Annotated in this window: 46 protein-coding genes (2 of these 46 cut by a window edge); 14 read left to right on the top strand and 32 right to left on the bottom strand. The window is 42.2% G+C overall.

Annotated elements, in window-relative coordinates:
* The 3 genes in view from MHN81_RS18795 to MHN81_RS18785 are tightly spaced (each overlapping or abutting the next) and all read left to right on the top strand, a layout consistent with a single transcriptional unit that may run on beyond the window.
* Nucleotides 1–43, top strand: partial view of an ArsC family reductase gene (locus MHN81_RS18795; protein ID WP_023399308.1) — the end only. Its footprint begins 305 nt before the window's first position; 43 of the gene's 348 nt are visible here — the last part of the coding sequence; its start codon lies off the left edge, out of view; the stop codon is at nt 41–43.
* On the top strand, nt 40–1,191 hold the full coding sequence (gene dapE, locus MHN81_RS18790) for a succinyl-diaminopimelate desuccinylase (RefSeq protein ID WP_239426411.1): 1,152 nt from the start codon (nt 40–42) through the stop codon (nt 1,189–1,191). The genes MHN81_RS18795 and dapE overlap by 4 nt, the downstream gene beginning before the upstream one ends.
* The gene (locus tag MHN81_RS18785) at nt 1,188–1,862 is read left to right on the top strand and encodes a M15 family metallopeptidase (protein ID WP_023399306.1); all 675 of its coding nucleotides are present in this window, start codon (nt 1,188–1,190) and stop codon (nt 1,860–1,862) included. The genes dapE and MHN81_RS18785 overlap by 4 nt, the downstream gene beginning before the upstream one ends.
* 31 nt (nt 1,863–1,893) lie before the next feature.
* Here MHN81_RS18785 and MHN81_RS18780 read toward each other — a convergent pair whose 3' ends face one another.
* Nucleotides 1,894–3,108, bottom strand: coding sequence for a pyridoxal phosphate-dependent aminotransferase (locus tag MHN81_RS18780; RefSeq protein WP_023399305.1), 1,215 nt, complete (start codon nt 3,106–3,108; stop codon nt 1,894–1,896).
* A gap of 163 nt (nt 3,109–3,271) precedes the next feature.
* A complete protein-coding gene (locus tag MHN81_RS18775) occupies nt 3,272–3,616 on the bottom strand; it encodes an Hpt domain-containing protein (protein ID WP_023399304.1) in 345 nt (114 codons plus the stop codon).
* A gap of 128 nt (nt 3,617–3,744) precedes the next feature.
* On the opposite strand from MHN81_RS18775, the gene MHN81_RS18770 reads away from it, so the two are divergent.
* From MHN81_RS18770 to MHN81_RS18760, 3 genes are all read left to right on the top strand, one after another.
* Nucleotides 3,745–4,344, top strand: a complete 600-nt coding sequence (locus tag MHN81_RS18770) for a tRNA-uridine aminocarboxypropyltransferase (protein ID WP_023399303.1) — start codon at nt 3,745–3,747, stop codon at nt 4,342–4,344.
* Nucleotides 4,337–5,128: a CLCA_X family protein gene (locus MHN81_RS18765; RefSeq protein WP_239426410.1), complete on the top strand. Its 792-nt coding sequence runs from the start codon at nt 4,337–4,339 to the stop codon at nt 5,126–5,128. The genes MHN81_RS18770 and MHN81_RS18765 overlap by 8 nt, the downstream gene beginning before the upstream one ends.
* A gap of 152 nt (nt 5,129–5,280) precedes the next feature.
* A complete protein-coding gene (locus MHN81_RS18760; RefSeq protein ID WP_239426409.1) occupies nt 5,281–7,320 on the top strand; it encodes an ATP-binding protein in 2,040 nt (679 codons plus the stop codon).
* A 12-nt stretch (nt 7,321–7,332) separates the two neighbouring features.
* Here MHN81_RS18760 and MHN81_RS18755 read toward each other — a convergent pair whose 3' ends face one another.
* Both MHN81_RS18755 and apbC read right to left on the bottom strand, forming a co-directional pair.
* Nucleotides 7,333–9,798, bottom strand: coding sequence for an EAL domain-containing protein (locus MHN81_RS18755; RefSeq protein ID WP_023399300.1), 2,466 nt, complete (start codon nt 9,796–9,798; stop codon nt 7,333–7,335).
* Between the two features lie 177 nt (nt 9,799–9,975).
* Nucleotides 9,976–11,049, bottom strand: a complete 1,074-nt coding sequence (gene apbC / locus MHN81_RS18750; RefSeq protein ID WP_239426408.1) for an iron-sulfur cluster carrier protein ApbC — start codon at nt 11,047–11,049, stop codon at nt 9,976–9,978.
* A 191-nt stretch (nt 11,050–11,240) separates the two neighbouring features.
* Between apbC and metG the strand changes: the two genes are divergently transcribed.
* Nucleotides 11,241–13,265 (top strand): methionine--tRNA ligase, encoded by a 2,025-nt coding sequence (gene metG / locus MHN81_RS18745; RefSeq protein WP_023399298.1) that lies wholly within the window; start codon nt 11,241–11,243, stop codon nt 13,263–13,265.
* 62 nt (nt 13,266–13,327) lie between these two features.
* Here the strand turns inward: metG and MHN81_RS18740 are convergent, their stop codons facing one another.
* Together MHN81_RS18740 and MHN81_RS18735 are read right to left on the bottom strand one after the other, a co-directional pair.
* A complete protein-coding gene (locus MHN81_RS18740) occupies nt 13,328–14,260 on the bottom strand; it encodes a cyclic nucleotide-binding domain-containing protein (RefSeq protein ID WP_023399297.1) in 933 nt (310 codons plus the stop codon).
* A complete protein-coding gene (locus MHN81_RS18735; protein ID WP_036976119.1) occupies nt 14,261–14,443 on the bottom strand; it encodes a hypothetical protein in 183 nt (60 codons plus the stop codon).
* Nucleotides 14,444–14,778: 335 nt separating this feature from the next.
* Between MHN81_RS18735 and MHN81_RS18730 the strand changes: the two genes are divergently transcribed.
* Nucleotides 14,779–15,525, top strand: coding sequence for a hypothetical protein (locus MHN81_RS18730; protein WP_023399296.1), 747 nt, complete (start codon nt 14,779–14,781; stop codon nt 15,523–15,525).
* A gap of 49 nt (nt 15,526–15,574) precedes the next feature.
* On the opposite strand, the gene MHN81_RS18725 is transcribed toward MHN81_RS18730, so the two are convergent.
* From MHN81_RS18725 to tmk, 6 genes are all read right to left on the bottom strand, one after another.
* Complete coding sequence (locus MHN81_RS18725; protein ID WP_239426407.1) at nt 15,575–19,270, bottom strand: two-component regulator propeller domain-containing protein; 3,696 nt, start codon at nt 19,268–19,270, stop codon at nt 15,575–15,577.
* Nucleotides 19,271–19,344: 74 nt separating this feature from the next.
* Nucleotides 19,345–21,144: a metallophosphatase gene (locus MHN81_RS18720; protein ID WP_239426406.1), complete on the bottom strand. Its 1,800-nt coding sequence runs from the start codon at nt 21,142–21,144 to the stop codon at nt 19,345–19,347.
* Nucleotides 21,145–21,169: 25 nt separating this feature from the next.
* Complete coding sequence (locus MHN81_RS18715) at nt 21,170–21,967, bottom strand: YchF/TatD family DNA exonuclease (protein ID WP_239426405.1); 798 nt, start codon at nt 21,965–21,967, stop codon at nt 21,170–21,172.
* Between the two features lie 10 nt (nt 21,968–21,977).
* Nucleotides 21,978–22,304, bottom strand: coding sequence for a PilZ domain-containing protein (locus MHN81_RS18710; protein WP_023399292.1), 327 nt, complete (start codon nt 22,302–22,304; stop codon nt 21,978–21,980).
* Between the two features lie 5 nt (nt 22,305–22,309).
* Nucleotides 22,310–23,221 carry a DNA polymerase III subunit delta' gene (gene holB, locus MHN81_RS18705; RefSeq protein WP_239426404.1) on the bottom strand — a complete coding sequence of 304 codons (912 nt, stop codon included), beginning with the start codon at nt 23,219–23,221 and terminating at the stop codon, nt 22,310–22,312.
* A 31-nt stretch (nt 23,222–23,252) separates the two neighbouring features.
* Nucleotides 23,253–23,885: a dTMP kinase gene (gene tmk, locus MHN81_RS18700; RefSeq protein ID WP_239426403.1), complete on the bottom strand. Its 633-nt coding sequence runs from the start codon at nt 23,883–23,885 to the stop codon at nt 23,253–23,255.
* 318 nt (nt 23,886–24,203) lie between these two features.
* Here tmk and MHN81_RS18695 point away from each other — a divergent pair, with 318 nt between their 5' ends.
* Complete coding sequence (locus tag MHN81_RS18695; RefSeq protein WP_155250759.1) at nt 24,204–26,432, top strand: GGDEF domain-containing phosphodiesterase; 2,229 nt, start codon at nt 24,204–24,206, stop codon at nt 26,430–26,432.
* Between the two features lie 194 nt (nt 26,433–26,626).
* On the opposite strand, the gene adk is transcribed toward MHN81_RS18695, so the two are convergent.
* The 6 genes from adk to glk all read right to left on the bottom strand — a co-directional run bounded on the left by adk (nt 26,627) and on the right by glk (nt 33,434).
* Nucleotides 26,627–27,271: an adenylate kinase gene (gene adk / locus MHN81_RS18690; RefSeq protein WP_023399288.1), complete on the bottom strand. Its 645-nt coding sequence runs from the start codon at nt 27,269–27,271 to the stop codon at nt 26,627–26,629.
* A 333-nt stretch (nt 27,272–27,604) separates the two neighbouring features.
* The gene (gap, locus tag MHN81_RS18685; RefSeq protein ID WP_023399287.1) at nt 27,605–28,609 is read right to left on the bottom strand and encodes a type I glyceraldehyde-3-phosphate dehydrogenase; all 1,005 of its coding nucleotides are present in this window, start codon (nt 28,607–28,609) and stop codon (nt 27,605–27,607) included.
* A gap of 16 nt (nt 28,610–28,625) precedes the next feature.
* A complete protein-coding gene (locus MHN81_RS18680; RefSeq protein WP_023399286.1) occupies nt 28,626–29,246 on the bottom strand; it encodes a bifunctional 4-hydroxy-2-oxoglutarate aldolase/2-dehydro-3-deoxy-phosphogluconate aldolase in 621 nt (206 codons plus the stop codon).
* Between the two features lie 22 nt (nt 29,247–29,268).
* Nucleotides 29,269–31,122, bottom strand: coding sequence for a phosphogluconate dehydratase (gene edd, locus MHN81_RS18675; protein ID WP_023399285.1), 1,854 nt, complete (start codon nt 31,120–31,122; stop codon nt 29,269–29,271).
* Between the two features lie 272 nt (nt 31,123–31,394).
* Complete coding sequence (locus MHN81_RS18670; protein WP_023399284.1) at nt 31,395–32,405, bottom strand: LacI family DNA-binding transcriptional regulator; 1,011 nt, start codon at nt 32,403–32,405, stop codon at nt 31,395–31,397.
* Nucleotides 32,406–32,417: 12 nt separating this feature from the next.
* Complete coding sequence (gene glk / locus MHN81_RS18665) at nt 32,418–33,434, bottom strand: glucokinase (RefSeq protein WP_036976201.1); 1,017 nt, start codon at nt 33,432–33,434, stop codon at nt 32,418–32,420.
* A 281-nt stretch (nt 33,435–33,715) separates the two neighbouring features.
* Here glk and MHN81_RS18660 point away from each other — a divergent pair, with 281 nt between their 5' ends.
* A complete protein-coding gene (locus MHN81_RS18660; protein WP_023399282.1) occupies nt 33,716–34,741 on the top strand; it encodes a LacI family DNA-binding transcriptional regulator in 1,026 nt (341 codons plus the stop codon).
* 36 nt (nt 34,742–34,777) lie between these two features.
* On the opposite strand, the gene MHN81_RS18655 is transcribed toward MHN81_RS18660, so the two are convergent.
* Nucleotides 34,778–35,698 (bottom strand): ABC transporter substrate-binding protein, encoded by a 921-nt coding sequence (locus MHN81_RS18655; protein WP_023399281.1) that lies wholly within the window; start codon nt 35,696–35,698, stop codon nt 34,778–34,780.
* A gap of 100 nt (nt 35,699–35,798) precedes the next feature.
* Nucleotides 35,799–36,137 (bottom strand): gamma-glutamylcyclotransferase family protein, encoded by a 339-nt coding sequence (locus MHN81_RS18650; RefSeq protein ID WP_239426402.1) that lies wholly within the window; start codon nt 36,135–36,137, stop codon nt 35,799–35,801.
* Between the two features lie 193 nt (nt 36,138–36,330).
* Here MHN81_RS18650 and MHN81_RS28270 point away from each other — a divergent pair, with 193 nt between their 5' ends.
* Nucleotides 36,331–37,506, top strand: a complete 1,176-nt coding sequence (locus MHN81_RS28270) for a GGDEF domain-containing protein (protein ID WP_023399279.1) — start codon at nt 36,331–36,333, stop codon at nt 37,504–37,506.
* Nucleotides 37,507–37,587: 81 nt separating this feature from the next.
* Nucleotides 37,588–37,995, top strand: coding sequence for an aldehyde-activating protein (locus tag MHN81_RS18640; RefSeq protein ID WP_239426401.1), 408 nt, complete (start codon nt 37,588–37,590; stop codon nt 37,993–37,995).
* A 53-nt stretch (nt 37,996–38,048) separates the two neighbouring features.
* On the opposite strand, the gene MHN81_RS18635 is transcribed toward MHN81_RS18640, so the two are convergent.
* From MHN81_RS18635 to MHN81_RS18620, 4 genes are read right to left on the bottom strand one after another with little or no spacing between them, the layout of a single operon-like run.
* Nucleotides 38,049–38,879 (bottom strand): hypothetical protein, encoded by an 831-nt coding sequence (locus tag MHN81_RS18635; protein WP_023399277.1) that lies wholly within the window; start codon nt 38,877–38,879, stop codon nt 38,049–38,051.
* Nucleotides 38,872–39,909, bottom strand: coding sequence for a hypothetical protein (locus tag MHN81_RS18630; RefSeq protein WP_023399276.1), 1,038 nt, complete (start codon nt 39,907–39,909; stop codon nt 38,872–38,874). Before MHN81_RS18630 ends, MHN81_RS18635 begins: the two co-directional genes overlap by 8 nt.
* A 3-nt stretch (nt 39,910–39,912) precedes the next feature.
* Nucleotides 39,913–40,578, bottom strand: coding sequence for an ATP-binding cassette domain-containing protein (locus tag MHN81_RS18625; protein ID WP_023399275.1), 666 nt, complete (start codon nt 40,576–40,578; stop codon nt 39,913–39,915).
* A 2-nt stretch (nt 40,579–40,580) separates the two neighbouring features.
* Complete coding sequence (locus MHN81_RS18620; protein ID WP_023399274.1) at nt 40,581–41,330, bottom strand: ABC transporter permease; 750 nt, start codon at nt 41,328–41,330, stop codon at nt 40,581–40,583.
* A 229-nt stretch (nt 41,331–41,559) separates the two neighbouring features.
* Here MHN81_RS18620 and MHN81_RS18615 point away from each other — a divergent pair, with 229 nt between their 5' ends.
* Together MHN81_RS18615 and MHN81_RS18610 are read left to right on the top strand one after the other, a co-directional pair.
* On the top strand, nt 41,560–42,150 hold the full coding sequence (locus tag MHN81_RS18615) for an ACP phosphodiesterase (protein ID WP_239426400.1): 591 nt from the start codon (nt 41,560–41,562) through the stop codon (nt 42,148–42,150).
* Between the two features lie 88 nt (nt 42,151–42,238).
* On the top strand, nt 42,239–42,610 hold the full coding sequence (locus tag MHN81_RS18610) for a VOC family protein (protein WP_023399272.1): 372 nt from the start codon (nt 42,239–42,241) through the stop codon (nt 42,608–42,610).
* Nucleotides 42,611–42,623: 13 nt separating this feature from the next.
* Here MHN81_RS18610 and MHN81_RS18605 read toward each other — a convergent pair whose 3' ends face one another.
* The 8 genes from MHN81_RS18605 to MHN81_RS18570 form a co-directional block, all read right to left on the bottom strand.
* On the bottom strand, nt 42,624–44,276 hold the full coding sequence (locus MHN81_RS18605) for an HD domain-containing phosphohydrolase (RefSeq protein ID WP_023399271.1): 1,653 nt from the start codon (nt 44,274–44,276) through the stop codon (nt 42,624–42,626).
* A gap of 17 nt (nt 44,277–44,293) precedes the next feature.
* A complete protein-coding gene (locus MHN81_RS18600; RefSeq protein WP_239426399.1) occupies nt 44,294–46,519 on the bottom strand; it encodes an adenylate/guanylate cyclase domain-containing protein in 2,226 nt (741 codons plus the stop codon).
* Nucleotides 46,516–47,334 (bottom strand): MBL fold metallo-hydrolase, encoded by an 819-nt coding sequence (locus MHN81_RS18595; protein ID WP_239426398.1) that lies wholly within the window; start codon nt 47,332–47,334, stop codon nt 46,516–46,518. Before MHN81_RS18595 ends, MHN81_RS18600 begins: the two co-directional genes overlap by 4 nt.
* Nucleotides 47,335–47,356: 22 nt before the next feature.
* Entirely contained in the window at nt 47,357–53,071 is a 5,715-nt protein-coding gene (locus MHN81_RS18590; protein ID WP_239426397.1) for an Ig-like domain-containing protein, read from the bottom strand.
* Nucleotides 53,072–53,081: 10 nt separating this feature from the next.
* Nucleotides 53,082–54,290: a FecR family protein gene (locus MHN81_RS18585; RefSeq protein ID WP_023399267.1), complete on the bottom strand. Its 1,209-nt coding sequence runs from the start codon at nt 54,288–54,290 to the stop codon at nt 53,082–53,084.
* Nucleotides 54,280–55,623, bottom strand: coding sequence for a tetratricopeptide repeat protein (locus MHN81_RS18580; protein WP_023399266.1), 1,344 nt, complete (start codon nt 55,621–55,623; stop codon nt 54,280–54,282). The genes MHN81_RS18585 and MHN81_RS18580 overlap by 11 nt, the downstream gene beginning before the upstream one ends.
* A 315-nt stretch (nt 55,624–55,938) precedes the next feature.
* Nucleotides 55,939–57,456: a polyamine aminopropyltransferase gene (locus tag MHN81_RS18575; RefSeq protein ID WP_023399265.1), complete on the bottom strand. Its 1,518-nt coding sequence runs from the start codon at nt 57,454–57,456 to the stop codon at nt 55,939–55,941.
* Nucleotides 57,456–57,671, bottom strand: partial view of a hypothetical protein gene (locus MHN81_RS18570; protein WP_239426396.1) — the 3' portion only. 570 nt of this gene lie beyond the right edge of the window; only the last 216 of its 786 coding nucleotides appear in the window; its start codon lies off the right edge, out of view; its stop codon occupies nt 57,456–57,458. The genes MHN81_RS18575 and MHN81_RS18570 overlap by 1 nt, the downstream gene beginning before the upstream one ends.

Here is a 57,671-nt window from a genome sequence, read left to right as displayed (position 1 = left end):
TGTTGGCTTTAAAGCAGCACAGTATCAAGAGATATTTAAATGAGCCAACAACCTCTAAGTGATGTTATAGAACTCGCTTCAGCGCTGATCCAGCGCCCTTCTGTCACCCCTGAAGATGCAGGTTGCCAAAACCTGATCAACAGCCGCCTTGAAACACTAGGTTTCAACATTGAAGAGCACTTTTTCATTGATACGCTCAACACTTGGGCGCGAAAGGGAACGGAAGGTCCACACTTTTGTTTTGCTGGTCACACTGATGTTGTACCGGTAGGTAACGAAAAAGATTGGCGACACCCTCCTTTTGCTGGGCTGGTCGAGAATGGGATTTTGCATGGTCGAGGAGCGGCCGATATGAAAGGCTCACTTGCCGCCATGGTAGTAGCAACCGAGCGTTTTGTGGCAAAACACCCTAACCACAAAGGGTCAATTAGTTTCTTAATTACCTCTGATGAAGAAGGCCCCTTTATCAATGGCACAACAAAAGTGGTGGATCTGCTTGAAGCACGTAATGAAAAAATAGATATGTGTTTAGTTGGCGAGCCATCTTCAAGAGATACGCTTGGTGACGTTGTAAAGAATGGTAGGCGTGGTTCGTTAACCGGTCACTTAACAGTGAAAGGCATTCAAGGTCATGTTGCCTACCCCCACTTAGCAAAGAACCCAATTCATGATGTTGCACCTGCTTTGGCCGAACTAAGCGGCAAAGTATGGGATACTGGCAACGCATACTTCCCTGCAACCAGCTTTCAGATTTCTAATATTCACGGTGGAACTGGCGCAGGCAATGTGATTCCAGGCACAGTCGAGGTTCAATTTAACTTTAGATTTAGCACAGAGTTGAGCGTCGAGGACCTACAAAAAGGCGTCAATGATATACTCAAAGCACACCAGCTAGACTACGAACTCAACTGGACAGTTAATGGCCTGCCGTTTTTAACTGAGCCAGGCGAATTACTCAATGTCACGCTCGATGCAATTAAAGAAGTCACAGGCATCACCGCCAATGCCGAAACAACTGGCGGAACCTCTGATGGACGATTTATTGCACAAACAGGCTGCAAAGTAATTGAACTTGGCCCAATTAATAAAACTATCCATCAAGTAGATGAACACGTGTGTACCAAGTCACTCGATGACTTAGCACTCATTTATGAGTCCATACTGGAAAAGTTATTGGCAAACCCCAAATGAACATTGCGCAGAGACAAGCACTCGGGCTAGATCAAACACACCTAGTAGATTATCAAGGGCGACTTGTACATGCGCAAGTAGTTGAGAGCTTAAACGCTCTAAACAACGCAGCCAAATCAGCTGGTTTTGATTTTACCATTGCTTCGTCTTATCGAGACTTTCATCGCCAAAGCATGATTTGGAACGCTAAATTTAGTGGGAAACGTCCAGTCCTTGACCGAAATAGCGACACCGTCGACATTTCAGCCTTAAGCGATGCAAAAATTGTCGAAGCGATTATGCTCTTTTCTGCACTTCCAGGAACCAGTCGTCATCACTTTGGCAGTGATTTAGATGTTTACGCTAGCAACTACCTGCAGCCGGGGCAGTCTCTGCAGCTGGAACCGTGGGAATATCAAATTGACGGCCCGTTTTATGACTTTGCGTGTTGGCTTGACAGCTCTCTACAGCAATTTGGGTTTTTCAGACCTTATGACAAATTTAGAGGTGGTGTCGCTGAGGAGCCTTGGCATATCAGTCACATTGAGACATCTAAAGCCATGATGGATCACGTCTCACTGAGCACAATTTATGAAGCTCTAGAAACACACGATGTGTTAGGGAAAGCAGCAATACTAGAAAACTTGCCAACACTGTATAGTCGGTTTGTAACTAACATTGCTGAGCATTAAGCAAGGCCCTTTTTAAGGGCCTGTTTTACGTCTACTGACGATAATGATCGAAAAAGCGTTGCATAGATTGCAAGGCGGGTTCTAATTCATCTTTATGCGGTAAAAAAACTAACCTGAAATGATCTGGCGATGGCCAGTTAAATGCACGGCCATGAACTAACAATATTTTTTCTTCTCGCAATAAATCTAACACCATGAGTTCATCATTTTTAACGTTAAAATGCTTAGTGTCGAATTTGGCAAACGCATACAAGGCCCCTTTTGGCTTTACACAGGATATTCCCTGAATATCATTCAAACCTTGCCATGCGATATTACGTTGTTCGTACAATCTTCCACCCGGCAACAATAGATCATCGATAGACTGTACACCACCAAGCGCCTGCTGAATGGCAAACTGAGCAGGGACATTGGCACAGAGCCGCATTGAGGCGAGCATATTTAAACCTTCAAGCAAATCTGTCATGGCCGAGATTTTCCCGCTCGCAACCATCCACCCCATTCTTAACCCAGCCGCACGATATGTTTTGGCTAAGCCATTAAAAGTTATAATTGGCAGATCGTCGCATAGCGACCCCACTGAGAAATGCTCAACACCATCAAATAGAATTTTTTCGTAAATCTCATCACTTAACACAAGTAACTTATGCTCTCTGGCAACATCCAATAATTGTTCCAAAAGGGCTTTACTATAAACCGCTCCAGTTGGGTTATTTGGATTTATTAAAACCAATGCTTTTGTTTTACTTGTGATTTTTTCTCGAATATCAGCGATATCTGGGAACCAATCAGCACATTCATCACACATATAATGCACAGGTACGCCACCGGATAGTTTTACTGATGCCGTCCAAAGTGGATAATCTGGAGCGGGGATCAATACTTCATCGCCATCATTAAGCAATGCCTGCGTGACCATTTGGATAAGCTCACTGACGCCATTGCCGATAAACGTATTGTCGACACTGATATTTGGGAAACCTTTTTGCTGATAATACTGGTAAACTGCAACTCTGGCTGAATACAGGCCCTTTGAATCACAATAGCCCTGCCCTTGACGTAAATTTCGAATGATGTCTCTATGCATATCTTCAGGCATATCAAAACCAAATGCGGCGGGATTCCCAACATTTAATTTGAGTACTTTGACACCTTCATCTTCCATTTTTTGAGCTTGAGACAATACAGGCCCTCGAATGTCGTAACACACCCCATTTAATTTATTGCTTTTACTTATTTTATGCATAATTTCTCCCTCATTTCAGGAGTAGCATAACCAGAGATTGGACAATTGGAAAGGGTCAAATGTTGTATAATTTACTGACAAACAGACGGCTACGAAAACTCGGCTGTATTGAGTTACAATACAGCCTCTTGCAAGGGAAAAAAGGCGTTATCTACCCAAATTTTTATACACTTGAAGTTAACCAGTGTTGCAGTAGCGCTTTTGATGACACCACTTCATCACACAACACACTTACCTGTGACTTTGCATGTTCAGTATTATTTTCTATCAGCGCCATTTCTATACTACGGGCAACATCCGCTAAACTCATCGCCCCAAATTGTGCTGCATTTGATTTTAAACTGTGAGCATTTCTGGTCGCTGCTTCCAAGTCATTATCAATAGTGGCTTTTACATCGTTAGCCAATCTATCAAATTCACTTAGACAAAACTCCAAAGTATCGTTGAACTGCTCCCCCAACAAAGACTGCATGTTTTCCAAGCAAGTTTCATCAATTCTAGTGTCCATAAAAGTCCTTTATTGTCTATTACCCGCCACTTTGCCATAACTATATGCTAGTTAAGAGTCGCAACAAGAGCAAAGCCAACTATAAATTATGTTAAGATATAGCACACTGTAACCTGTTAAAAGCCTTTATGAAAAGAAGTACCTGTAATATTTGCCACTTTTCTATAAAAACATGTGTTTGCAACTATGTTTGTCCAAAACTGCAAAATAGAACCAAAATTATCGTTTTACAGCACCCAAGCGAAGTATCCGTGGCGAAAAATACAGTTCGATTACTCAAATTACAACTCGCAAATATTGAGGTTTTTCAAGGAGAGTCTCCTGAGGACTTTATTACGGCACAACAGATTGCCCGTACCAGCAACTGTGCACTTTTATACCCAGACCAAAATGCAGAAACCGTAGAAACAATTAACAGGCATCAAAAGACGATTGAGTATCTTTTTGTATTAGATGGCACTTGGAAAAAAACACATAAAATCGCCATGCTCAACCCTTGGTTAACGCGTTTAAAAAAGATTTCTTTTTCATCAATCCCTGAGAACAAATACACCATTAGAAAAGCAGAACAATTACATAGCCTATCGACTTTGGAAGCGTGCGCTTATTTTTTAAGTCACTATGAATCATTGCCTGTTGGTTCCTTATATGATCTGCTTGCAGGCATGATCCATGAGCAGACAAAGTTTATGCCTGACGACGTAAAACAGCGATATCTGAATGAATAACAGCAGACTTCATAGACGCTATAAACGAAACGGTCCAGATTATCGCTACGGAGATCAAGTCTGTTTTGATGAATTAAAATCAACCTTTGGATTTAAAACCATCGTGCTTGGCAATTGGGTCAGTAAAGAAGAACAGCATATTGCCGCAAACCTACTTTATGATTCGCTTGCTGATCTGGCTCAAATATTATCGTTGCCGCCAAAAGCTATTGGCCTTCGTGGAACACTTAACTTGGCTTTTGGCAGCGGCGGACAAAAGGGTGTACAAGCTCATTACGCTCCATCCAAACGAACTTTGGCACTGGCCAAAAATGCTGGTGGCGGAGCACTTGCTCACGAGTGGTGGCATGCCTTTGATCACTACATCTGTAAACATTTTTTTGAGCATTGCACAGCTAGCGATTTTGCGTCGGCAAAGTGGCTAACATCCACCCCAAATACTTCTCACCCGCTCAATCAGTTACTCAATGATATATACAAGCGTGTTCTGCTTAACAGTGAGGGTAAAAAGCCCAGTGCATTTTTCACTCGCGGTATAGCTTTAGATCAACAAGCACAGCAGCTGTATTACAGCCTGCCTCAGGAGCTAACAGCACGTGCCTTTGAGTGTGTTATTGCTCAGCATTTCGAATTTCAAAACGAGTTTCTCGTTTCAGATGTGATTAATTCAAAATTAGAAGTAGCTGGCGGCTTTCTTATTGGTGACGAAATTAACTTAATCTCTGCGGCAATAAAAGATTACTTTAGCGCACTAGGCCACGCCCTTCACAGCGCCGCGCCTTAGATTTTTGGCCTTGCCTATTTCGTGTCTTTTAGTGTTAATAAAATACCACATTGCGCTAAACTTCTTTTAATATATTATGTCACCCCCAATCTATGGGCTAGCTTATCCCATCGATACTTTGTGATTTATTAGTAAAAAGAAGGATTTAAACAGTGAGTTTTTTAAGGCAATTCCATGACATCGTATCAAAACAAAATTTAAGCACCGATGAGAAAATACAGGCCCTTCTAAAATTTGGCTTAGAGGTTTTCGACCTTGAAATCGCAATCGTAAGCGAGGTACTAGATTCACAATATACCATTTTATATGTTGAATCAGAGAACCCGGAACTCACCCCTCACTGCCAATTTGACCTTACCGGAACCTATTGTGTACATACACTCAATGCAGACAAAGCACTGTCTTTTCACCACGCTGGAAGCAGTGAAATCTCTACACACCCTTGCTATCAAGACTTCCAACTAGAATCCTATATTGGCGCACCGATTCGAGTTGCCAATCGTATATTTGGCACGATTAATTTTTCCGCGGCTAAAATCAGCCCACCTTTCACAACAGAGCATATTGATTATGTGGAGCTATTTGCTCAATGGTTGGGATTTGAACTGGCGCGAAGAGAGTCAGAAAGCAAGCTAAGAAGTAATTACAAAACGTTAGAAAAAATGGAGCAAGTCGCTTCAATTGGTAGTTGGCGAATAGACCTCCCTTCACAGCAAGTATTTTGGAGCAACGAAACTAAACGGATCCATAATTTAAACCTAGACGACAACCCTACACTGTCCCAATGGATGCGTTTTTTCAGTGAAGGCACACACAGAGATACATTTTCGACGGCAATATCTGATGCAATCAACTATGGCCAATCTTGGGTCCTCGAATTAAGAGCAACTACAAAGCAAAATAGGACTATTTGGGTTTCTTGCCACGGTGAGGCTGAATTCCATCATGGTGAATGCACTAGCTTAATTGGCTCTTTACAGGATATCACCTCAGACGTGGAACTAAGAGAGAAGCTAAAACTGCAAAAACTTGAAGCTGAGCGCCTATTGAGTGAACGCAGTTTATTATTAGCCAAAATTAGCCACGAAATGAGAACCCCACTGAACGGCATTAATGGACTACTGTTAAATGCCATGGACGAAAACAATTACACAAAAAAAACCGAGGACATTCAGCTAGCGCTTCGTAGCACCGCGATTTTGACCGGCTTAGTCAATGAGATTTTAGACTTTTCAAAGATATCTCAAGAAGGGCTATCCCTCGTTTGCCAGCCTTGCGATATCGTGCCACTCATAGATGACCAAGTCGAATTATCTAAACAACTAGTCAGTAAAAAAGACGTTCAATTTGTGCATGAGATAAGCCTTTCTCAATCTTGTTGGGTAAATTGTGATTCGACCCGATTAAACCAAATAATCACAAATTTGATCAGCAACGCCGTAAAATTCACCGACAGCGGAGCTGTAGAACTAAACGTACACAGTGAAGAGTCTACTTCTTGTCTGTATTTAACCATTGAAGTCCGTGATACAGGCATAGGGATGTCTTCTACAAGTATCAGTAACTTATTTGAACCTTTTAAACAGGGAGAGAATGAAGTCGGCAGCCACTTTGGAGGCACTGGTCTTGGGATGTCGATTGTAAAAGAATTAATTGAGTTAATGCAGGGCGAGATCAAAGTTACCAGTAGCTTAGGTGAAGGGAGTCACTTCTTTGTAAATTTACCTCTTCAAAAAGCAAAAATGCCACCGCCCAAAAAAACACTCCCCCATGCCCAATTCGATGCATCCAAGCTACGTGTACTCTTGGTAGAAGACAACCTCATCAATCAAAAAGTGATGACGTCATTTTTAAAGAAATTCAATATAGAGCCTGACATTGCTAGCAATGGCCAAATAGCAATTCATAATTGTGAACAAGTATGTTACGACATCATATTTATGGATAGTATCATGCCTGTCATGGATGGACTTACTGCAGCAAAAACCATCGCCAAGAGAAACCTTAAAGCCGAACACACGCATATTATCGCGATGACGGCTAATATTGACGAGCTAAGTAAACAGCACCTAGTAGAAGTTGGTATGGTAGATATGCTGCCCAAACCGATCGATTTTATGGCCTTGGCACGCATTCTGTCTAACTGTTTAGAGCAACTTTCTTTGAGTCACAATGAATATACAAAGCTATAAGTTACAAAGTGATTAAGATGTTAGATAATGTATAACATCTTCAACATCGATCATTCTTTGCAACCAAGCTTTGTACTCTTCAAACGGCAGCGGCCTTGAAATAAAATAACCTTGGCCTATTTCACATTGGTATGATTGAAGCTGCCTGTAGCTTCCCTCGCTTTCTATTCCCTCAGCAACAACCACAGAGCCCAAACTATGTGCCATATCACAGGTAGCCTTACAGATAGTTTGATTGGTCTTTGAACTCTCAAGGTCTAGGACAAAACGTTTATCTATTTTTAGTTTATCAAACCCCAGTTGGCTGAGATAAGCCAAAGATGAGTACCCTGTTCCAAAGTCGTCAATAGCCACTCTCAGTCCAATTTTTCGATAATCAGCTAAGGTGTCATACAGCGTTCTCTCATTGTCTACTGTCGCTGACTCAGTAACTTCTAACACAATTTGAATGGGAGACAGAGCATATTGATTAATCAGTTCAATCAATTGAACAGCAAGCTCTTTTCGGCCAACATCTTTGCCAGAAATATTCAGTGAAAGAGTGTGTGATGCAAGCAGCTTAACAAGTTCGGCCTGTTGCTTGAGCCCCGTTTCGACAACCCACTCTGTTAATTCAAACACAATCCCTGAAGACTCCGCAATCGGAATAAATTCACTCGGAGGCACAACTCCTAGTTCTGGGTGGTGCCACCTAAGCAATGCCTCCGCACCGTAGACTTTGCCAGAATCTAAATGCAATTGAGGTTGAAGGTACAAACTTAGCTGCTCACGTTCGATAGCAACCTTTAACGCCGATGCGATTTTAATGCGACGTTGAGATACAATCGAGTTACCAAAATCGAAAAGCTGCCATTTATTCGTCCCAGCTGGTTTGGCGGCAAGAGCTTGCATCGCACATTGGATCAATGAATCTGCACTGGCAGCGTGAATCGGATTACTTGCCACCCCTATTTCCAGTTGGTCGACCAGTAAGTCTCCACAAAAATCAATTCCGTCTTCGAAGCTGGCTGATAAAATACAAACAAATTGCTCCACTTGACTCAGCTCAAATTTACCAAGTAAGACAATCGCAAAAAGAGAATCATCCAATCGATATATGGCTGTGTGCGAGTTTGTTTGCTCAGCAGTAACGGCATTGCCATAGGTGTTTAATTGCTCGCTTACTTTACTTAATAGCTTTTTAAGATGTGTATTAGCAAAGCTCCACCCCATGTTCAATCGAATAGTCTGCAAAACCAGTGGCCTAAATAACAGCAAAGTATGCTCTTTTCCTTTTTTTTCGAGCGAGTCCAAACTTTGCTGCAACATATATCGGTTAGGTGCTCCTGTATCTTTATCATGCGTCGCATAAAACAAAAGCTGCTTTTTTTTGTTTTTGTCATGCCAATATAAATAAAAAGCCAGTAATACAATATGTGAGGTAATAAGGAAGTGGTTTACGATCGGGTCATCTATCGGTAAGTAGATCCCAAATTGATTAACAAATATATACGCTTTTAATGCAAAAATCGGTAGCCAAGTCAGAACCAGCGCCATAACCTCATCTCTGTGCTCTACTAATTGACTTTTCAGAACGACAAAATATAACAAGCAGCAAATTAGGCTACCGAGCAGATGAAACACTAAAGAGTGCTGCGCATTAAGTGGCGCCACTAGCACAGCCAATGCAGCAATAAGCCAAACCGAAATATTCACCAAGCGAATATATCTGGGTTCGGCCCGTTTCAATACCATAAAGTAATGTAAAAATAACACTGCAAAAATTAAAGACAGCAAGTATATTTGGCTTTGGTAAATTGCAAAATAGCTGGCAACCTCACTGGGGAAAACTAAGTTATTGGCACCACTATAAACACCAGTATGAACGCTGATGCAGACAAAATAGGCGGTTAATACCGCCAGCCCTTTTCTCAACTGAAACAGCGCCATTAAAGCTACGAAAAAAGCGAGAAAATAGTGAATACCGCTGCTGACACCTATGATAAATAATCGCGAATTCAACGCTTTTCTATATTCACTCTCAGACAACACATCTAGTGAAAGCAGGCCACCATATTTGGCTTTAACCTTTATATAAACGTCATATTGCGCCTGACCATCTGACAGCGCCATAGAAGGTAAAATATGTAGATTGGGAGCAAGGTGAGCAACTTCAGGGGAAACCAATTTATACGCAACAATTTTACCACTTGAAACCTGATACAGCTTCACAGTACCCTCAATTGTGCTCATAATCGCAACTAGATCTTTTGAATAACGCTTGCCGCTAACTTTGACCCAAAGAGTTTCTCCTTTGACGAATTTAGCTTCACCACCTATAGGTATGAAGCTAGCGCTGCGATCTATGACAGTATCAACCGACAGTTCATTTGACGTATCGGTAAACTGCGCAATGACATATTCTTGAGATGCAAAGGCACTCTGTCCACTCACGAGCAGAAACAAAAAGAACACGATGTGTTTCATATACAACCACATACCCACCTCCTTGAGTAAGTGATTTAGACTTTCGGCTTAATTGGATTATTACAATTATGCCCATCAAACTATGAAAAAATAAGCCGCCCCAAAACCACATAGGTAAGTATGATGACTACGCAAACAATTGCCAGTTCCTAAACGAAATAAACCCTCAATTCGGTGTTTTAGGTGAACCTAATCATCTGAAAAAACGACCTCAACGCCTGCCGCATTAGAAGATTGAAGGTTGAGCATGCTACCCAAAAGCTGTGCGCAATAGGTGTAGTGCTCAGCTACTTTCGTATCTTGAGTGATAATATTATGCCCCTTTTCGGACTCTTCACGAATTTGAATATCCAAAGGAATTTCTGCAAGTAATGGAACACCGTGTCGCGCTGCCAGTTCACTTCCGCCATCTTGACCAAACAACGCATTTTTTCCACCACAATGCTGGCAATTAAAATAACTCATGTTTTCTATTAAGCCGATAATAGGCAGATTCACCTGTGAAAACATCGCAATGCCTTTTTGCGCATCGGCCAAGGCAAGATCTTGCGGCGTTGTAATAATCACTGCGCCACTGGCGGGCAGCTTTTGTGTCATTGTCAATTGAATGTCTCCAGTTCCTGGAGGCATATCCACAATTAGATAATCGAGTTCACCCCAATCAGTTTCATTTAAAAGCTGGTTTAATGCTTGAGATGCCATTGGCCCCCGCCATACAGTGGCATTTTCGGCTGGTACCAAATAACCAATAGACATCGTATTCAAGCCATATTTTTGCATAGGGTTAAGAGTTTTATCATCTTTTGCGGATGGTTGTTGCCCCACCAAGCCTAACAACGACGGAATTGAGGGTCCGTAAATGTCGGCATCCAACAATCCTACTTTTGCTCCTTCAGCTTGCATCGCCAACGCAAGATTAACTGCGGTCGTGGATTTACCCACACCGCCTTTCCCAGACGCAATTAGTACAATATGTTTGATCTTTTTAAATTTATACGCAGATGGGATGGCTGTTTCAATCTTAATGCTGGCGTCAGTGTTGTTGTCTTTACGCAGGTGCTGTTCCAGTTCAAACTGTTGCGAACGCGCAGCAAAAGGAAGTGTTATTGTGATTTGATAAACTGACTTTTGTTTTTCTATCGATGAAATCCATTCACTTTGAATTCCCATCGGAAAAATGGCGCTACGATAGCCATTTAACATATTCACAATTTCAGTTTGTCTTGGATCTTCTTTACTAAAAAACTTCTTGATGCCAAACATACAAATAAAACGCCATCAGGTGGTGAAAAGAACGCAGGAATTATGTAACATTCGATAAATTAAGACCAGTCAAAATCGCGTTATTAGGGCATAATCCAGTTGGACTAAAAAATTGCGCTCAATTTCATCGCCAAATTGAGTCAAAGTTACACTGGCGTTAGCCAAAGCGGCTAATTAACCATGGGAAAACTATGACAAAGAGAAAAATTCTCATTACAAGTGCATTACCATATGCAAATGGCCCAACTCATTTAGGGCATTTACTTGAATACATTCAGACTGATATTTGGTCTCGCTTCCAAAAAATGCGTGGTCACGAAGCGTACTATGTTTGTGCTGATGATGCACACGGCACGCCAATCATGCTAAATGCACAAAAGCAGGGCATCACCCCTGAAGAAATGGTCAAGAATGTAAGCGTAGAAAGACAACGTGACTTTGCTGATTTCAATATCGTTTTTGACAATTACCACAGCACACACAGCGATGAAAATAAAGCATTAAGTGAGCTTATTTATACACGCTTAAATGACAAAGGCCACATTAAAAAACGTACGATTTCACAGTTGTTTGATCCCGAGAAAAACATCTTCTTACCGGATCGCTTTGTTACAGGAACCTGCCCTACATGTGACGCTACGGATCAAAACGGTGATAGCTGTGACGCTTGTGGCGCGACGTACAGCCCTACTGAGCTGAAAGAGCCACGCTCTGCAATGTCTGGGGCAACACCAGTATTAAAGGACTCTGAGCATTTCTTCTTTGACTTACCAGCATTCGAAGGCATGTTAAAAGAGTGGCTACATTCGGGCAGCCTACAAGCTGAAATGGCAAATAAGCTGGAAGAATGGTTTGCAGAAGGCTTACAGCAGTGGGATATCAGCCGTGATGCTCCTTATTTTGGATTCGAAATACCGGGTGCGCCAGGTAAATATTTTTACGTGTGGCTAGATGCGCCGATTGGCTATATGGCTAGCTTTAAAAATCTGTGTGATAAAAGCGGTATCGATTTTGACGCTTTCTGGGGTAAAGACTCAGACGCTGAGCTATACCACTTTATCGGCAAAGACATCATTTATTTCCACAGCTTGTTTTGGCCTGCAATGCTTGAAGGCGCTGAGTTTAGAAAGCCAACCAATGTATTCGCACATGGCTTCGTAACAGTAAATGGCGCAAAAATGTCAAAGTCGAAAGGTACGTTCATTAAAGCTCGTACTTACCTTGAACATTTGGACCCTGAATATCTGCGCTATTATTACGCTGCGAAGCTAAACAGTGGTATCACTGACTTAGACTTAAACCTTGAAGATTTTGCCCAGCGCGTAAATTCAGATCTCGTAGGTAAAGTTGTAAATATTGCGAGCCGCTGTGCGGGTTTCATTACTAAAAAGTTTGCTGGCAAACTTAGCAATGAAATTATGGATGAAGCGTTGTTGGCTGAATTTAGTGCAGTGTCAGATACCATTGCGACCCATTATGAAAACCGCGAGTATAGCCGCGCTATCCGTGAAATCATGACGCTTGCTGATAAAGCAAACCAATTCATCGATGCTGAAGCACCTTGGGTACTCATTAAAGATGAAACTACGCAAGAGCGTGCACACCAAGTTTGCTCTCTTGGCCTAAACATGTTCAAAATCATCTTGACGTACCTTAAGCCAGTACTGCCAGGTATGAGTGCAAATGTTGAGCAGTTCTTAGCAACAGAGTTAAGCTGGGAAACCGTGGCCGAGCCATTGATTAATCATGACATCAATAAATTTAAAGCGCTGATGCAACGCGTCGATTTAGATAAGGTTAACGCCATGGTAGATGCTTCAAAAGAAAGCTTAGAACCAGCAAAACCCGCTTTGGATCCAAATAGCCCGCTAGCTAAAGAGCCTATTGCAGATGAAATCGAATTTAATGATTTTGCAAAAGTGGATTTACGCGTAGCTAAAATTGCTAAAGCTGAACATGTCGAAGGCGCTGAAAAGTTACTTAAACTAACACTGGATTTAGGCGGAGAAACTCGACAGGTCTTTGCTGGTATTAAATCTGCGTACGCCCCTGAAGACATCGAAGGCAAACTCACCGTCATGGTTGCGAATTTGAAACCTCGCAAGATGCGCTTTGGCATGTCTGAAGGCATGGTTTTAGCGGCAGGTCCTGGCGGTAAAGAAATTTATATTCTGAACCCTGATGAAGGCTCAGAGCCAGGCATGCGAGTAATGTAATAGCTTACACGCCGATTAGGACATGACATAGTGCTCATGTCCTTATTTTCTTTTCGAGTCAACTAACTCCCTAAGCCATCTTTCAACTGCAATTGTTTGAGCATGTCCTGTGTTCGGTTACCCAGTAATTTTAGCAGTTTTAATGCATGTTCTGGTGAATTCATAAAGCGATGTAAAAACACATCTTTATTGATAACCATAACAACAACATCTTGTTTAGCAATAACATCTGCCGACCTCGGTTCATCAGTAATTAAAGCTAACTCTCCGAGCATTCCTCCTTCTTCTACCGTCGCTACAACAGTATCCGTATTAGGCAGTTGTACTTGCGCAGCGCCTTCAATAATGACAAATGCTTCATTTCCTTCGGTCCCAGCAGAGATGATTGTTTCACCCGCTTTATAAAACCACCTTTGATAATCACAAAGAAAATCATGTAACTCATTTTGTCTTATAAAGTTAAGAAAAAAATCTTTTACTTCTGCGACATCTAAAATAAGCGGCAAAACTGCAATATTGACTTGCGGATCCATAAACTCGTCTGCAACTTGTTTAAAACCTATCCGCTTGAGCATATTACCTATTGCTGGGTTAATTGGTGCAACAACGTGGGTCACCCCTTTTGTCATCGCAAGATAGCTGGCCATTAAAATAAGCCCCATTGCCATACCACCTGAGCGATACTCTCGATCAATGCAAAACATACCGCCGTGCATCAAAACCGCACCATCAGGAATATGCTGTCTAAAGTCATAGTAGCTATCTGCTGGTAAGCCTTGACTGCTATCAATGGCTAACCTAAAAGCACCTACAGCTACGTTATCAAGCATAGAGACCAAATTAAATGTGGTTGGAAATGCATCAAAACGATCAAACACGCGCTGTTGAGAATTAGGTTCAATGTATCCTTCCTGCTCAACAAAAACTTTATATCTAAGCCTGAAAGATTCATCTATCAGACTTGTGGTGTCTGCAACCTTGATTTTTATTGGCATTCACTCTCCCCCTAGTACCTGATTGAACGGTCGCTGTAACGACATACTCACCTTGGTGCAAAGTGCAATTAAATACCGAGTAATAACAGCCTTTTCATAACCTAAACTGATAACCTCAAGTGCTTTGCGCAACAGCAGGTTCTTTATGCCAAAGCCGGCATCGCCCTCGCCTTGAACTAGCAAACAAAGCTTCCGATATTGGTTGGAGCTACTCGCTCACAAGCTTATAAAAATCCGGATGCATACTTACAAGCAACATACCCCGACACACAGTATGCGTCGTAGAGCTTGACTCTTGCTCTTTCATATTGCCTCAGCCGAAATTTTAAGGGCACATCTAACTGTAGTTCAATGCGCTCTCATTTGAAAAATAGAAATAACAAATATTACAAAGCAATTTTAATTTTATACTTTTATATTTCGATTTAAATAAAACATCGAGATATTAAAATACTGCTTCACATCTGATTATACTCAGGGTAAGGTTATTTATTAACAACATGTAAAAGGAATGAAAAATGAAACCTAGTATGATAATACCCTTATCTATTTTATTGAGTGCAAAAAGTTTGGCTGGAACCCTATTCTACGATACAGATGGTAATGCGGGCCGGGTAACCTATTATGACCAAGGCGCAATCGATGCCATGGTCACTCAGTCAAGTTCTGCCTATAATATACGGGTCTACACGCCGCATTATCTAAATAACACACCTTGTCAGAAAGCCGCTATCTATGATGAAAACACCGACAAGCTATTGTCTCGTATGCGAATCGAGGGAAAAGTACTTACTGCCGAAATTCCCAAGGGTCACGAATATAGTGCAAAATATGTTGAAGCAGAATGTGCGGGTAACACAGACATTGTTTCTTTTTTCAGACACAAATTGGCGCCCGCTCCAAAAGTAAAGTTAAACAGTAATATAGAGGCAGCTCTATGGTCAGAGGGCGATCACCTTTATCCAGGGTTTTATCAAGATGTAAGCTACAGCGCAATATTAAATATTGATAATAGTGAACCAGATGGTTTTTGTTTTGCATCTAGTATTGAAAGTGATTCTCCCCTTTCTTTGGCTTCAAGACACAGTAAAGGGTTTTATAGCGATGTCTTATCTTTCAATGAGGCAGTCCAATATGATGCCAGAACTGGATTAATAGCGGCTCAAGTTGTTTGCCGAAATACCGGGGGAACGACCCGGGTAACTGAAATTTGGAAAATCGCAAAAGACAATATTAACTTAGATATTTCGACTAATATAAATTAATTAAAATAGTCTAGACACCCTTCCTCATTTTAATGAGGGAGGGCTATATTCAAACAAGGCTATCAGTGGTAATTGGCACTTTTAGTTTTATTTCTAAACCTTTATTAGGCTTCGACCAAGCTGATATCTCTCCTTTTAATAACTGAGTAACTAAGTTATAAACAATATGCATTCCTAACCCACATCCACCTTGGTTTCGTTTTGTTGTCACAAAGGGATCAAATAGCGTGGTTAGGCTTCGCTCATTCATGCCTATTCCATCATCTTTATATGTCAAAGACCAACTCCCTTCCAGCTGTTGAATATTGACGCTCACCTCTCCTTCCTCTTTGCCTTCAAAACCATGCAAAATAGTATTGTTATACAAATTGGTTAGTATTTGATATAACGCACCTGGGTAAGTGTTTACATTTATCTCTCCATCCCCCTTGATTGCCAACGTTATTTGCTTACCATTTGCCAAAGGGCTGAGTGATATAAAGACATCTTCAACATACTCTTTAACATTAATCTCCCTTTGCACCTCGCTTGAGTGGTCAACCGCAACTTGTTTAAAATTGCTAATTAACTCTTTAGCACGATCTAGATTACGACTCATAAGCAAATAGCCTTCTTGCTGCTCTTGAATCGATGACTCCAATTCAGACTGTTTTAATGTCTGATTTTCTAGTTTGGTCGCAACTGTTTTAAGGCTTTCTTGATTGTACGAAATCGCAGTTATTGAAATTCCTAAAGGGGTATTTATTTCATGGGCAATGCCAGCAACAACATTACCCAAAGACGCCATTTTTTCACTTTCAATTAACTCTTGTTGAGTGCGTTTTAGTTCAATCATCGCCTGTTCAAGCTTTTGGTTTTTTTGATAAAGCTCATCAGTTCTAACTGCAACTTTAATCTCCAAACCTTCATTTAACGATTGCAATGCATTTTGGTGCGCTTTGAGCTCTGCAATATCCTTTAGCGCACCAGCAAGGCGCACCACCTTACCATGGCAATCTCTACTTACCACTTTTCCGCGTTCAAGTACCCATGTCCAATCATCGTCAACAGTTTTTACTCGAATCGCTATTTCATATGTATCCTGCTCACCCTCCAAGCAAGACTCGAGCTTTTCCTCCCAGCTTATATAATCTTTTGGATGAATGAACTGAACAGCATCATGAACCGACATGGTAGACTTGCACTGTCCATACGCGATGCGTGGTTTAACACTATGACGATAAATTTTGTTGGTACTTATGTGCCAGTCCCACATCTCATCTTGGCTAGCCCAGAGGGAAAGCTCCAAACGCTCTTGTAATTCGTTCATGATTTTATTGTCATTAACTACCTGCTGAAATCGCTTTTGACGCTGCCTAAACCACACTAAGAGCAACAATGTCGACAATAAAAAGTAGCCTGCTTTTGTATAATCATTCCACCACCAAGGCGCATTAATTCTAATGTCAAAATGATGTACAGGTGAAATTTGGTTGAAGCGATTAATGGTATAGGCCTGTACTTGATATTTTCCTGGCGCCAACTTAAGTAAGTTTATCTGCCTAACCCCATCGGCCAACTTAAGCCATTGTTCGCTAAGCCCTAAAATACGATAGAAAAACCTCAAGCCTTCTGAGCCATAATCCAAACTTGAGTAATGAAGTGAAACAATGTCTTGGTCATATTCAAGTTCAAGATACGTAGTCAGCTCTGGGGCCAATTTGAGTTCTTTGTTGTTAGATGGGTGAAGTGTACGGCCTAACAATTCAATATTAGAAATTAATAGCGGCCTTATTATTGGAGATATCTTGATCTCTTCTGGGTGAAATTGGTTAAACCCGTTCGACCCTCCGATAAAAACCCGACCGTCAGGAGCGAGCCAACTTGCGTTGTAATTAAACTCGTTGCCTTGTACGCCATCTACCGGAAAAAAGTTATCAATTTTAAAGTCATGGATATTGATTCGAGACAATCCGCCACTGGTGCCAAACCAAATATGATTTTGTTTATCATACAAAAGCGCCCAAATGGCGCTATTTGCCAAACCATCAGACCGTTTTATCGCCTTAACAACGGAAAAGTTACTATCGACTATCGAAATGCCTGTTTCACTCCCAGCCCAGATACGGCCAAAACTATCTTCTTGCAACATAAATACAATATTTGACGCCAATGAGTCCGCAATGGTTAGCTGCAAAAGCGTACCGTCTTCATATTTAAATAGACCATCTCCAATGCTGCCAAAAATAAGGGCATCACCCTGTTTTAATAGTGATGAAACATGGCTGGGCGCCTTATCTTCAAAAGGCAAAAAGGGTTCAAGCTTGTTGGTTTTTTCGTTGAAGTAAAGCAGCCCCATAGTGCGAGAGCTCATTAATACCTTGCCTTCAAACTCAATGATATCATTGAAGCTCAGTTCAGGGCCTTTGCCAATATCTGGAATGATATTAATTAAATCCCCGCTGTCTATGTTCAGACGGTACATACCCAAGCCTCGTGTCGCGATCCACATATGCTCGCCTTGGATATGTAATTTAGTAATGAACGCACTTTCCATTACAGAGACTTTTGGAAATACTTGTTGAGCTTGCTCAAACCCTGCGCCATCGAAAAAATATAACCCTGAGGATGTGGCCAGCCACAACCTGTCGTATCTATCCAGTGCAAAATTTCTGATATCAGGCTCAGGAAGAGACCTGTCAGGGTAGTTAAACGCGCTAACGTGCCCAAAGTTTTCACTTAACTGACTAATAAAGTGTAAGCCACTGGTTTCCGTTCCAAACCACAAGTCTTGGTTGCTATCGACAAGGACGGACAAAATACTGTTATCTTGTAGGCCAAGTCCTTGACCCTCATGTTTAAACCAGTGCTTTTTAAATTGACCTTTTAAGTCGTATAGGTATACCCCAAAGTTACTTCCTACAAACAGTTTATCTGTCGATATGTGTAATGTATTTAACTCCAAACCCGCTTGGCTACCGACCTCTATTTCCCACAAGATACGCTCGTACAGCACATCGTAGCTAAGCAGTTTATTGTCTTTTGTGATCAAGAACGCCCGCTCGCCACGTAAAGCCAAGTACTTAAAGTCACCGGCGAGCAGCAACGCGCTTTTGCTTGATTGCATACTGAACGTCATAAAACCACGCTCAGAGATATAGTAAATCTGACCATTATATGTGATTGCATGACTGGCAAAACGACCTTCTAATTTTATGGATTGAGGCACGAGGGATACTTTATCTATCACATAAAAATCGTGGTTTTCAGTTGAAACCGATATATAGTTTCCGCTGCAATTGAGGCTTTTTACCCGATCAGAGCTGATCGCTTGATAATTTTCTTTCAAAAAGCTTTGAAATCGACCTGTTACCGTGTGGTAAGCACTTAAACCTGTACTTGTTGCAATCCAGACAGTTTCTCCACTGTGACACAGCCCGGTGACAAATGCACCGGCTAGTGCATTGGGATCTTGTTGTTTACTGGTAAATTGCTTGAACTCATGACCATCAAAGCGATTGAGCCCTGCTTGAGTACCAATCCAAATATAGCCTAATTGGTCCTCCGTCAGTGCCATGATTGTTACTTGGCTCAACCCAGATTCATAGTCGAAGCGGCGCATTATCTGCGAAGTGTCGGTAAAAACAGGGCTGGCTCCTGCGTGACACGCAGTGGACAGCAGACATACAGAAAGTATGCGTTTGCTCTGGTTATTGTTTAATATCCAGCAAAGACACATCATACAAAAGCGCAGTATCGATAGCATAAATGCCACTTAAGTCACTATACTTACAGGTAACTATAGCAAAAGTTGTGTTTAGCGCTTCTATACTTACGTGATTAGTTCAGTTCGAATTGCGTCACTTCACCTGTGCCATGCAGTAAGGTGTAGTTTTTCAGCTTACCTTCCTCCATACGCACTAAGCTTATCGCCGAGTCTGACACCAAGTAGCGCCCATTGCCGTAGTCAGATTTGTGTTTTGACACAGCTAGCTGCCAGCGTTTCGTAAATATATTAAACGGACTCCAAGTCGAGAATAGCGCGATATCCAATTTTTCTAGAATCGCCAGCAACCCTTTTGGAAACTCATTTTTAATACCCGATGCAGTCAGTTGCCAAATTCGATTGTGGTGACGACCGAATCTTGCCTGTACAGAAAAGCAAAACGAATAGTGCACATCTCCAGAGAGAATTATTGTCTCTTTGGGCGTATCTTCACGTTTAAATATGTCGATAAGCTTTCTTGCTGCGCCTTCGTGAGCCATCCAGTTCTCTACGTCAACTGCCAAAGGTTCACCGCAGGTGTTAAAAATTGCCTGAATGGTTTCAATAATTTTTACACCAAAAACAGGTGCAGGACTCACTAATAAAACACTTTCGTGATGGATTAATACATCCTGTAAATCCATTAGGCTTTCCCAGTCCATCAAACCACTCGGTTCATCAAAATCCTGTTCACTACGCCACCTATGCGTGCGCGTATCGATCACCACGACTTTTGGCGTTGTATCCAAGCAATAGTGCCATTGACCAAACCGATTTATAGCTCTGTCAAACTTATCAAATTGCCATACATCATTTTGAAAAGATTTTAAAAAACCAGGAAGTAAGTCACCCGAGACGCTCTGGGCGTCGTTGCCTAGCCCTTGAAACAACCAATATGCAATCAAGCCATTATTAATGATACGCTTACTAACGAAAGAGTTAGCGACGTTTTGCTCCCACCTCGGTGTTAAATTCCAATCATCTGTGACGTCATGATCATCAAACATCATCAATGTAGAAATATTCGCCATTAACCTTTCCACTTTAGGGAGTGTGGCAATATAGTCTGTTAATGCTCTTGATTCAGCCTCAAATAATGTTTGATTTTTCGCGTTGAGAGTGTCGCTTTTAAAGCCAAAAGGTTCTACTAACTTCCAAGCCTCAGAGCTAAAATTCAGAATATAAAAAGCGACAAACTCTTCAAAAGAGATTAGGTGATTACCCGCTTTTACACTTGAAAAATGCGGCTCATCTTTACGGGTCCAGTAGCCTAGCGTTAGTTTGCTTCGATTTTGCCAAGGCTCCTTTGGCAGGTGTCCATCTCGTATATATAATTGCGATGCCAACTCGCTGGGCAAAGACAGCTCCAAGGGCAGTTCTTTGTATATCCCAAGTACACTTATCAATTGATGCACAGCCACAAGCATAGGGCCTGCAACATCATCGGCGTAAACTTGATCGCCGGATAAAATTAACAAGCTAGGACGTTCATCGCTATTTTTATAGCTGTTGGCGACATAGGCATCGGCTTCTGCCAAACTATCCTTGCTAGGGTGATGCGGGTTTCTGCAAGAACCATGTAGAACATGAGTGAGCACCTTAGGAACAATTAATGTTGGCGACGCCTGATAACTAAACCGAGAAAGGTCAACAGCAACCGTGTTGTTATATACTTCATACGGCAATTCTATATCCGTTGAAAACGCTTGTCCTTGCGGACGGACGTTCAGAAATATGAGATATAACGCCTCCCCAAGCTGTATATTGGTTTGCTCAACAGCTGTTTTATAGCCAGCAAACTCCACAACCAGATTAACCAGTTTAGTCGTAACAAACTGAAAACTAATAAGGTGAGGTTCTGCTCTACGGACCATTGGCCCGCAGAGGAATAGAGGTAGATTAGCTTGATTCACTGATTCGATTACGACTTGCTAGGCTAAATAACTGATAGAAGTTGTGGGTCGTCGCGTGAGCCAGCTCTTTGAACGATAAACCTTTTAGGTCAGCAATAAAATAAGCGACGTCCTGTACATAGGCTGGCTGATTAGTTTTACCACGGTGCGGAACAGGCGCTAAATAAGGAGAGTCTGTTTCAATTAACAGTCTATCTAGAGGCAGCTTTTTAACAACCTCTTGCAACTCTACTGCATTTTTAAACGTCACAATCCCTGATATTGAAATATAAAAGCCCATATCTATCGCTTTTTTTGCCATATCCCAGTCTTCAGTAAAGCAATGTAAAACTCCGCCGCAATTTTGCGCATTGTGAGCTTTCATAATGTCAATGGTATCTTGACGGGCATCACGTGTATGAATTATGAGTGGCTTATTGAGCTCATTGGCAACATCAATGTGCCCTGCAAAACTGTCCTGTTGAACTTTGTGAGTGTCCTTAGCGTAGTAGTAATCTAGTCCTGTCTCACCGATTGCAACCACGCGATCGTGTTGCGCCAACGACAACAACTGAGCTTTATCTAAAGCCTCCTCTTGATTTAGCGGATGAACGCCACATGAAGCAGACACATCATCAAAGGGCTCGATTACGCGTAACATATTTGGAAACTGATCTAACGTAACACTAACACACAGAAAGTGCTCTACTTGCTTATCGCGGGCTGCTTGTAATATTTCTGGCAACTCGCTCTTTAATTTATCAAAATCTAAGCGGTCAAGGTGACAATGTGAATCTACTATCATTACTACTTTCTTACATCGTATAGGTTGGTTTATCAAGATTGAGCGCAGTACCCAACATTTTTACTATTTTATCATTTACCAGCTCAAACTCGGCATCAAAGCACACACCTACACCAGGCGGATTCGAGTTTTGTGCACCCTGTGGTGTGATCCAAACAACCTTGCCTGTTACTTCCTCTTCTTCAAGTGCATCAGGCAACATTATTCTCATTGAGATCGGCGTCCCCATATCGAAACGACTATTGGTTTTAACAAATATCCCACCGTTTTTCAAATAAGGCATGTAGCTTCGATAAAGCTCGTCGTTGTCTTCGATATCAACTAATAGTTCTTGCACTGTATTCAATCCTGTTTTAATACTCGCTGTAGCCCAAACACCAAATTAGACAGACTCAATGTTTTATTAATGCCCAAAATCCTGTGATGATCGGACATGTATTTTTCAATTTGCACAGTGCAATTGTGAAATTGAACAAATCCAATGTTTTGAGCCGTGAGTTGCTGTTTAATCACCTGCATTAGAAAACGCGCAAACACCGATAATAAGGATGCATCTTTTGTAAGCGTCGTTTCTAGTGCATTTACATCAGAAATGCTAGCAATATCATGGGAAACTTTCCACAGGTAATCCACTTCAGAAATGACTTCTAGCTGTGCCCATTTGCTTAGCAATAAGGGTTGATCTGAGAAAATATCAACCCAAGGGTACGCACTGCTGGAGATCCCCTGCTCCGCTAACCACTGCTGTGAAACGCGTTTGTCTGTTATAGACACTTGGACTTGATTGCAACGACTCAATACCGTTGCCTTTACTTTAGATACATCATTACAAGTCATCAGGATATATCGTTTTGCCGCTGGCTCTTCGAGTGTTTTTAGAAGGGCGTTAGCAGCCGATTCAGTCATTTTTTCGATTTGCTCAATAACGACTACTTTGTTCCCACCTTGCTGCGCAGAATGGAAAACAAATTCGTTAAGCGTCCTGATTTCATCGACTCCAATACTGCTTGAGTCAGCCGAAAGATAGAGTAAATCAGGGTGATTTTGCGCCTTTATTAACAAGCAGCTTTTACATACACCGCAACTCGACAGCGCCTCGACACTATTGACACATAATAACCCTTCACTTAATGCGCGAGATAACTCACTCTTGCCCACCCCTTGTAACCCATGGATCAGCTGCGCATGATGAAAACGACTTCTGGCAAAGCTTTCTTGCATTCTAAGTTGCACTGGTTCTAGCCAAGGGTACATTATGCTACGCCTTTTTTACAAACATACGTCATTACTTTTGTGCCACTCGGGCATCGACTGCCTGTAAACACTGCGCGAGTACATCTTCTGCTGAATAACTTGCGTCTATTACTGTAAAAGATTCCGGAGCCGCCTTTGCCTGAATCAAGTAACCATCACGTGCTCTCTTTAAAAAGTCGAGTTTTTCAACTTCCAAGCGATCTAGACCTTCGCCTCTTTGCTGGACACGCTGCAAGCCGATTTCAGGATCAAGATCTAAGATAATATTAAGGTCAGGTTTAAAGCCGTTTAATGCTAAGTCATTTATGGTTTTTATAACTGACAGGTCAATGCCTCTTGCATAATGCTGAAAACTAAAAGTAGCGGCATCAAAACGATCAGATATTACGATTTTACCCGCTTCTAGCGCTGGCTTTATTTTTTCTTCTATATGTTGTGCTCGAGCAGCACCAAACAGCATCAGCTCTGCTAAATCTGTCATTTGAGGTGTATTCGGGTCTAAAATGACTTCTCTAATTTTCTCCCCAATTTCAGTTCCGCCAGGCTCCCGAGTCAAAACGACTTCATACCCTTTTGAAATTAGATGCGCCTCAATACCCTTAATAACTGTTGTTTTGCCAGCACCATTACTGCCATCACAAACGAACATGAACCCTTTGCTCATCTTTGTACTCAAATAATCTTTTTATAGTCTGTATAACGCTATACTACCGTTTTTTTAGCGCTTTATCAGTATGTAGAAAACCTTTTGCTTACTTCTCAACCAGGCAGACCACCATCCGTCACCAACTCAAAACCCCTAGCTCCCTTTCAAAGCGGTCAAAGGAGTAAAAAACTCCCCACTATTGATAATCATTTATGGGTAATTCGAAAATGACAACGTAATCAAATTGATTTAAGTCTTTATTTTGCTGATTTGTCATTGAATTGTGTACAGTTAGACCTTAGTATTGTTCAAAATAATAATACGAAATATTTAGTTTTGAGCACATTAAGCCGATTTTTCTTACTTGAAGAAGAACACAAACCACGTGTAAACGTCCCAACATGGCGTCTTAGTGCCCTTCGTATTATCCTGGCTACAGGATTAGTTCTTTGCTTTGGCATTTTTCTCAACAGTTTGCCCACGGCAATTGACTATAACCTAGACTATGTTATCGCACTGACTACAGGCTTTACCCTTACTCTTGGTGCACTGTTGTTTTTAAGTAGCCATACATTTTTCATTACCGCACATTTGTTGCTCGTCTGCATCGTAGTCGCAGGCATAATGATCAAACTTTTTATTCCTAGCCTAGAACTTGCGCATTTGGGCTCCATATTTGTTTACATCACACCTATCATCGCACTAATACTCGTTGGAAAGAGAACAGCAATATTTTACGCAGCGCTCAATATTGTCCCATTTATTTTGATACTAAAAAATATCGATATCTCTATCGTTCCAAAGGGGCAGCGAATGTATGTCGATGCGATATTGCATATCCAACTGTTGTTGTTTTTCTTCTTGAACTGCTGTATCCCTCTGGCGGTTTGGCGAACCAGTCTAGCAGCCAATCGCTTAAACAAGCACATGCATGAAAACAACACATTGCTAAAATCGCAAAAGCAAATTTATCAGCGCTTTTTTCAAAAATCCTTTAACGCCATTATTTTGGTCGATAACCAGCTAAATGTTGTAGAAGCGAACGATAAGGCAAAACGTCTTCTAAGTATTCAAACACAACCTCTACCTCTGCCATTAAACAGAATAACACCAGATAATGTAGAGTATTTAACCTATGACAACGATCTCATAGAAGCTTTGCCTAAAACGTTCGAAGTAGATGACAAATGTATCGAAATTGCGGCTCAGGAACAGCATTCAAATGATATTAAGGCATGGTACCTTCAAGATGTTTCTGATCAGCAACAATTGCAGCAAGACTTATTAACGCTAGATGTCGCACACCAGCAAGCAAAGTACTTCGATAAAGCCACCAATTTGCCAAACAAAACCTGGTTATTGGAACAACTACAGGCGCATATAGACAGAGGCGAGCCGTTCGCACTTTTAATAGCTGACAACCTCAATAAGCACGTACTGGATTATATGATAGACGGTGAACAGCACCGTACGCTTTACGCACGAATTAACCAATTGGTTGAACAAGACGCAGAGTTGTTAGATCAAATTGCGTATATTGGCGCTGGTCGCATTGCTATTTTAGTTGAAGCAAAAGGCCCTCTTAAAGACATTGCAAATCGCTGGCACAAGCAATTAGATTTCTGGATTAAACTGGGTCAACATCAATTCCATTCAAAATATGCAATTGGTATCGCCACCTACCCTGAGCATGGCTACATCGCGGAAAGACTATTAAAAAGTGCCCTTCAAGCTTGTGAACTCCGTGCACCTAATCAAATGATTACAGTATTTGACCAACTGACACGTAGGCAAACCCTTGCTAGGCATGAAATGGCATTACTGCTAGAAAAATCAATAGAGCTGGGAGAGTTGAAGCTTTATTTGCAAAGCAAACACGATATTCAGAAAAATATTATCGGCTACGAAGCACTGGCAAGATGGCACAATAGTTTGCTAGGTTGGGTACCTCCCTCACAGTTCATTCCCATCGCTGAAGAGTTCGGGCTGGTAAGCCATGTCACGCGCACAATGCTCGACAAGGTTTGTCAGTTCATAACTGCCAACCCCGAAATAAACGTACCTGTAGCCATTAATATCAGCTCAAGAGACATTGAGGATCCTCATTTTATTTCGCAAATACAGGGGATCACCAGTAAGTATGGCGTCGCACCTCAATCCATTGAACTTGAATTAACAGAATATAGTTTTGCCGACGACCACAACCATGTCATGGATAAACTCAATGAGCTTGGCTTCATGTTGAGTATTGATGATTTTGGTACAGGGTATTCCAACATTGCACGCGTCTTAGAATGTCCAATACAACGCCTAAAATTAGACAGAAGTCTGTTGACGGATATCACTGACCTTAAAAAGCAACGCTCATTATTACTGGGACTGAAGACTATTTGTGAGAACATGCAAATTGCCTTACTTGCCGAGGGTGTAGAGACTCAAGAGGATTTCGAGAGGCTATCTAAACTAGGTATTACAGAGTTTCAGGGTTATTGGTTTAGTAAGCCTTGCAGTGCAAATATGCTAGATCTCAGTCTATTAGCAACAAACAATAAAGCCCTGTCATAATTTAGTCATACAAATATTGTTAAATGTGCATGTCAAATAATACCTATTTGGCATTTGAACTCCCCCCTTGGATTTATTTACGCTCGAGTTTCGGGCGTAACTTTTTGACCAGATCTGGCATTTTTACTTGTAATGAAACAAAAAAACCCAGTCACAAAGTAACTGGGTTATTGCTTTCTCGATTAATTAAAATATTAACCGAGTAGCTCGCCAAGTTGTTGGCTTACAGCGTCAACCGCTTGAGTGCCGTCTAGCTTGTGGTATTTAGTATTGCCAGCTTCAGCTTCTTTGTTGTAGTAGTCAACAAGTGGCCTTGTCTGGTCATGATAAATACCTAAACGCTTACGAACAGTTTCTTCAGTGTCATCTGCACGGATAATTAGGTCTTCACCAGTTTCGTCATCTTTGCCTTCAACCTTAGGTGGGTTGTATACAACATGATAAACACGGCCAGAACCAGGGTGTACGCGACGGCCACCCATACGCTCTACAATGATCTCATCTGCAACATCAAATTCAATTACATGGTCGATGTTGATTGCATTTTCTTTCATTGCATCAGCTTGAGGAATTGTGCGTGGGAAACCATCTAGAAGGAAACCTTTCTCACAATCAGGCTTTGCAATACGCTCTTTTACTAGGCCAATGATAATTTCATCAGAAACTAGCTGGCCAGCATCCATCACTTTTTTTGCTTCAAGACCTAGTGGTGTACCTTCGCTGATTGCAGCACGAAGCATATCGCCAGTCGAGATTTGAGGGATACCAAATTTTTCCATAAGAAATTGAGCTTGAGTGCCTTTACCAGCACCAGGCGCGCCTAAAAGGATAATGCGCATATTATGTTCCTCGATTCTGAGTTTACTGTATTTTAATTGTTTGGAATTTTTTCATATTGCGCGTTGATTCTCAAGTCACTTATACCAATTGATTAGAGGATTTGTCCCTGTGTGGGGATAGATCAAACATCTACCATCCGATTGCTTAAAAACCATGCAATTATCGATATATTTTGGAAGCAGCTTGCTATCTCATGTTTCTCATCAAAGATTATCGTGCGCTGTACTTACCTTATTGCCATATTCTGATTGTCGTACTTAACATTGCACATAAGACAAATACAAAAAACCCCGCTAACTCGCGGGGTTTTAAATTTATTATTTTACCAAGTGTTACAGAAATGCACCTAGAGCTTTAACTTGGTCAAGCATGCGGTTTGAGAAACCCCATTCGTTGTCATACCATGCCATAACTTTAACCAGTTTGCCCTCTACCTTTGTTTGCGTTGCATCAAAGACAGAAGATGCAGGGTTGTGATTAAAGTCGATTGAAACAAGTGGTAGCGTGTTGTACTCAAGCACACCAGCCATTGCACCATCAGCAGCAGCCTTTACAATTTCATTCACTTCGTCGGCAGTAGTTTCACGTTTCGCTACAAAAGTAAGGTCAACAAGAGAAACATTTACTGTTGGAACACGTACTGCCATACCATCTAACTTACCCGCAAGCTCTGGAAGTACTAGGCCAACGGCTTTAGCTGCACCTGTTTTAGTAGGGATCATTGATTGTGTTGCGCTACGAGCACGATATAAATCTTTGTGATATACATCACACAAGTTCTGGTCATTTGTAAATGCATGAATTGTTGTCATACTGCCCTGCTCAATACCAACTACATCGTTCAATGCTTTGGCAACAGGCGCAAGACAGTTTGTTGTACATGATGCATTCGAAATAATGTTGCTGTTTTCATTCAAAACATCGCTGTTCACACCGTGAACCACTGTCGCATCCAGATCCGTACCTGGAGCTGATACGATCACCTTCTTAGCACCCGCTTCAATATGCTTAGCGGCAGCATCGCGAGAAGTGAAAATGCCTGTACACTCGAGAACGATATCAACGTTCAATGCTTTCCACGGTAAATTTGCTGGGTCACGCTCTTGCGTCAATGCGATTTCATCGTTTCCGATAACTAATGTGTTACCAGCAAGTGTCAGTTTTTCATTAAAGCGACCGTGTACAGAATCAAACTGTGTCAAGTGTGCGTTGGTCTCTGCTGGTGCTAAATCATTAATTGCAACAATTCTAATTTGGTCGTTCTGACCTGATTCGTAAAGTGCACGTAGTACGTTGCGACCGATGCGGCCATAGCCATTAATTGCGATGTTGATCATGATTACATTCCCCTAATTATTTAACTTCACTTGCTTGTTTTGCAAGCGCTTCGATGGCTTGCCAGTCTTTATTTGCAATTAGCGATTTATCCAACATCCAAGTACCGCCAACACAAACTACATTATTTAATGCCAGATATTTAGGCGCGCTTTCTAGCGATATTCCACCGGTAGGACAAAATGTCACTTGCGGTAGAGGTCCACCAATCGACTTAAGCATTGGCGCACCACCAGCAGCTTCTGCTGGGAAAAACTTCAAGAATTTAAAACCGTGAGCTGCAAGCTCCATTGCTTCGCTTGGTGTCGCAGCGCCTGGTAAGAACGGGATATCCGTGCTTTTTGCCAGCTCTAGTAGTTCAGAGCTCACACCCGGACTCACCATAAAATCTGCCCCTGCGTTCACAGACGCCTCAAAAGATGCTTTGTCGACCACAGTACCAGTTCCAACATATGCTTCTGGTATCGCTTCTTTAATTTGCTTTACCGCTTCCGCAGCAACAGGCGTTCTCAAAGTCACTTCAAGGGCACGTAAACCACCATTGTAAAGCGCACGTGCCAAAGGAATTGCATCTTCTAATTCTTCTATAACAATTACCGGAACCACGGGTGCTGCCGATAAGATTTCTTGTATTTTCATATTTACCTCATCCCCAATGTTGTTATTCGTCGATACCAAAGGCGCTCGCGCCCATATCTGCACTGCTTACCATGTTTCTAAAACCTGTGAATAGCTCACGGCCTGTACCAAAAGTCAGCTCTGGTTGTGTAAGTTCTAATTCACGCTTTTCTATTTCTTCATCAGAGACATGTAAAACAAGGTCGCCATTTGGTGCATCAAGTGTGATCATGTCACCTTCGCGAATTTTCGCGATAATGCCACCTTCTACAGCTTCCGGCGCAAGGTGGATAGCCGCTGGTACTTTACCTGAAGCACCCGACATACGGCCGTCCGTTACAATTGCCACTTTGTAGCCTTGATCTTGCAGTGTGGCCATAACAGGCGTTAACTTGTGCAATTCAGGCATGCCCTTGGCTTTTGGACCTTGCTCTTTAATTACAGCAATGAAATCTTGATTCAGCTCACCCTTAGCAAAAGCGTCTTGAAGTGCCGCCTGTGAACTAAAAACCTTTGCAGGAGCAGAAACAAATTGATGTTTCTCATCTACAGCAGATACTTTGATCACAGCTTTACCCAAATTACCTGTCAGTAGCTGCAAACCACCCTGCTTATTAAATGGATTAGAGACTGGTCTTAATACCTCTTCATCAAGGGAGTTTTCTGGACAAGGAACCCATTTTACTTTTGTCGGGCCTTCGCTGTTGGTCATTATCACGTTAGTATCGATGTCCAAAACAGGCTCTTTGGTATAATCGTCTAAGCCTTCACCAACAATGGTTTTTACATCATTGTGTAAGTAACCTGCGTCACGCAGCTCACGCATTAAGAAGCCCATACCGCCAGCAGCTTGGAAGTGGTTAACATCTGCGGAGCCATTTGGATAAATACGTGTAAGCAGTGGCACAACTTCAGATAAATCAGCCATGTCTTTCCAAGTAATTTGTACACCCGCAGCTTTTGCCATTGCGACCAAGTGAATAGCGTGGTTCGTAGAGCCACCTGTTGCCAATAATCCAACTAAACCGTTGATCACTGTTCTTTCGTCAACGATTTCACCTATTGGGTTAGCTGATTTTGTTTTAATTAGCTGCTCAAGCATCATTTTGACAGCACTTGCCGTTAGGCCATCACGTAACTCTGTATAAGGGTTTATGAATGAACTGCCTGGTAAGTGAAGACCCATAATCTCCATCAGCATTTGATTTGAGTTGGCTGTGCCGTAGAAAGTACAAGTACCAGCACTGTGGTATGACGCGCTTTCAGCTTCCAACAACTCTTCACGGCTCACCAACCCTTGTGCAAAGCTCTGACGAACACGTGCTTTTTCTTTATTTGGAATACCAGATTCCATTGGGCCAGCTGGTAAGAAATAGATAGGCAAATGACCGAAAGATAAAGAACCAATCAGCAACCCTGGGACAATTTTGTCACATACACCTAAACAGAAAACACCGTCAAATACGTCATGAGATAGTGCCACTGCGGTCGACATTGCGATTACATCACGTGAGAATAAAGACAGCTCCATACCATCACGGCCCTGTGTAACCCCGTCACACATTGCCGGTACGCCGCCCGCCACCTGAGCAGTTGCGTCGTATTGCGTTGCTATCTTTTTAATTAAATCTGGATATTCAATATAAGGAACATGAGCAGAAAGCATATCATTGTATGAGTTAATGATGGCTAAGTTTGGCTGGTCGTCGGCCTTCAATCGCGCCTTGTCACTGCTTGAACAAGCAGCCATTACGTGTGCTAAGTTACCGCAACCTAAGCCGGCCCTAACGCGTGTTTGTTTTTTTGCTTCTTGTATACGCTTAAGGTAGGCACTACGAGTTGTCTGGCTGCGTTTAACGACTCTTTCAGTAACTTCTTGAATTCGAGGATGCAACATAATCCGCCTCTCTGCATGTTTAGAGGAAAAAGGCTCAGTACAATTAACTGTGTACTGAGCAGCTTTGATTTACCCGTTCAAAGGTACGCTATCAGGTTGTCTCTCACCTCAACCTGACACCGGTGTCACTGTATTAACTCATATTCATGACACCGGTGTCAACCTATTGAACATTAAATTTAGATTAAATTCGGTCCATATCTAAATTATGGACAAAAAAAGCCCAATCGCTAGGGATTGGGCTTTTGACAAGTAGATGTAATTAAACTTTGTTATTTTGCAGCAGTGGACTCTCTGGTGATGAGTTTTGCTTCCAAAACTTTTTGATAAACTTCTGTCGATGGATCAGATATTTGCAGTATCAACTGCTCTACAGCCTGACGAGTCATTTCCTCTACTGGCTGCGCAATGGTAGTCAGACCAGGCCAAATATGGCGAGCAATAGGCGCATTGTCAAAACCAGCAATTGAAATATCTTCCGGTACTCTGATACGTCTTTGTGTGGCGAGCTTCAACACGGCAGCGGCCATGTAATCATTTGAAGCAAACACCGCCGTTGGCATTGGTTCTAAATCCAAGATTTCTTTTGCACTGTCAGCACCGGAGTGATAACTAAAGTTACCTTCTGCAACAAGCTTTTCTTTATATTCAATACCGTGTTTGAGCAAAGCATTTTGGTAACCACTGAAACGTTTTTCCGTTGCGCTGTGATCAGGGTGGCCTTTAATAAAGGCGATTTCTTTATGACCAAGTGATATCAAATGCTCGGTAAGTTCATAAGCACCCTGCTCGTCGTTACTTCGCACAGAAATAGAAGTATCATCCTGCAAAGCAGAGGCTACTCGAGCGAAAGGAACATTTTGGGCCTTTAAAAAATCGATTAAAACTTGCGAGTCCGAAAACGGTGGTGTCAGCACTAACCCGTCTAACCTTGACGTTGTCAGCAGCTGATCAACGTTTTCAATTAACTCATCGCCGCGAAGCTCACAGGGGTGTATCAGCAGATTATAATTAAACTTATGACATGCCTCTAACGCACCACTTTGCACACGAGTGATGTAACTCTTACTGGGATTGTCATACAAACAACCAATGATAAAGCTTTTGTTGCGCGCGAGCCCCCGCGCAATAGGATTCGGCTTGTAATCAAGCTCTTTAAAAACTTTGAGTACCTTCTCACGTGTGGCTGGACTTACATTGGGCTCATTATTAAGCACTCTGGAGACCGTTTTTTTCGATACTCCCGCGTACTCTGCCACGCTGTTAATGGTTACTTTTTTCATATTTATTCCAATCTACGAAAATTGGCTGCGGCTATGTAAACACGCTGCTGCACCAATTAAAGGAATATTATCCTGCACAACTAAAGTTACTGGAATTTGCCCTGCGTATTGAGACATTATCCCCTTTTCTGTAAACCTTTCAACAAATCGACTAGAAATCAGCCGTTCAGTCATGCGAGGTAAGATTCCACCGCCAATAAACACGCCACCCAACGCCCCGAAGGTTAACGCAAGATCACCTGCAACACTGCCAATCCAATCACAAAATTGATTAAGTGTTGCGTCACATACTTCACACTCACCCGCTCTCGCGCTGATCTGTGCTGCATTTAAGTCTTCTGATGGTAGTCCTTTAACTTGTGCCATCGCTTTATACAGTCTTGCCAATCCAGGTCCCGAGAACACGGTTTCAACCGATACATGACCGATACTCTCTTTAAGCACATGTAATAACTGTTTATCTAATTCGGTGACAGCCGCCAAACTGATATGGCCCGCCTCACAACTTAACACCGCACTGCTATGTATATCACTTACATGACATGCTGAACCAAACCCTGTGCCCGGCCCCATCACTGCAATATTTGCCCCAGGCGCCGCTTGACCTGCTTTTATTTGAATATTGTCTTCTTTTTTCAAGTACGGCGCAGCATATGCAAATGCTGCAAAATCATTGATCACAGCGAGTTGTTCAAAACCAAATTGTTTTTGCACATCTTGAGAATTGAAGTTCCAGCCTAGGTTTGTCAGAAAAACCTGTTGACCTTTTATAGGTCCGGCGACGGCAAAGCAAGCTCGGGAAGGTTTAGAAATCGTGAGTTTATCAAGGAAAGCTGAAAGAGCAGATTCAAAGGACTGAAACTCTGCACTAGGAAAAGTGAACTGGTGGTCAATTGTAAACTGTTTAGAGTCTAAATCGTATTTTGTCACGACGGCAAATCGAGCATTAGTACCCCCGATATCGGCAACGATAATCGGCTCGAACGCAAGGTCATGACCATTAAAACTATTCTGTGTTGTCTGGCTCATGATGTTTTTCTCTGTTGTTGCGGTGTTCCAAACACCTTTGGGGCTTACACCCACTTGTTATCCCAAATATATAATCAGCCGAAACTTTGCACGCAGGCTGAAAAAAGAGCTGCCCCAAATGAGGGCAGCTAAATACGTTTTGACAACAAAATGATAAAACACCGACATTATGACACCGGTGTCAAACTTCATCAATAGAAATTTACAGCTTTTGTGAAATTGGTTGCAAAAAAAAAATAATCAAAGACAATACTCACGACTCCATTAAAATAGTTTTGACCATGAAAACGAAAGGAAAAGCAACTTCATTTGACATTGCACATTTCGCAGGTGTTTCGCAATCAACCGTGTCGAGAGCGCTACGAAATAGTCCACTTGTCAATGAAGAAACTCGCAGAAAAGTGTGGGAAATTGCTAAAAAGCTCAATTACAAAGTAGATAAAAATGCCAGTAATTTACGTACCCAGCAAAGTGCGACATTGGCCATTTTATTGTTTGAAGATCCTACCGGCGATGAGTCTCAGATCAATCCTTTCTTTTTAAACATGCTGGGCAGTATTACCCGTGCCTGTGCAAAAGAAGGATACGACTTACTCGTTTCCTTTCAATCGATCAGTCAAGATTGGCGTGCTGAATATGAAGACAGCCACCGCGCTGATGGGATCATATTACTCGGCTATGGCGACTATATGGACTACCAATCAAGACTACAAAACTTGTTGGCTCAAGATACCAAGTTTGTTTGCTGGGGTGCGAAAGTCGAGGGGCGACCTGATTTAACTGTAAGTTGTGACAATTATGGCGGTGGTGAATTGGCCGCTCAACACTTCATCTCTTCTGGTAAAAAGCAATGTGTTTTTATTGGGGACGCCTCAGAGCACAGCCCAGAGTTTTTAATGCGGTTTAAAGGTTTCAAGGATACCCTAGAGCAAAAGTCAATCTCATTGAGCGAAAGAAATATTGCCAATGCTATTTCCACCGAAGAATCCGGATATCACGCGACGCACTCACTTTTAGCAAATAACGTTAAATTCGATTCCTTATTTGCCGCCAGCGACTTGATTGCAATTGGCGCAATAAAAGCGTTAAAGGAAGCTGGATTGAAGATCCCAGAAGATGTCAGTGTGATTGGCTTTGATAACATCGCTGCTGCAAATTACATTACCCCTTCATTGAGTACAGTACAGCAAAACACAACCTTGGCAGGTCAGATGCTCGTTTCGAACTTGCTAGCGCTGATTAAGGGTGAGCAAATAACTGAAACTTTATTACCACCTAAACTGATTATTCGCCAATCAACATCGTAATCAAAAATCTGGCCGAGCTAATAACCTCGGCTTACTTTATTGCTTGCAGGCGTGAAACAATGACTCCCAGCGCACTCTGTTTTTAATTACCCAGTGCTGCGCAACCTGCTTGGGAGTCGACTTTTCAACATCCACCTTAGCAGACAAAGATTCTATTTCATCGTTAGTTAAATCAAATTGCCGTAACCCATTAGCTAAACATGGAAATAACTCAACGAACCGATTACTGGACACTTTTTTCAACCACCCTGACTTTGGATTACCACAATCATAAGGCAGCTCAGCATTGATCCCCCATTTAGCATCCTCTTCGCAGTCTTTGGAGTGAGCTGGAAACTCAACAAACTCTCCTGGATAAACACTCCCAACCCAATTTGGCGTCCAATTAAATATCAAAATTGCTTGCTGCTGAGCAATCGCACTTGCTAACTCCTGCCATAAAGATTGACCATCTTCGACTTGTTTAACGATAAAGTTTAAACCTAGCGCTTTAATTCTTGCTCGATCTGGTTTCTCCCAAGGTCCTGCGACATAAACCCCTTTCCCCCTTGAATCGGGTCTTACGAAAATATCATGGCACTTTCTCAGAGCACGCCAGTCAGGTAACCCTGGGCATGCGTCTTTAACGTATAAGGGATACCACCAGTCTTCACGCGTCGCCACCGAGTACGTACCTAAGTCAACTAGCCCTCCCTTATTTAGCAATTGGGTGTACTTCTCTTCCATTGTGCCCTGCCATACTTCTAATTGCAGATCGGCCTTGTTAGATTTGAGCAAATACCACTGAGCATCCACTTCAACATTGATAAACTCTACTTCATAGCCAAGTCTTATGAAAACTTGCTCGGCAATGTTGGCCAATATTTGCTGACTGGTCCAGTCATTTACCAATATCCTAACTGGTGTAGCAAAAATAGAACTATGAAAAATCAATAAAAAGAAACAAAGTTTACGCATATTTATTGCCATACTTGAATAAGCAAGTATATGTATTCCTGTTGTGCAATTCGGTTGTTACTATGACCTCATCGCAACAGGTCACTTGGCCTGAACAAGGCTACTTTGATAAAGTGTAAATATACGCTTTACAATACTCTGCGTTTTCCATTTTCACTTCACACACTTGCCTTGAATACTCTTCTCCTTCGAAGGCATCTAGCATAGACCAGTGGTCACCTAGTTGTTGTGACAAAAATACATAGCCTTCTACCCATTGAGCTTGCGAATTAAGTTCGATACCAGGGTACCCCATGTCGGCGCCCCAACCTTGCTGACAAAGCTGCCCACGCACCCACCCTTTTTTAAACTCGCCGCGCAGAGGTTCTAAGATGTGCGTATTGACGCAGTTGGGTGCCAAAGAACCATAGACAAATAAACAATTTATTTCTTCACTCATAGTAGCTCCAACACTCCACCTCACTATAACTATAGATTAATACGCTTTTTTAGCCGCCAATAAAACCTGCACGCCTTGTTTTTCATGCAAAAACCAGAACGTTTGCTAAGCTTTTAAATACGTTCTAAGTTAAAACATGCGCCCACTATCTCTGAGCTACAACCCATAACACTAAACAAGGACAATACTCTAAGTGCAAGTTCATGACTTAACTTTGATGCTTTCACTTTTTATTGCATCAATCACCGGGGCCATTGTCCTAAGCGCAGTCACCAAAATGAGTCAAACGATTGAAGGGGCTCGGTTTTGGGCTATCGCACTCGGTATTTTATCCATTGCTTACCTATCTCAGTTAACGTTACAAAGTGCACCGAGGCAACTCACAGTTGCAATCTTTAATACCTGCCTAGTTTTTGGTCATGCACTGTGGCTAATTGGTGCTTGGCACTTTGTTCACACCCCTCCGTCCACAAAGAAAATATTCATCCTAATAGCACCAGTGCTAGTGATGTCTTTGTTTTTTACTTTCGTACTGCCTGATCGTCCTATGCGTCTACTGTTAATCGGCATTTGGTTATTACTGGTAAGAGCGCATTACGGGTGGGTCCTTTGGCAACATGCGAAGCACGACAAGAATGAGTACATCGCCGTAAAGATCACCATCGTTGTCGTATTACTTGAACTAATACTTACCTTTTTTTACACACTGTATGGCGCGTTTGGCGCTCTTCCTAGTATTGGAGAACAATTCAGTTGGGTGGGAGGGTATACTTGGTTAGTCGCACTCATTGGCATTGTAGCGGGCATTCCATTGCTTATGTTACTCAGTGCAGGGCGATTTGTTCGCAAACTGGAATATGCCGCACATCACGACGAGTTAACCGATTTACTGAACAGGCGTGGCCTCTCTCGGTATTTGGATAACATTATGCCGCTATCACAAAGAAAGTGTCATTCACTCAGTGTGATCATGATAGATGTCGACCATTTCAAGAAAATTAACGATCACTTCGGTCACCAAACTGGTGACATAATACTTACGCATATTGGTAACAAGCTAAAATCGACTATGCGTGCTTCCGATCTGGTTGTTCGTTGGGGGGGAGAGGAATTCTGCATCGTCTTGTTTGATACGACCCCTGCACACACTTTACAGTTAAGTGAAAAAATAAGAGGCAACTTTGAAAAGAGCATCGAACAGATTAAACCAGAAATTGGCGAAGTGACTTTGAGCGCGGGTATCGCCTATACTGACTCCGTGTCGCAACAAGCCTTTGAAGCAACGCAAATTCATGCTGATAAAGCACTATATCAAGCTAAAAATAATGGCCGTAATAGAAGTGAGGTTTATCATATTGAAGATTCATAAACACTGAGAAAATTTATTACAAACTCCTCATAGTAAGTACAGTGTCGCTAATTTAGTTATCTTTTATCATTCGAGGACCAAATGAAGTACTGTGTAAGTTGTAACTGTGGAAATGTAGAGGTGTCAGTGAACTTTCCTCATCCTATTGAAAAATACCAAGCCCGTGAGTGCAATTGTGACTTTTGCCGTGCCAATGGCCTCGCCTATTTATCAGATCCGAACGGTACACTGTCACTGACCGCTAAAGACCCAATGAAACAGCTCAAACAAGGGTCGCTGCAAGCGACTTTTTGGCAATGTGCCCGTTGCATGGATATTGTCGCCGTCACCCACTCTAATCACAAAGAAACAAAAGGCGCAGTATGCAAAAAGTTATTCGAAGCCAAGTACCTAGTTCAGCCTTCTGTTTGTGTTAGCCCAAAAGACCTGACACCGACAGAAAAGCTCAATCATTGGAATGCTGCGTGGTCAACTGTCATCGACACCTAGTTGTTCTGCTATTTTGTGGTTTCGCAATAAGGTTGGAGCAAGTCATGTCTAACTTACTCACTTGAATTTGAGATATTAATGCTGTCAGACAAACGTTGTTGTCTCTTTGAAAAATAGTGGGCTTTCTCTATTTCACCCCGTTGCCGATAAAATCTAGCGGCTAGACCGTAACAATCCCGAACTCGATTGGTTAACTCTAACTCTGAAAAGTGCACAATAGCTTGTTCAATTGCCTGTTTTGTTTCAGGTGCTTGATGGTCTACACGCCATAGAGCATTGTGGTAAACAACAAAAGACAACACTTCGATGTTATTTAAATCTCCCTTACTTTTTAGCAATTCCAATTGAGTAAGATCTTGGTTCATTTGCTCCCAAGGCAACAAACTGTTCTTTGTATACATCCAACTTAACCAACGATAGTAAATCTGTTTTTCAATATTTCCTTCGTAAGCGGCACTTAGTTCATCTGCATAGGCAGAAGCCCTTTGAGTTTCCCCTTGTTCAAACGCTTGCTTGGCTTCCAGTGCCTTGATAGACAAAGACAGCTCTGCGCCTTCAAAAACTTGCAATTGACGAGCATGCTCTATGAATTGTGATGCATTATCAGGTTTATCTAAAAGGATATACAGCATCGCTTTTTTGAGTTGCAAAATGCCCATTAATTCTAGGTCATTTCTTAAGTGCGCATACTTATAAGCCGTGTTGTAATTGCTTAGGGCGATGTCTAACTTTTGTTCTTGGCGCTTTCGATCTCCTCTCGCCGTCCAAGTATTGGCCAAATCTAGATATCTGGTGACACGATATTGCTTCTCTGGTGCACTAGAGCACCCTGTATTAAGGAAAATTAACAACATGACCAAGACTGCTGCTGCATACTTAATCATGCATTTCTACTCCCGAGGAACTAGGCTTTTGTTCTATACCATCTTTTAAAATTGGATGATTATTTAGCGCCTGTAGCGTTTTGTCCATTTTGTCCAGCACTTGCTGCATGCTGTGGATAGCAATCGCAAATTGCTCTCTTTCACTGTGTACTTCTTTAAGCATAAGCTGCATCACAGTCAGGCTTTCATTTAGATTGCTAAGTACAATAGGAAGTTGTCTATTTGTTACCTCACCTATTATATCTGCAGGTTGAGCATAATTATCGAGTGTTGTTTCTGCTTGTCCCATAAGTCTTTCGGTCGTCAACAAGGTGGTATTCAGCTGCTCCAAAACTTGAGGCATTTTTTCCAATAGCTGCTGACTCTGGGCCAATGTGCGTTCAGCATCAGGCAATAAATCACTGCTTTTAACTTCCTCACTAACTACCATTAAGTTATCACTGATCTTGGCAACTCGATCCAACACCCTAAATATGGCACCCGCTTCAGGGTTATCCTCTTTTTGGAAGTTCTGCAGTAATTGGTTAATACTGGCTAAAATAGACTCGATATCATCGCCTTTTTGGGCTATAAAACCCTGCTCTATATAGCTTTTTCCAAGAGCGCTACTAATATGTGGAATAAAACTATTCGGTGCAAGTTGAGCATACTGATTGGCTCGATTTAGCTCTGGTAAAATTAGCTCAAAAGTAGTCACATCATCAAAAATGGGATGCTGCTCCCCTGCCAAGACCGCATATTGCACAACTTTATTTTGGTACTCACGAAACACCCAAAGCTCGACTTCAATCAAGTTGGTGTCATGATTCAATTTGAACCCGTCTATTCTGCCTATTTTTAACCCTTTAAAATATATGGCTGGTAACGCACTTAGCCCACTTGCATCTTGTAAGATGGTTTTATAGTACGTTTTGTCAGCAAAAGTGTGATTATTTACGAGGATCATAGAAGTCAAAACAACGAGCATTACAATGCCGGCCACGCCAAAAGCGAGTACTATATTATTTGTTTTTTTGGGGCTATGCTGCATAGGCTAAAGCTCCGAATAACAAAGCATCTCATTGAGCTCTAACCGCTCATCCGCTAGTTGGCTGATAACCTCTTTCCGATTAGAGCATAAAATAAGCGTTGTCCCCTGTTCTTTTAAGCGTACCAATAGGTTTAAGACATACTGTCCCCACTGCTCATCAATTTCTGTCATTGGGGCATCCCAAATAACCGCTTTAGGTTTTAACAGTAGTGCCCGGGCTAACCCCGCAAGAGAAGCTTGCCCTGATGACAGCATCTCAGTTCTTTGTGCAAGATAATGTTGCAGTGAAAACTCCTTGGCTAAGGCGTTTATACGATGTAATTTTTCACCTTTATCCAACTCTTTAAAATGCCTGTTGAGCGGCAGCATAAGGTTTTCTTCTAAAGTTAAATTCGATATTAAGCCTGATAACTGAAATACAACACCCAAGTTCCGTCTAAACTCAGCATAGTCCTTTGAGTGCATTTGATTTACGGCACGACCATTGATAACGACTTGACCACTGTCAGGTCTAATAATGTCACTCGCAATACTGAAAAATAGTGTTTTTCCACAGCCTGAACGCCCGGAAACCACTAAACACTCACCCGACCCTACCTGAGCATTTAAGTCACTAAAAATAGCTCTATTTTTAACGCTGTGAGAAATATTCCTGAACTCAATATGCATAGCTAACGCCCTATCAAAATCACGTATAACAGTGTCAATGCGACATGAATCAAACAGACAGAAATCAGCCCTCGCCCCACAGCTTTAATATTTCGTTGTGGCACCTCAGTGATTGCTCTGTTTACCGTTAATCCGTGATAACTAGATATTAAGCTGATGAACAAACCAGATAGTGCTACTTTGACTAACATCACCACAATATCGAGCCAATGTAGTTCCCCAATGAGTTTTGCAAAAAAAGTGCTTACAGGAATTGATTGAAAGGCGTTACTCACCAAGTATCCACCAAAAATGCCACAGGCTACGAAATAACTCATTAGCAACACTAAAGAGATAATCATCCCGAGTACTCGCGGTGCAACTAAATAAGAGATAGGTGAGACCCCCATAGAAACCAAAGCATCTATTTCTTTACTGACAACCATGTTGCCTAGCTCAGTCGTTATTGCCGTTCCAGAGCGCGCCAATACAATAAAACACACAATAAAGGGTCCAAGATCCCGAACAATCGTTGAGATCAAAATGTCATAAATCCAATTACCTTGTCCGATTGCTGCCAGTAATGGGTAACCTTGAACAATGATCAAAGCCCCTATGAGCATAGCGATAAGTACCACCAATCCGAGCGCTTCAACACCGGTGAATCGCACCTGACGCACCAGTACATCAAAGCTAATGGAACGATTGCGATGAAAAAAAATAAAATCAGAGATAACGTATGCAGAAAAAGGCAAAAATCCATATGCAATCATAACTGTACCTCGTTATCAAAGTTCAGTAGATCAAGCATGAATAGTCGTCTTAACAATGAGTCATAACATTAAGGTTAGCAGAACAATCCAAATATTGGCCCCGTATTCAGAAAAAATCCCTCGCGCCTGCTCACCGTTATAAGCCATCGCTTGATAATAAGATTCTTACCCTTATATTCAATAATAACCCTAAGTAAACCGTGATCTACATGTAATCAAAAGGTGATGTGTGAACTATCTAGCTCATTTGTATCTAGCGAAGAAAAATGCAGACTCCTACTATGGCAATTTGTTAGGCGACTTTCAGCGTGGTATCGACACTCGCTCACTACCAGCAACGGTTCAAAACGGTCTAGCCAACCACATCTTAGTTGATAAGTTCACCGATCAACACACATTGGTTAAGCAATCACAAACTCTGTTTAGTACCAAACGTAGGCGGTTTTCAGGCATTGCCCTAGACGTATTCTACGACCATTTATTGATCAAAAACTGGAATGAGTTTAGCGCACTTCCCTTTGAGACATTTAAAACTCAAAGCTACAGTTTACTTGAACAACGTTTGCCAACCATGCACCAATCTATGCAACAGGTAGTTGAGAAATTAATTACTGGCGATTGGTTTTCCAGCTATCAAACCCTAGATGGAACCATTCGAGCCATAGATAATATTGCCAATAGAGTTAGATTTAAAAATGAGTTTAAAGGGATCGGCGAAGAGCTAACACAACACTACGACGAGTTAGAACAGCTATTCCTTTTGTACTTTCCCGAGCTAATAAATCATGTTGCGAACCACGGTCTGGAAAACCAAAATTAATGCGCATTTACAAGTGTTTTGGTTTACAAACTAGATTAGGTTTGAAAGTATGAAGCAATCCTCTTGCTAAACAACTAAAAGAAAAACCATGAATTTGAATCAAGTTACTTTACCTGTAAAAGATATGCCTGAAGCCGTAGCCTTTTATCAATTACTCGGTTTTACACTTATTGTAGACACGCCTCACTACGCGCGTTTCGAATGTCCAGAAGGTGGCAGTACCTTTTCACTGTCTTTAGAAAGTGAGTCTTTCACCAATGGTGCGGTGATCTATTTTGAACATCAAGAACTAGACAACTGGGTCGACGGATTAATTTCAAAAGGCATTGAGTTTGAACAACTGCCTACCATGGAAAGATACCTCTGGAAAGAAGCGATATTAAAGGACCCGTCCAATAATAAAATTAAACTCTATTGGGCTGGTGAAAACCGCCTAAATCCGCCATGGCGTGTAAATTAAAATCAATCACACATCAAGGCTTTGAATAACCAGGAATGTTGGCGACGTCTATGTCATCAATTTGCTCTGGTTTTAAATATTGGTGTGCATAATCAAGGTAAACACCAGAGCTCACAAAAACATCAAATAAATCCGGGTCAATATGATCCCCAAGTTTCATTTTGCCCATAATAAATAGACATTCACTCAATGGTTTTGCGTCTTTATAGGGGCGGTCCGCAGCAGTTAAGGCTTCAAATATATCCGCGATTGCCATGATCCGTGCGGGCACCGACATTTGATCTCTAGTCAATCCTTTGGGGTACCCGGTGCCATCCATTTTTTCATGGTGACCACCTGCAAACTCGGGCACCCTGCGTAAGTGTTTCGGAAATGGTAATGCCTCTAACATCTCTAATGTAATATCCATATGCTTATTGATCACAAGTCGCTCTTCTTTAGTCAGGGTGCCTCTTGCAATACTCAGGTTGTAAATCTCTTCTTCCGATAATAAAGGTTGCCCGACACCACCGATAGAAACATCATAGTCACTCGCTAAATCTTGAACCCGTTGCTGGTCCGACTCCCTCATAAACTCCCCACCAATATTGGCTCGAGACAAGAACGCACTCTCTTCATCGAGTTTATCCAATGCCAATTGCATCTCTGCTTTGAGACTTTCAGCTTTTTGTTGTTGATCCAATACCTCTGCTTCAACAATTTGCCTACTAAACTTTAATTCGATATCCCTTTTGGCAATTTCTATTTTCGCGACAACCAGCTCTATTCGATCGTAAACTGAATGCAATTTGGTGGCTTTATCCATAACATATTCTGGAATGGCGATTTTACCGCAATCATGTAACCAACCCGCCAAAGAGAGCTCATGTCTATCTGCCGCAGTCATTTTAAATTCAGCCATTGGGCCCGAAGACGCATTATGCACCGCATCAGCAATCATCATGGTTAACTCAGGCACCCTTCGACAGTGCCCCCCTGTATAAGGTGACTTTTCATCAATGGCTTTTGCAATTAGCCGTGTAAAAGCTTGGAATAAAGTTTCCATATCATCAATAAGCTGTCTGTTAGTCAGTGCAACAGCTGCCAGTGAACTGATCGAACATATCAACTCAACCAAATCGGCGGAAAATCTAACGACTTTATCTTTGCTTCGAGGGTTAATGAGTTGTAGAACACCATTGAGATCTCTTTCGTGATTTGCCATTGGCACAGTTAGGACTGACTGAGTGTGATAGCCGGTTTTTTTATCCATGGCTCTTGCAGCTGATAAATCATAGTCGGTGCAGTCATATACATCATCAATCCGAATCACGTCTTTTTTGGCTGCCGCAAGGGCAACAAGTGCACTTTCATTGGGGGAGCCGTCTTCTAAATAAATAGGTATGGCTGGAAATGGGATATCTTTACCGGATGTGCCGCCCATATGAAGGCCTAGCGGCTCATTAATTAGCGTTGCAAACTTGAGCTGAGCATCCTCAGACACCGAGTATATCGTCCCGCCTTCTGCATTACTCAAAGCAATAGCAGACTCTAAAATATGCTCAAGAAGCCGATCTGTATCATGTTCTGATGACAGCTCAATTGCCAACTTAAGCAAGTGCTTAAGTGCCACTTGGCTTTCTATGATCTCTTCTTCAGCTACTGTGCTACGAATTGACAAATCCATGGCCCATTACACCTTTACTATTTCGACTTATGCGTATAGCTGCCATCCCAATTTTCACCGGGAGGGTTTAATTGCATATCTCGCACTCTTTCGCAAAGAAGTTGATAAATTTTTCTTTGCGGCTGTAACTCTATTAGTTTAGTAAAAGCTGACAAAGCTTCCTGCCAAGATTGCGATAAATACAACTGCCATGCTAATTCATGTGCTTTAAGCTCTTCCAATTGCTCGTCAGTGATTTCTGATTTTAGTGCTATCGGCTCAAAAATTGTCACCGCCAAGTTTTTTCCTTTTACTTTTACCTTATCAATCGGCCTAAAAATGATATTGGGGCACAGTTCGTGAGTCATTTCACTGATCAAAACACCCACACCATAAAATTTGGTCAGCCCTTCCAAGCGTGAACCCAAATTGACCGCATCTCCCAAAACCGTGTACGCCCTTCGATATTCAGAACCCATATCGCCAACATTCATATCGCCAGTATTTAATCCGATCCCAATAGCGAATGGAGGAAAGCCTTGCTCAAGCATTTGTGCTTGTAGATCGTCTACCTGTCGCTGCATGTGCATGGCACATTTCACAGCAAGTTCGGGGTGGTCATCGACCAATAGCGGAGCATTCCAAAAAGCCATCACCATATCACCGACATACTTATCAATGGTTCCTTGGTACTCGAAAATAATTTTTGTGATAGGTGAAAAGTATTGATTCAAATACGCTTTTAATCGTCCCGCATCAAGTGACTCGGAGATGCTGGTAAACTCCCTAATGTCGGCAAACAACACCGTCATTACACGCTTTTCGCCTTCCATTGATGCTTGATCGGGCTGTTCTAGCATCGAAGCGATATGTGCAGGCGGTACATACTGATCGAAAATAGATTTAATTTGTACGCGCTCTTTATGCTCTCGCACAAACCCTAAACTACCAAGGACAGTCGTTTGTGATACTGTTAGCCCAAGCACCGCAATTTGCGGAAAGTCTAAACGCCACACGACCCATGCGTAAAAACTAAAAAAAATGAAGCAAGCGGTGATAACAGTCGCCAAAATTGTCATTCCCAATACCCCCAATAGCGGGAGCACTAAAGACATGACGACACCTAAAAAAACCAATAACACCACCACCGCACCATCTATCCAATCCGGTCTTGAAGGCAATAACTCCGGAAAAACAAGCCCTTCCAATACATTTGCATGTACTTCTACACCAGGGTATTGCACCCCGACAGGAGTTGTCCTTAAATCTGCATGCCCTACCGCTGATGTACCCACAAAAACGATTGCTTGATCAAACAACTCTTTGTCTATCTTTCCATTAATCACATCTATTGCGGATATATAGGGAAAACTAAAAGCAGGACCTCTAAATGGGATTGCAACACGCCCATAGTCATCGGTAGGAATAAGCGTTGTACCTAGCTTAATCCCCTGCACACTGTGACCATCACCAAAAGGTTTGGCGATGATTTCAACACTGTCAGCTAAGGTATATAGTCGCGCAGCTTCTAACGCTAGGGCTGGGTAAGCATGCTCTTTATGCTTAATCATCAGCATCGAATATCGTACAAAACCGTCACCGTCTGGTGCACTGTTGATAAACCCTGTACCCGGGCTATTTTGTTGTAACACTTTGACATTCGCGACGTGACCCGCAAAATCAGGGATAGGTAATTCCGTTGGCGCTATGTCACCTGCAAATATAGGTTCAGGTAACTTGCCGACCAAGATATCTTGCTGATGCTCAAATAACATGCCTAATACTGTATCTGTTGCGTCTAGAGTTTTAGAAAATGCGATATCTGCATCAATATCTGGTGCGACTGAACGCAAAATATCGACTGTGTCTAACTCATCGCTGCCCAAATGCTTCGCGACCTGAATCGCGGGGTTTAGTTCAGGTTCTGAAAACAGCACATCATAAGCAACAACAGATACGCCAGCGGCTACTAACTGATCCTGCAACTTTCCCATAACGTGTCTACTCCAAGGAAAGCGCCCAACCTCTATCAAACTTTTTTCATCGATATCCACGATAATAATGGGTAAAAACGACCTCTGCTGCCATGGCAGTGTTTCTTTTAGCCTGACGTCGTAGGCCAACCCTTCGAACCGCTTCATCACTTGGCCATAAGGCGCAGCCGGTGACAAAGCAAATAAGTGCAGTAGAATAAAAGAAAAGGTAATAACGCAACCGGTAGCCCACTGAAGCCGATAAAGCTTAAAGCGTTTAGCTAGGCTCATTTAATTACAAGCCCTTCTCTGGCAATAATTGTTTTAAACTCATAACCTTGCTGCTTTATATCTAAGGCAATTTGATCAAGGTCCCTATCAGTTCTGGCTGGGTCATGGCTGATTATCACTAAGTTTTTTACTTGCCCTTGAACTGCAAGTGATAACGCATCTTTGATTTGAGAATGTCCCCACCCCATTTTTAGAGGGTAATCACTGGGAATGAACTGCCCGTCGTGAATTAAATAATCGACATCTTTTACAAACTCAATCCATTGTTCAAAACTGGTCACCGGATCATTGGGCGGATACAGTTCATTATCAATGGCATAAACTATTTTTATTCCGTCGACGGTAAGGCGATAGGCACTGCCACCTCCGGGGTGGTTCATCGCTTTTCGTTCAATTAATATATCTTTGTACCACCAAGTATCATTGACTTGCTTATTCACTTGCACTTTTGCGGGTAGGTCATCAGCTTGAACAGGAAAATAGCTCCCTCCCATTTGCAGTAAAATTGCATCAGGCGCATTAGCTTCAGTTACTCCAGGCACAATGGTGATATCGCGATTGGGCATATAAGCTGGCACAAAAAATGGGAAACCCTGAATATGGTCCCAGTGATTGTGACTAAGCAAGATGTAAATTTCTCTCGGATCTTTAATTAACTCATCGCCTAGGAGCCGGATCCCAGTACCTGAGTCCAATATAATATGTGTGTCAGCTAGACTTTGCACTGACACACAAACCGTATTTCCACCATATTTAACAGTATCCGGCCCCGGTGTGGGGATCGAGCCCCGCACACCGTAGAATTTTAACTTCATTCTATGTAAACCTCGCTAGCTGCTAATCAGCAATTTCGATTTTACCAGCTTGCAACACTATGACTTTCGGTTCATCCTGTTGTAAAACAAGTACAAAGTTATCGCCGTTATTCAAACTAATAGCAGAAGAAAGCTGCCCTGTCATGGCGGTAGCAAAGTTTTGATAACCCACTGAGTTAAACGTCGTATCAAATGTCCCCGCGTCATCTGCCAGTTTAACCCTCGCAATATATACGTTCAGCCCCCCAGTTTCTTGAAGGAATAACACAAGCTCCCCTGTGCTTTGAACCCAACCTTGCTTAACACTCACAGCCGTTGAGCCCAGCTGTTCAAACGTCATTACACCAGCCGAACCAAAATTACTATCAATAGAGCCATTTGCATTAACTCTCAGCACAAAGTTTTTACTTCCTGCAGTACCGAAGATGACAAACCGCCCTTCTGAGTCAACCAAGGAGCCTTGCAACGCTATTGTTTCACCTGACGTCAAACCGATATCCAATTCGGCAACACCCATGTTGCCAAAGGTTGGATCTAGTGCTCCGGTTACTGTTGCTTTAGCAAGGATCACTCTCGGCTCTGGGAATACTTGCTCATCCGTGCCTATTCCTACCAAAAATGTCGATACTGGATGAACAAAATCAATGCTTCTTGCTGATGTATTACAGGCTGGTGTACCTGGTACTGGGTATTGAAAACTACCAGTTAACACACCTAAGCTTGAGAAAACAAAGCCATAGCTTTGATTTATACAGCCATCATAGATTTTTGCAAATGCGAGGAAATCGCCTGTAGCAAGCCCATACAACCTTTTGATTGTAATAGACTCCCCAGAGTATGTACTTGCAGATATTTGCACGATTCCTTGATTTACACCACCTGCAAAGCTCATATCTTGAATGCTACCAGCAGCAAAGCTAGCGATGTATGCATCGGCATTGGAGGTTACCCCACTAAAGGCCATAAGGACATTTCCAGCAATTGTTTGAGCAGATGCTGTGGCAATCGCATTGATGCCCGTAGAAACTTGTGATATTCCCAAATTACCAAAATCTGCTGAACCTTTACCTGTCGAATCCAGCTTGTAAATATAGGGCACATCATTATTTTGAGATGTCTTTGCATCACCAACTAAGAAAAACTTATCGCTTTGCAATACAGATAAGAGGCCAAACTCAAAGCGTTCATCTGCATCTCCAACAGTGACGTTTGCCGCGCCGTTACTTCCAAATGTCGCATTGGGCGCCCCCGCTAAAGTAAACTCACCAAACCAGTATGATCTGAAGAAGTTATTTCCGATCAGATTGTACTTATCCCCGGGGATCAGAAGCCCTTGTGCAGTACGTAACATCTCTCCAGGATTTAACCCTAAGGAATTGAACACTGTAGGACCGCCTAAATCAGGCACCCAATCCGAATCAGCAACACCTACATGAGAGGTTCTAAATATTTGAGCGACGCTATAGGACGATGTTGACTGGCCTCTACCAATACCAATGTAATAGTGAGTTTCATCCGCAAACAGCCCTTTTCCGGAAGCGTGCCAACTACTTAAGTCAAGTCCACTAATCGACGAAGAAGGCAACTCATTTAAATCGTATACTTTAAAACCGTCGGTATCGAAAGTGCTGTCGAGCGTCCCCTCATTAGCTAGTCGCATAACAAATGTCGATTTTATTGTCCCGCCAGGTAAGTAGGTATCACCAGTAACTAAGAGTTTATTGTCTGAAAGTTGAAGAACATCATTTACGCGGTCGTCAAATGACATAGACGCTATGTCTAGCTGCAACGTGCCCGAGGCGCCAAACGCTGTGTCTAAACTCAACGTAGAATCATTAAAGCGTGTCATTAACACATCTTTGTTGCCCGCTTCAGATGTTGTTTCTCCATACACTAAAATGGTGCCACTTAAACCAACAGCCCCATTCGCAAACTGAGATGAGTTAGGTGCTATATCCAATGATCCATTCACCTCTCCGTTGCTGCCAATACGACGAACCATGATGGTCGTCTGAGTGCTCACTGTCACATTTGAAACGACAGTAACGACCTGCGCATCATCAACAAAAATTGCCACTGGCTCAACGCGCGCGCCGGATGTTAAAGGCAATTGTGTATAACCAGAGCCTGCGCCATAGCTGGTATCATGAGTGCCATCTGCCGTGAGTCTAAATATAAGGAGTTCTTGAGTAGCACCAAAATCGGCATAACCTGCGACATAGATTCTATTTTCACTGTCAATCGCAACTGCGCTGGCCACTATATTTTGTGGCTGCCCGGCGACTTCGATGCCGAAATGACTTGTGAATACACCATTTGTTGCAAACGTCCTATCAAAGAATCCATCAGAATTTAGCCTACTAACTGCCGCGCGATGAATATTTCTGCTAATGCTTGCTTCAAACTGTCCTACCCCGCCAACAGTCAACAACTTACCATCAGATAAAACCAGTGTTTGCCCGTATTCATGGTACTCCATGCTGGCTCTTAAACGCACAACCTGCTGGCCATCTGTACCAAACGAAGTGAGTTTATTAGCAACATAGGTTTGTACCGCTACACTCACGTTGATAGTAATAGACGCACTGGTACATAAAGGAGGTGAAATGTTGTCACACACTTCCACTGTCAATGTATAGACTGCTTCACCGTTGCTACTTATCTGGCTCGCATTTGCAACGGTAACATTACCATTTTGAGCAATTGAGAATAGACTTGAGTTGGTACCCGTCAAGGTATAACTAATATCATCACCATCAGGATCTGACGCTGCAACTTGTAGCACAAGATCACCATTGACAGCATTTGTGTCAATACTCCCCGAATTAGGCACAACCGTAGGTGGGTAGTTTCTCGGTGCTACAGTTATTGTAACAGTTGCTGTATTCGATGTTTCACCTAGTGTATTTTGAACTTGATAGGTAAAACTGTCAGTGCCAACAAAGTTTGTGATTGGAATATAACTGATATAGCCAGTAGATGTATCAATAAAAGTAGAACCGTGCTGAACGGCACTCACAATCTCAATTGTGGATAGATTTAAAGTTTGTCCTTTCGCTTCATCATTACTCAAAACATCGATCATCACAGACGTGTTTTTATCTAGGGTGGCAACATCGGCAACGGCAACAGGTGTGGTATCAGGTTCCACAATAGTGATAGACACAATCGCGATATTAGATTGCAAGCCATCATTATCACTCACTTGGTATGAAAAACTATCCGTACCCACCGCTGTTCCGGTATGAACATACAAAATACTCCCCGTTGACACTATCGTCACGTTGCCTTTACTAGGGCTAGAGACCAATTCCAGGGAACTGTAGTCAATAGATCCATCTGGGTCTGAATCATTGTTTAATACTTCAATGACGACCGAACGACCAATCTCGACTTGCGCACTATCATTATTTGCAATTGGACTTTGATTTATCGCTTGCACAGTAACAGTAACCGAAGCAATGTTTGATAGAGCACCTTCGTTGTCTTGCACCCGATACTGGAATGAATCTGTTCCAGAAAAGCCGGATTCTGGTATGTAAATCAATACGTTATCGCTGCTATTTTTTCTCACTTGACCATGGGATGGCGCTGTGGTGATTTCTATAGTGTCAAATACCAGCGAACCATCAGGGTCAGAGTCATTAGCCAAGACGTTAATATCTACTTGAAAACCCTGCGATGTGCTTGCCGAGTCATTCACTGCAACAGGTGCGGCATTGTCACCTGTGACAAAAATCCTCACTAATGCCTCGTTTGATCTTGCGCCTTCGTTGTCACTCACAACATAAATGAAATAATCTTCCCCTCTAAAGTCCGCATTGCTTTGATACACAAACTGCCCAGTACCTGAATTAATCGATACGGAGCCATGCATAGGTGGCATGATTATTTCGAGGGTAGATAAATCTAATTGCCCATCGATATCTTCATCATTGCTAGTGGCACTTATTGATACGGCTTGCCCTTGGGCTACTTCTACAGAGTCATCATTTGCAATTGGAGGGTCATTCACTGCAACAACTGTAATCACGCCATGAGCGCTGGCACTTAATCCCGCTTCATCAGTAATACTGTAAATAAAGACATCTTGCCCGGCAAAGTTTGCATTTGGAATATACCTAAACCCACCTTCTTCTGTTAATTCCAGAGTGCCGTTACTCGTCGCACTTTCAATACCGAGTGAAATACCGCTTAGTACCTCATCAGAGTCATTCTCTAACACCCCAGGCGCCGCAACTGACAGAATAAAGTCTTCGCTGGTTTCAAATAGATCATTGACAGCCACAGGAGGCTGATTAGTAACTTCCTCTTCAACAATAATGGTTACTTCCGCAGTCTGAACCTCACCATCGTTACTTCGCACGTTGTACGTAAATGAGTCTTCTCCAACGAATTCAGCATTTGGCGTATATACAAAGGTCCCATCTGAATTCAGCACCAGCGTGCCATTATTCACTCCACGTTCGGGCTGAGTATCCACAAGTAGCTCTTGTTCACCCAAATGTATATCGTTAACCAACACCCCTCTATTGGCGACTGATAACTCGGTATTTTTCTCGACTTTATACGTATTGTTAAGCGTCAGGATGGATATTTGAACAGCCTCGATATCAAGAGTTACTGTGGCCTGTGCCGTTGCTCCTTGAGCATTTTGTACTTGATATTCAAAGCTATCGGTACCAAAAAAACTATTTGTTGGGACATAAGTAAACGTCCCATTGTCGGACATGCTGACAGTACCGTTTTGAGGGGGAGTGACAAGACTAGTTGAAACTTGCAAAGGACCAAAACCTAGGTCTCTATCATTGCTTAAAACATTACCTAAAATAGACTCAAATTGTAGACCTGAAAAGGTATCATCGTTGGCAATTGGTGGAGTTAACTCTGTAGCAGGTAATAAAATTGATTCACTAAAGGCACTTTCACCACTGCCATCAATGCCTGTGATAAGCGCAAAGTAGTGTTTTTTAGGATCTAAACCTGTAAAGGTCTGACTGGTATTTGACAGTGCTATAAAGCGACTTCCTTCCGGTAGTATTCTGATTTCATTTAAATTTTCTATCGGTGTCTCTGACAAATAGGCGTTGTACCTCAGTGCATTATCTAAAGCTTGCCAACTTACCTGAGCCGTCCCGTCCTCTCCCCTTTGTATCGGCTCAACCACGATAGATCTTGGCTGCCAATTAACTTGTTTAATCGCAACTACGCTCAGATTCCCATTCAAGTCTTCGACCCACACTTGAAGATTAATACTCCCTCTTTGTTGGCCGAAGTTAAACGGATTAACCCCTGTTTGGGTGAAGGAAAAAGGAGATGCGCAATTTTCATCACAGAGCACTATCGCTTGCTCAGCATTTTCACCAAAGCCTAACAAAACACGACCAATACCATCTGGATCTTCGATATTACCTACTGCAACTGTGATGTTTCCCCGCTCTGTTATAGTGCCTTCGGGATGAGTTAAGTCTCCTGTACCATTGATCATCAATTCATCAACAATTTGGGTTTCTTGCAATCGGGCGTGCCTAAATCGTGGTTGATAGGAAAAATCGATGACCACAGGGGCGTTTGAATAATTAGCTGGCACCCCAGAGTTGGCTTGGTTATCTGGCTGAGCGGTATTGTTATTACCACTCTGTTGAAGTGGCTTGCTGTCATTTCCACCACCACAGCTGCTAACCAATATAGTCAGCAATACTGCCGTTAATATTCGAATAAGTGCTCTTAGGTTCATAGCAACTCTCCTAAGGCTGACTCAAAATAAAAGCACCCTGTGCAAACACGCTAGGGTCTTCTATTTCTTGCAAGTTAAACGAGCCGGTTAGTTTATCAAGGCCTTCTGTAAACTGACTTTGAATCGTACCGTTTGCTAAATTATTACCATGCGAGGCAAAGTTCACGCCTAAAGTCATCCCTTGCGAGTTAATGAGCCCGTTAAACGCAGCGAACCACTGTCCTCCCGAGTCTTGAAAAGACAGAGCCCCTTGCTCTACGGTTCCTCGGTCAAAGTTGACGGTCATTTGCATATCAATCGCACTTACCGCTCCAAGACTAGACGTCGCATCAATCCTATCTATTACGGAATAAGCCGCAGTGCCTGAACGCTGCTCAATCAACTCCTCTAAAGGCTCTGTGCCTATGCTATCCAACTCTTGTTCGTTAATAAATTCGTTTTGGGACACATCCTGTACAATTTGTGAGAAGCCACTTGTAGCAAGTGGTGTTGATTGTTCTGTGGTGCTGATTTCAACATTGGCAATGGTGCTTCCCTGTTCCTCTGCTTCAGTTGATTGTGCTGATTGACTTGGCGTTGAAGATAATGACGACAGCTCTGATGGGGGTTTAAGCAATGATGTGACAGTGCCGCTCTCACTTACTTTGGCAAATGAAAAATCACCTCCCTTTCCAAGTAAAACTGGCCCTTCACCGCCAGCGGCATTGCTCATATCTAACTCTATCGTGCCATCCCAAACAGCCAAAAATAGCTCATTATTTTTCCACTCTACTTCATAATGAGTACCGCGGATCCCGATACTGCCAACTGGTGTTTTCAGTTTATAATTGCTTTTGTCTCCCTTTATTTCTCCGGTGATCGTCCGCAGCCCACCCGAGATAAGCTCCATCACAACCGAACCTCCGTCACCGCTTCCCAATTTATACTCATCAATCTTCAACTGGGTTTGTGCTTTTAAAGCGATTAAAGCACCATCTTGCATTCTTAACTGTGCTTGGCTTGAGGCACCTGTATTTACGACATCGACATCATACACAGGGCTTCGACGCTTCAATGGCCTCTGTGACTCAGTACTGCTATCTGAAGCAATAACATCACCTCGGGACATTATGGTCTTTCCCGCTTGTTCAGCTGAGACAGATATGGGTAACACAAAAGCTATCAGAGCAACCCTAGCAGCCAGTTTACTTTTAGCAATTAACTCAAAGTTAGAATTCATAACGGACTCCCGTGAACCATTCGGTTCTGTCGTAGCTATACAAGGTAATTGAACTGTGTTTGTCGTAATATGAAGCTGATAAATCAATACTTAACGCTTGGCTCCACCTATATCGCCAATTCAAGTTAAGAATGACCAGTTCCTCATTTCTGGTTGTCAAAAAGAATGGATGCGCAGCGCGGTGTTCTATGTCTCGATATTGCACCTTAAAACCAAGTAAACTATTTTCGCTTGTTTTATGGCTTATAGAACCCGAGACAAAATCATAGTCACGTCCATAGTGTTCGCCTTCGTCGTATCGCGCTGGCTGCCAAGTGTAACCGGCATCCGCTCTGAGCAACCAACCAGCGGAGGAATAGCCAAAAGAGCCTTGTACAGTATAAACTCGGCTATCTAAATTCCGCTCTTGAACATTGTTCTGAGAAAATACAAAAGCACTGAAGGCTGTAAAATAATTACTACTGAGGAAGTATTGAGCGGAGCCATATAACCCAATATCTTGCTGATAAGTGCTGTCATCAAGCGTTAAAACACCAAATTGCCCCCCAGTTGATAGCGTCAGTGCATCTTGTTTATGTTCGTATCCAAACCTAATTGTGCCTTGATACCTATCAAACTCATCGGTGTCTTGATGACGTTGATCCGAGTAATCGACATCTAGCTTCCAACTTTGATATTGGGTCTGCTGCCATACCCCGCGAAAGTTATACTTAAAGCGCATAAAGCTGTCAGCCGTTTTTTGGCTCGTTTGATCAAGTAAAAACGGCACGCCCCCAATCACAATGCGATCATCTAGCGCACCACTGTTGACGTTAGAGTCATGACCCAACGCCAAAGCAATTGCGTGAGTGAAAGATTGTTCGAGTTTTTGAGATTTTCTTTCAATTGATTCGAGTGCCTGATCAACACGCGAGCGCATCGAAGGGCTTAGTTGGGATCTCTGTAACCCCTTAAATACACTGCTAGCCTGCGCCAAATTATTTTGCTTTGCATAGGTCAGACCCAATAAGTAATGACTGGGAATATGATCAGGCCAACTCGCAAGCGTACGCTCAAGGGCAAAGATAGCTTCATCGTATTTGCCCTGCTCCAAAGCAGCCTGCGCATATAAAAAATCAAAATTTGGATCACCGGCCCATTCATTTAAAGCCGCTTCGGCCTGTCGAAAGGCGGATTGATAATCTTTTGCTGTCAGTTTAGATTTGATCTCAGTGAGCGTTTTTTTTAGCTCATCGTTTGGCTGCGACATCTCGCTTTGCGCCAAACACAATAAACTTACTCCACTGGCCATTATAATAAGAGCATACCGTACGCATCGAAGTACTAGTGACATAGCTAATCACCCATTATTGGTTATCGTATGTTCATCACTATCTACTTCAAGCAAGACCACTTTACATGACCTACGACTCGCCACTGACTAGAACACTTAAAACATGCCTAGATAGGATAAGCAAAGTATAATCAAGGACGTTAAAAATTCACTTTTGATTTCAGGTACATTTTATTAAAAGCAAGAAAACAGCCTTACTTAGTCGAAAAATTTACATATTTTTAGCCGCTCTTAGCCAAATATAGTTGTGGCCTGTGAGGAAGGGTGAAAACTGACTTAGATTAGGGAGGTGATCAGCTGCTGGCTTTGAACGTATTAGTTCCAATATCGCCATCCATCAAGATACAAATACAGCACGTTAGGCCTATCGAGGGTACTCACTACCTCGTTATCTACTTTTTGGTCATGTGCTAAAACTTGCATAGCGCTATCCAACTCATGATGATAAAAACGCGTCGAAATATGCTCGTATTTTAATGGCTTCTGGCAACTTGATAGGCATCCCATCACAAATCCCCACTCGCCAAATGAAGGAACGTTCGCAAAAAAAGTTTTTACTTCCTTCATGCCACTGGCTGCAACGGTATTTCTGATAGACCAAAAAGCTTCTTTTGCAAAAAACGGGCTCGTCGCTTGTGTCACGAATATCCCATTTGGGTTTAATGCCCTACCGATAAGGCGATAAAACTGTAAGGAATATAAGCGTGCCAAACTCACCGTTTTCGGATCTGGTAGATCAACGATTATCAAATCAAATTTACGCGTAAGTTGTTGTAAAAATACCATTGCATCACCGTGCCATACTGACACTTTTTCTGAGTTTAGGGCATTGGCATTTAAATCTTTTAAATAGTGGTTTTCACGAGCAAGCCGTGCAACCGCTGGATCTAGGTCCACCAAAGTTATATGTTCAACATCGGCGTACTTGAGTACTTCTCTAACAGCCAGTCCATCTCCCCCACCTAGCACAAGGACATGTTTAATATCATCCCTACGCTGCATCGCTGGGTGAACCAAAACCTCATGGTATCGATACTCGTCGACAGAGGAAAATTGCAGACCTCCGTTGAGATAGAGCCGAACATCATTCTTATGTCTGGTCATAACGACTTGTTGGTACTGGGTTTGCTCACTATGTACGACAGGGTCGTCAAACACATGCCCATTCCACGCTTTATTTAAACTTGCACTAGATACCATAGTGCCGATCAAAATGACCGATACTAATATCAGCGCCATGCGTAATTGATATTTTGGCTTGTCCATTATTTGTGAAGAGAAATACCACAACAATGACAATGCGATAGACAAGTTGATAAGACCGAACGTGAGCGAGGTCTTAAATATGCCCAACCAAGGAAGAAATATAAATGGGAACAATAAGGTCGCTAATAAGGCACCGAAGTAATCAATAGACAAAACGTTAGATAGATTCGCTTTAAGACTATAGTGCTTTTCCATCAAACGACTCAGTAACGGGATCTCAAGTCCGATTAGCGTACCAATCACAGCTGTCAGCGTAACGGACGTTGCCTGAACCGAAATATCTAACGCATAGGCCAAATACAACAGCGGCACACTTAAGCCCCCACACAGAGCGAGTAATAATTCAAACCCAATGAACTGTGCGAGTAGCTTGCCATCCTTTACAAACCGTGACAGGTACGATCCCACTCCCATAAATGCCATATAAACACCGATGGTCAAAGAAAACTGCGTTATGCTGTCACCCAAAAAATACGAGCCCGTCGTAGCAATGAGTAACTCATAAACAATTGAGCACAGCCCCGCAATGAAAATACTAAAAAGCAGTATATGGCTTTCGCGCAACATTACTTGCCTCCAACCCCACTGCGAGTGCGATATCCTGCACTTGATAAACTATGTTCACGCATATGTCTGTCAACAGCCAAGTGCTTTTTATAAGCTGCTTTTCGGTGATAATCGATATCGGCTTCTGAATCATTTTGGGCAAGAAAATATGCAAAGATAAGCAGCACTGAATATAACGCTAATAACCACCCAACAGGCTTAAAGTCTAAATCGTA

The sequence above is a fragment of the Pseudoalteromonas sp. Of7M-16 genome (assembly GCF_022347805.1).
Lineage (GTDB): Bacteria > Pseudomonadota > Gammaproteobacteria > Enterobacterales > Alteromonadaceae > Pseudoalteromonas > Pseudoalteromonas luteoviolacea_F.
Note: the sequence above shows the minus strand (reverse complement) of the source record. Positions and strands in the feature narration are given on the sequence as shown.

Excerpts from the sequence above, each read along its gene's own strand:
- dapE (WP_239426411.1), top strand. The coding sequence starts at position 40 with ATGAGCCAACAACCTCTAAGTGATGTTATAGAACTCGCTTCAGCGCTG.
- MHN81_RS18785 (WP_023399306.1), top strand. The coding sequence starts at position 1,188 with ATGAACATTGCGCAGAGACAAGCACTCGGGCTAGATCAAACACACCTA.
- MHN81_RS18780 (WP_023399305.1), bottom strand. The coding sequence starts at position 3,108 with ATGCATAAAATAAGTAAAAGCAATAAATTAAATGGGGTGTGTTACGAC.
- MHN81_RS18775 (WP_023399304.1), bottom strand. The coding sequence starts at position 3,616 with ATGGACACTAGAATTGATGAAACTTGCTTGGAAAACATGCAGTCTTTG.
- MHN81_RS18770 (WP_023399303.1), top strand. The coding sequence starts at position 3,745 with ATGAAAAGAAGTACCTGTAATATTTGCCACTTTTCTATAAAAACATGT.
- MHN81_RS18765 (WP_239426410.1), top strand. The coding sequence starts at position 4,337 with ATGAATAACAGCAGACTTCATAGACGCTATAAACGAAACGGTCCAGAT.
- MHN81_RS18755 (WP_023399300.1), bottom strand. The coding sequence starts at position 9,798 with ATGTGGTTGTATATGAAACACATCGTGTTCTTTTTGTTTCTGCTCGTG.
- apbC (WP_239426408.1), bottom strand. The coding sequence starts at position 11,049 with ATGTTTGGCATCAAGAAGTTTTTTAGTAAAGAAGATCCAAGACAAACT.
- metG (WP_023399298.1), top strand. The coding sequence starts at position 11,241 with ATGACAAAGAGAAAAATTCTCATTACAAGTGCATTACCATATGCAAAT.
- MHN81_RS18740 (WP_023399297.1), bottom strand. The coding sequence starts at position 14,260 with ATGCCAATAAAAATCAAGGTTGCAGACACCACAAGTCTGATAGATGAA.
- MHN81_RS18730 (WP_023399296.1), top strand. The coding sequence starts at position 14,779 with ATGAAACCTAGTATGATAATACCCTTATCTATTTTATTGAGTGCAAAA.
- MHN81_RS18725 (WP_239426407.1), bottom strand. The coding sequence starts at position 19,270 with ATGCTATCGATACTGCGCTTTTGTATGATGTGTCTTTGCTGGATATTA.
- MHN81_RS18720 (WP_239426406.1), bottom strand. The coding sequence starts at position 21,144 with ATGGTCCGTAGAGCAGAACCTCACCTTATTAGTTTTCAGTTTGTTACG.
- MHN81_RS18715 (WP_239426405.1), bottom strand. The coding sequence starts at position 21,967 with ATGATAGTAGATTCACATTGTCACCTTGACCGCTTAGATTTTGATAAA.
- holB (WP_239426404.1), bottom strand. The coding sequence starts at position 23,221 with ATGTACCCTTGGCTAGAACCAGTGCAACTTAGAATGCAAGAAAGCTTT.
- tmk (WP_239426403.1), bottom strand. The coding sequence starts at position 23,885 with ATGAGCAAAGGGTTCATGTTCGTTTGTGATGGCAGTAATGGTGCTGGC.
- adk (WP_023399288.1), bottom strand. The coding sequence starts at position 27,271 with ATGCGCATTATCCTTTTAGGCGCGCCTGGTGCTGGTAAAGGCACTCAA.
- gap (WP_023399287.1), bottom strand. The coding sequence starts at position 28,609 with ATGATCAACATCGCAATTAATGGCTATGGCCGCATCGGTCGCAACGTA.
- MHN81_RS18680 (WP_023399286.1), bottom strand. The coding sequence starts at position 29,246 with ATGAAAATACAAGAAATCTTATCGGCAGCACCCGTGGTTCCGGTAATT.
- edd (WP_023399285.1), bottom strand. The coding sequence starts at position 31,122 with ATGTTGCATCCTCGAATTCAAGAAGTTACTGAAAGAGTCGTTAAACGC.
- MHN81_RS18670 (WP_023399284.1), bottom strand. The coding sequence starts at position 32,405 with ATGAAAAAAGTAACCATTAACAGCGTGGCAGAGTACGCGGGAGTATCG.
- glk (WP_036976201.1), bottom strand. The coding sequence starts at position 33,434 with ATGAGCCAGACAACACAGAATAGTTTTAATGGTCATGACCTTGCGTTC.
- MHN81_RS18660 (WP_023399282.1), top strand. The coding sequence starts at position 33,716 with ATGAAAACGAAAGGAAAAGCAACTTCATTTGACATTGCACATTTCGCA.
- MHN81_RS18655 (WP_023399281.1), bottom strand. The coding sequence starts at position 35,698 with ATGCGTAAACTTTGTTTCTTTTTATTGATTTTTCATAGTTCTATTTTT.
- MHN81_RS18650 (WP_239426402.1), bottom strand. The coding sequence starts at position 36,137 with ATGAGTGAAGAAATAAATTGTTTATTTGTCTATGGTTCTTTGGCACCC.
- MHN81_RS18640 (WP_239426401.1), top strand. The coding sequence starts at position 37,588 with ATGAAGTACTGTGTAAGTTGTAACTGTGGAAATGTAGAGGTGTCAGTG.
- MHN81_RS18635 (WP_023399277.1), bottom strand. The coding sequence starts at position 38,879 with ATGATTAAGTATGCAGCAGCAGTCTTGGTCATGTTGTTAATTTTCCTT.
- MHN81_RS18630 (WP_023399276.1), bottom strand. The coding sequence starts at position 39,909 with ATGCAGCATAGCCCCAAAAAAACAAATAATATAGTACTCGCTTTTGGC.
- MHN81_RS18625 (WP_023399275.1), bottom strand. The coding sequence starts at position 40,578 with ATGCATATTGAGTTCAGGAATATTTCTCACAGCGTTAAAAATAGAGCT.
- MHN81_RS18620 (WP_023399274.1), bottom strand. The coding sequence starts at position 41,330 with ATGATTGCATATGGATTTTTGCCTTTTTCTGCATACGTTATCTCTGAT.
- MHN81_RS18610 (WP_023399272.1), top strand. The coding sequence starts at position 42,239 with ATGAATTTGAATCAAGTTACTTTACCTGTAAAAGATATGCCTGAAGCC.
- MHN81_RS18605 (WP_023399271.1), bottom strand. The coding sequence starts at position 44,276 with ATGGATTTGTCAATTCGTAGCACAGTAGCTGAAGAAGAGATCATAGAA.
- MHN81_RS18600 (WP_239426399.1), bottom strand. The coding sequence starts at position 46,519 with ATGAGCCTAGCTAAACGCTTTAAGCTTTATCGGCTTCAGTGGGCTACC.
- MHN81_RS18595 (WP_239426398.1), bottom strand. The coding sequence starts at position 47,334 with ATGAAGTTAAAATTCTACGGTGTGCGGGGCTCGATCCCCACACCGGGG.
- MHN81_RS18590 (WP_239426397.1), bottom strand. The coding sequence starts at position 53,071 with ATGAACCTAAGAGCACTTATTCGAATATTAACGGCAGTATTGCTGACT.
- MHN81_RS18585 (WP_023399267.1), bottom strand. The coding sequence starts at position 54,290 with ATGAATTCTAACTTTGAGTTAATTGCTAAAAGTAAACTGGCTGCTAGG.
- MHN81_RS18580 (WP_023399266.1), bottom strand. The coding sequence starts at position 55,623 with ATGTCACTAGTACTTCGATGCGTACGGTATGCTCTTATTATAATGGCC.
- MHN81_RS18575 (WP_023399265.1), bottom strand. The coding sequence starts at position 57,456 with ATGTTGCGCGAAAGCCATATACTGCTTTTTAGTATTTTCATTGCGGGG.